Below are 55,573 nucleotides of genomic sequence, written 5' to 3'. Positions count from 1 at the left end.
CCTCCTGCCGTAGACCGTCCCGTGCGCGCCGATCGTAGGGGCGCGTACATGACGAGCGGGAGACCGCGGCCGGAACACGCGGGTGCACTGAGGTGTCGTGTGGGGCGGGACGACTGACGTGCCGTCTGCTTGGCGGCGGCGTGGCGGGGTAAGCGAAGGACACAGGCCCGGTGGCGTCGCCCGGGCGGCGCGCCTCACGCGGACCGGGTGCCGTGTGTGCTTCGATCCGGGCCGTGTCCGGTGAACACGCGTCGATACGCGTCCATGCCGCGCCGGACCCGGGTGACCCGGGGTGCGTGATCCCCCGGGCCGCGAGTAATGTCCTCACCTGCACAGACTCATACCGCATCCCCGACACCGGAGGGCCACGTTGTCCCGCTTCGTGTTCATCAAGGCAGTGCTCGGTCCGATCATGCGCCTGATGTTCCGCACACGGGTGGAGGGTGTGGAGAACATCCCGGGCGACGGTCCGGTGATCCTGGCCGGCAACCACCTCACCTTCATCGACTCGGTGATCATGCCCCTGACCTGCGACCGGCAGGTCTTCTTCATCGGCAAGGACGAGTACGTCACCGGCAAGGGCCTCAAGGGCCGGCTGATGGCGTGGTTCTTCACCGGGGTCGGCATGGTCCCGGTCGACCGGGACGGCGGCCGGGGCGGGGTGGCGGCCCTGATGACCGGCCGCCGCATCCTGGAGGAGGGGCACGTCTTCGGCATCTACCCGGAGGGCACCCGCTCCCCCGACGGCCGCCTCTACCGCGGCCGCACCGGTATCGCCCGGCTCACTCTGATGACGGGCGCCCCGGTCGTCCCGTTCGCCGTCATCGGCACCGACAAGCTCCAGCCGGGCGGCGCGGGTCTGCCCCGGCCGGGCCGGGTCACGGTCCGCTTCGGCGAGGCGATGGAGTTCTCCCGCTACGAGGGCATGGACCGCGACCGCTATGTGCTGCGGGCGGTGACGGACTCCGTGATGACGGAGGTCATGCGACTGTCCGGCCAGGAGTACGTGGACATGTACGCGAGCAAGGCGAAGGCGGCGTAGCGCCGCCGACCCCCCAACGCGATACGGCGGACCGCTCGGTGAGCGGTCCGCCGTATCGCGTTGGCGCGCCCCGGGTTACGGGTGTTCCACCCCGTCCTCCAGACGCTGGCCCCGCAGCAGGTACCAGGACGCCGCCGCGGCGGCCAGGAGTACGGCGGCGCCGACGCCCGCCGCGAGGGTCAGGCCGTCGACGAAGGCCTGCCGGGCGGAGTCGAGGAGCGCCTCGCCGGCGGGGCCGGGGAGGTGGGCGGCGGCCTCCACCGCGCCGCCCAGTGACTCGTGGGCGGCGTCCGGGGTGCCCGCGGGCCCGGTGAAGTCGCGGTAGACACCGGTCACGATGGAGCCCAGCACCGCGATACCGAGCGCGGCGCCGAGTTCGTACGCCGTCTCGGAGACCGCCGAGGCGGCGCCCGCCTGTTCCCCGGGGACGCTGGAGAGGATCACGTCGGCGGTGACGGTGAACGCGAAGCCCGCGCCGAGGCCGACGACCAGCAGGGCCGCGCCGAGCAGCGGGTAGCCGGTGTGCTGGCCGATGACGGTCAGCGCGGCGAGCGCGAGGCCGACGGCGGCTAGTCCGCCGGCGACCACGGCACGGACCGAGAAGCGCCGGGCCGCGCGCCCGGCGATCAGACCGGCCACCACCGCGCCGACGGCGGCGGGCAGTTCGGCCAGGCCCGCCTCGAAGGGCCGCCTGCCCTGGACGAGTTGCAGGTACTGGGAGAGGAAGAACACCAGCCCCGACAGGCCCAGGATGGTCAGCAGGTCGGCCAGGACCGCGCCGCTGAAGCCGCGGTTGCGGAACAGCCGCATGTCGAGCAGCGGGACCGGCATGGTCAGCTGGCGGCGGACGAAGCCGTAGAGCGCGGCGGCGCCCAGCAGACCCGCGGCGAGCGTGGCCCAGGCGAACCCGTGGGCGGCGGTCTCCTTGACCGCGTACACGACTCCGACCATGCCGACCAGGGAGAGGACGACGCTGAGCAGGTCCCAGGGACCCGGGTTCGGGTTGCGGGACTCGGGCAGCATCTTCACGCCGACGACGACCAGGACGACCATCACGGGCAGGTTGATCAGGAAGACGGAGCCCCACCAGAAGTGCTCCAGCAGGAACCCGCCGACCACCGGACCGACCGCCGCACCGGCGGAGGCGGCCGCGCCCCAGATGCCGACGGCGAGGCTGCGTTCACGCGGGTCGTGGAAGAGGTTGCGGATCAGGGCGAGGGTGGCCGGCATCAGGGTGGCGCCCGCGACGCCGAGCAGGGCCCGGGCGAAGATCATCACCTCGGGCGTGTGCGCGTAGGCGTTGAGGACGGATATCGCACCGAACGCCGTGGCGCCGATGAGCAGGATGCGCTTGCGTCCGATGCGGTCGCCGAGGCTGCCCATGGAGACGAGCAGACCGGCGATGACGAAGGAGTAGACGTCGCCGATCCAGAGCAGCTGGGTGCCGGAGGGCGCGAGGTCCTCGCTGATGTAGGGGGTCGCGAGACCGAGGACGGTCGCGTCGACGGCCACCAGCAGCACGGCCAGCACCAGGACGGACAGCGCCAGCCAGCGGCCGGGGCGCTTCACCGCCTCGGTCGGGTGGGCCGGCTGCAGGGTGCGGTTCATGGTTCCTCTCTCCGGAGTGCGCCGCCGAGCAGCAGCTCGACGATCATGTGGGTGAAGTCGTTGCGGGCCACGCGGCCCTCGGTCACCGCCCAGGCGCCGGAGGCCAGCAGGCCGTACAGCGCCTCGGTGAGCCAGGCGGGCGTGAGGTCGATGCGGAACTCGCCGCTCTCCTGGCCCCTGCGGAACAGCTCGGTGAGCCCGGTGTCGATGCGGGCCCACCCCTCGTTCTGCTCCTCGCCCTCGAACAGCTGGTTCTCGGTGTAGAGGAAGGCGAGCAGAGCGGCGGAGGGTTCCATCTCGCGGACCAGCCGGCGCACCGCGTCGGCCGCCGGGCCCTCTTCGGTGCGGGCCGCCGCGAGGGCGGCCTCGCACTCGGCGATGCCCAGCGACTCCAGTGCCCGGACGAGGGCGTCGCGCCCGGCGAAGTGCCGGTGCAGCGTGGCCCGGCTGAGGCCGGCGGCCCTGGCGACCTCGTCCATGGTCGCGGTGGACTTCCGGGTCAGCAGGGTCGCGGCACTGCGCAGTACCTGTTCACGATCAACGGCCATGAGACAACAATAACCCACATGAGACAATTTTGTCTCACTCTGGGTGTGCGTGACTCACCTCACGGGGCGGTCACGCTCCTGCGGGGCGGTGGTCTGCCGGTGGCCTCAGTGCCAGGGCAGCTGCCCGCGGCGCTCCCAGTAGGCGTGCGGGTCCTCGGCGAGTGCGCCGAGGCGCGCCACCTGGTCGTCGTCGAGGTCGACCACGGCGGCGTGCAGGTTGGAGCCGAGCTGGTTGACCGTCGCCGCGCCGGACAGGACGACCCCGGCCCAGGGCTGCCGCAGGACCAGGGCGAGGGCGACCGCGTCGCAGCCCAGGGCCGTCTCCTCGGCGACGGCCTTCAGGACGCCGGGGGCGTGCGGCTCCGCGAGGCGGCCGTTGGCCATGCCCTCCTTGACGATCACGGTGAGTCCGGCCTGGTGCGCCTCGGCCAGCGCGGGACCGGCGGAGGTGTCCAGCGCGTTGAACGTCGACTGGACGGTGCGGAAGAGGGGCTCGCCGTCGACGGTCACGGCGAGCGCGGCGCGGATGGCGTCGGCCTGGGCGGGGCCGCTGGTGGAGAAGCCGACGGTGCTGCCCTGCGCGGCGGCCTCGGCCAGCCTGGCGTGCAGTTCCTTGTCGGTCAGGGCCGGGCTGTCCGGGGTGAGCGAGTGGATCTGGTACAGGTCGAGCCGGTCGCCGAGCAGGGCGTCGGTCTCGGCGCGCTGGCGGTCGTAGGTGGCGACGCCGTGGTCCTTGACCTCGTGCCGCTCGGCCTCGGTGGACCAGTCGGCCGTGTAGGTGTAGCCCCACTTGCTGCCGACCACCACGTCGTCGACGTCGGGGCGGTCCCGGAGCCAGCCGGCCAGGAACTCCTCCGAACGGCCGTAGGAGCGGGCCGCGTCGAAGTAGCGGACGCCCTGCGCGTAGGCGGCGTCCAGGAGGTCGTGGGTGCGTTCGCGCAACGCCTCGACGGTCCGGTCGGCCGGCAGGTCCCGGTCGCGGCCGAGGTTGATGTAGCCGGGGCGGCCGACGGCGGCGAGTCCCAGCCCGATGTGACAGGTGGGGGTGGTCGCCGCGGCCAGGCGGGCGAAGGGCATCGCGGACTCCGTTCGGTCGACTGCTGGAGCTGTTGAGCTGCTGAGCTGTTGACCAACGTAACCGCGATGCCCCCCGGACACACCGGCTGCTGCTGCCTGCCGCTGCTTGCCGCTACGGCCTGCCGCTACTTCTTGGCGTCCGCCCAGGCGTGCTGGGCCGCCACGTCCGCCTTGACCTCGGCGAGCTGGACGGCGACCGCGCTGGGCGCCGTGCCGCCGCGGCCGTCGCGGGAGGCCAGGGCGCCGGGGACGTTGAGGACGGTGCGCACCTCGGGGGTGAGGTGCTCGGAGATCTTGGCGAACTGCTCGTCGGTCAGCTCGTCCAGCTCCTTGCCGTCGGCCTCGGCGACCTTGACGCACTCGCCGGCCACCTCGTGCGCGACGCGGAACGGCACACCCTGCTTGACCAGCCACTCGGCGATGTCGGTGGCGAGAGAGAACCCGGCCGGGGCCAGCTCCTCCATCCGCTCGCGGTGCACGGTGAGGGTGGCCATCATGCCGGTGAAGGCGGGGAGCAGGACCTCCAGCTGGTCGATGGAGTCGAAGACCGGCTCCTTGTCCTCCTGGAGGTCGCGGTTGTACGCGAGCGGGAGCGCCTTGAGGGTCGCCATCAGGCCGGTCAGGTTGCCGATCAGCCGCCCGGACTTGCCGCGGGCCAGCTCGGCGATGTCGGGGTTCTTCTTCTGCGGCATGATCGAGGAGCCGGTGGAGAAGGCGTCGTGGAGGGTGACGAAGGAGAACTCCTTCGTGTTCCAGATGATGATCTCCTCGGCGATCCGGGAGACGTTGACGCCGATCATCGCGGTGATGAAGGCGAACTCGGCGACGAAGTCGCGCGAGGCCGTCCCGTCGATGGAGTTGCCGACGCTGCCGTGCTCGAAGCCCAGGTCACGGGCGACGGCCTCCGGGTCCAGGCCGAGGCTGCTGCCCGCGAGCGCGCCCGAGCCGTACGGGGAGACGGCGGTGCGCGCGTCCCACTGGCGCAGCCGCTCCGCGTCCCGGCCCAGCGCCTGGGCGTGGGCGAGCACGTGGTGGGCGAAGAGCACCGGCTGGGCGTGCTGGAGGTGGGTGCGGCCGGGCATGGCCACGTCCGGGTGGGCCTCGGCGAGGCCCACCAGTGCGTCCTGGAGGTCGGCGATCAGCGAGCCGACGGTCCGGGCGTGGTCGCGCAGGTACATCCGGAAGAGGGTCGCCACCTGGTCGTTGCGGGAGCGCCCGGCGCGCAGCTTGCCGCCGAGGTCGGGGCCGAGGCGCTCCAGCAGCCCGCGCTCCAGGGCCGTGTGGACGTCCTCGTCGGCGATGGTGCCGGTGAAGGAGCCGTCGGCGACGTCCGCCTCCAGCCGGTCCAGTCCGGCGATCATCCGGGTCAGCTCGTCCTCGGTGAGCAGCCCCGCCGCGTGCAGCACGCGCGCGTGGGCGCGCGAACCGGCGATGTCGTAGGGCGCGAGCCGCCAGTCGAAGTGGACGGACGCGGACAGCTTCGCCAGGGCCTCGGCGGGACCGTCGGCGAAACGGCCGCCCCAGAGCCGGACGTCACCGCTGTTGCTGCTCACTTGGGTCGCTCCTCACCGTACGATCACTGTCATGCATGAGTATGCAGAACTCTGCATGTTTCGTCAATCTTGCGGCTTGGTGCCGCCCTCGGCGTCCCGCACCCGCATAATCGTTAGACATGGGAAAGACTTATGAGCGCATAGACGGCAGACTCCGCGCCTTCATCGAGGCGCAGCCCCTCTTCTTCACCGCCACCGCTCCCCTGGCCGGCGACGGCACGGTCAACCTGTCCCCCAAGGGCCTCACGGGCTGCTTCGCGGTGCTCGACGAACTGACCGTGGCCTACCTCGACTTCGCGGGTTCCAACGCGGAGACCATCGCCCACCTGCGGGAGAACGGGCGGATCACCCTGATGTGGTGCGCCTTCCAGGGCCCGCCGAACATCGTGCGGGTGCACGGCCGCGGCGAGCCGGTCTTCCGCGACGACCCCCGCTTCCCCGAGCTGCTCACCCACTTCCCGGACATCGATCCCACGGTGCACGGACTGCGCGCCGTGATCGTCGTGAGCGCCGAACTCGTCCGGGACACCTGCGGGTACGCCGTCCCCTTCATGGCGTACGAGAGCGACCGGGACCTGCACGGCAAGCGGTTCGCGCGGGAGGACGACGCCTCGCTCGACGCCTACTTCACCAAGAAGGAGCACATCGCCTCCAGCATCGACGGCCTCCCCGGGCTGCCGTTGCCGCTGCCGCCCTCTACCGTCTGACCCATGCGCCCCGGTGTCGTCGCCGTCCTCGTGTCCGCCTCCCTCCTCCTGCTCGGCGCCGCCCCCGCCGACGGGTCGGCCCCCGTGCCGCTGCCGGACCGGATGGCGGACACCGGCGGCGGCACCCAGCTGATCACCGCCGTCGCACCGGACACCGGCTCGACCACGGGCACCGTCACCTGGTGGGACCGCGAGGGCGGGGACCGCGGTCGCTGGGTGGCGGCCGGTTCCGCGCCCGCCCGCTTCGGCTCCGGCGGGCTCGCCGAAGGGGCGACACGCGTCCAGGGCACGAACATCACGCCGACGGGGCTGTACGACCTGCCGTACGCCTTCGGCATCGAGGCGGCACCGCGCGGCACGGCGTACCGGTACCGCCCGGTCCACGGGGACTCCTGGTGGTGCCAGGACAACGCCTCCCCCTCCTACAACCGCTGGACCGAGCCCCGCCCCGCCGACTGCCGCGCCACCGAGGCCGAGCACCTGATCACCTACTCGGCGCAGTACGCGCACGCCCTGGTCGTCGGCTTCAACTACGACCGCCCGGTGCGCGGCCGCGGCGCTGGCATCTTCCTGCACGTCGACGGGCGCGGGGCGACGGCCGGATGCGTGTCGGTGCCGAAGGAGGCGATGCGGCGGATCCTGCGGTGGGCCGATCCGGCGGAGCGCCCGCACCTCGCGATCGGCACCTCGGGCGGGCCGACGGCGGTCACCCGGTACTGACCGCGGACGGCATTGCCGGTCCGGGCTGAACGCTCGCCCGGCACGGCGCGTATCTGTGGGCCAAGGGCCGAGTCCCACGGAGGAACCGTGACCACCACGCTCGCCGGCGGCCGTGCCGCCCGCCGTCAGACGATGCGGCGCATCCGTCCGCGCCGCTCCCCCGCCGTCCCCCTGCTGCTCGCCGTCTGGGCGGGCGCGGCGGGCGTGTTGTGGCTGTGGTGGCGCAACACGCCCGCCATCTCCGACGACACCGGCAAGATCCTCGGCGCGGGCCGGATCACCGGTCTGCTGGCCGGGTACCTGATGGCGCTGGTGGTGCTCCAGATGGCCAGGGTTCCGGCGCTGGAGCGGCACGTCGGGTCCGACCGGGTCGCCCGCTGGCACGCCATGACCGGCCGCTACACCCTCTGTCTGGTCCTGGCCCACGTCTTCCTGATCATGTGGGGCTACGCGGCGCAGGCCGGCCGCGGCCTCGGCGACATCGTCGCGCAGACGGTCGACTCCGTGAACCAGCTGCCGGACATGGGCAAGGCCGCCATCGGCACCGGCCTGCTGGTCGTCGTCGGGCTCCTGTCCGTCGGCCCGGTCCGCCGCCGGATCCCGTACGACACCTGGTACCACGTGCACCTGCTCACCTACGCGGCGGTGTTCCTGACCTTCTGGCACCAGCTGACCACCGGCAACGACTTCGCCGTCGAGCCGGTCGCCAGGACCGTCTGGTACGCGCTGTACGGCTCGGTGACCGCGCTGCTGCTCTGGTACCGGGTGCTGACGCCCCTCCGGCTCAACCTGCGGCACCGGATGCGGGTGGAGGCGGTGATCGAGGAGACGCCCGGCATCGTGTCGGTGCTCATCGGCGGGCGCCGGCTGCACCGGATGGGCGCGGAGGCGGGGCAGTTCTTCCGCTGGCGGTTCCTGGCGCCCGGCATGCGGTTCAGTTCGCACCCGTACTCGCTGTCGGCGGCACCGCGCCCGGACATGCTGCGGATCACCGTGAAGGCGATCGGCGACCACAGCGCCCGGCTCCGCGAGCTGGCCCCGGGCACCCGGGTGTGGGCGGAGGGCCCGTACGGCGCCCTGACCGCCCAGCGCCGCAGCCGCGGCAAGGTGCTGCTGGTGGCGGGCGGGGTGGGGATCACGCCGATGCGGGCGCTGTTCGAGACGCTGCCCGGCGCGTCCGGCGACATCACGCTGCTCTACCGGGCCAACAGCACCCAGGACCTGGCGCTCTGGGACGAACTGGCCGGGATCGCCGACGAGCGGGGGGCCCGGCTGATGTACGCGGTCAACAGCCCGGACGGGGAGCGCCCGGACATCTCGGCGGAGACCCTGGCCCGGAAGATCCCGGACGTCGAGCGCCACGACGTCTTCCTGTGCGGGCCGCCCGGCTTCGCCCAGTCGGTGTACGAGGCACTGCGCGGCGCGGGGGTCCCCGCTCGCCGTATCCACCACGAGTCGTTCGAGATGTGAGCGACGGACATCGGGAGTCCAGGACAGATGAGGAAAAGCCACCCCGTACGGCGTGCCGTGCTCGCCGGGGCCGCCACCGTGTCCGGGATCGTGCTGCTGCTGTCGCTGAAACCGGCGTCCGACCCGGGCGCCGGCTCGGCGGCGGGCGGCGCGGCACCGCCCGTGGCCGCGCAGTCGCCGCAGGGCGGCCGGGGCGCCGGGGCCGGCACGGTCACGGGTGACGCGGCCCGTACGCAGTACGGTCCCGTGCAGGTCCGGCTCACCGTCAGCGGCGGGAAGATCACCGGGGCCGAGGCCGTGCAGGCGCCCAAGGGCGGGCAGAGCGACCAGGTCACCGCGGACGCCGTGCCCAAGCTCAACCGGGCGGCCGTCGCGGCCGGGAGCGCCGACATCGACGCGGTCTCGGGCGCCACCTACACCAGCGCCGGGTACGTGAAGTCCCTCCAGTCGGCCCTCGACAAGGCGGCCGCGGCGGCCGGACCCGCGGCGCAGGAGTCGAGCGGGGCGAATTCGGGCTCGGGCGGGGGCGGACGGGGCGAGGGCGACGCCGGGCAGGGCACGCAGGTGCTCACCGGGGACGCCGCGCAGACCCAGTACGGGCCCGTGCAGGTCCGGGTCACCGTCAGCGGCGGGCGGATCACGGACGTCGAGGCCCTCCAGGCGCCCAAGGGCGGCCGCAGCGACCAGGTCACCGCCGACGCCGTGCCCAGGCTCAACCGGGCCGCCGTCGCCGCGGGCACCGCCGACATCGACGCGGTCTCCGGCGCCACCTACACCAGCGCCGGGTACACGCAGTCCCTCCAGTCGGCGCTGGACCGGGCCGGTGGCTGACACCGGGGCCGGGTCCGCCGAGGCTCCCGCCGCGGTGCGTCATGCGGAGGAGGCGATGGGGACCGTCTTCTCCTTCGACGTCCGCGGCGGGGAACCCGCGGCCGTACGGACGGCACTGGACGCGGCGGTCGCCGGGCTGCACCGGGCCGACGAGGTGTTCAGTACGTACCGGGACGGCAGCCAGATCTCCCGGCTGGCGCGCGGGGAGCTGACCGTCGCCGCGTGTGCGCCGGAGGTCGCCGAGGTGCTGGAGCTGGCGGCCGAGGCGGAGCGGGTGAGCGACGGCTGGTTCAGCACCCGGTACCGGGGCCGGCTCGACCCGACCGGGATCGTCAAGGGCTGGGCCGTGGAGCGCGCCGCACGGGGGATCGCGGCGGCGTGCGGTGCGAGCGGGGTCAGCGTCAACGGGGGCGGGGACGTGCAGTTGCTCGGGACGCCGGGGGCGGTGCGGCCCTGGCGGGTCGGGGTGTCCGACCCGCTGCGGCCGGGCGGGCTCGCGGCGGTCGTCTCCGCGGCGGGGGTGACGGAGCTGGCCGTGGCGACGTCCGGCTCCGCCGAGCGGGGGGCGCATGTCGTCGACCCGCGCACCGGGCGCTCGGCGGTGACCGACCTGCTGTCCGTGACGGTGGTGGCGTCCCGGCTGACGTGGGCGGACTGCTGGGCGACGGCGGCGTTCGCGATGGGGTCGCGGGAGGGGTTGCGGTGGCTGGACTCGCTGCCCGGCGTCGAGGGGCTGCTGATCACGGCGGGGGACGAGGTGCGGTGCACGGGGGGATTGGCGGGACTGCTGGGGTGAGTGGCGTCGGAGGGTGACCGGTGCTGTCGCTGAGGTACCGGCGCTGTCACTCGCCGCGTACGCGGGTGCCGCTGCGCCCACCCGTGCCGCCTGGGGGTACCTCCCAGGCCGCTCAGGCACTGGGGGAGGCACGACTGCCCGCAGCGGCGGCGGGGGGGTGACCAGGAGCGCGGGGAACTGCACGACCGGCCACGACGTGCCCGCGGTCGGCAGATCACCGCACCGCCCCCGTCAGCCCCCGTTCTGGGCCAAGCGCAGCAAGTGGTCCGCCAGGGCCTGCCCGCCCGTCGGCTCCCGGCTGATCAGCATCAGCGTGTCGTCGCCCGCGATCGTCCCGAGGATGTCGTGCAGCTCCGCCTGGTCGATCGCCGAGGCGAGGAACTGCGCCGCCCCCGGAGGGGTGCGCAGGACCACGAGGTTCGCCGACGCCTCCGCGGAGATCAGCAACTCCGCGGAGAGCCGCCGCATCCGCTCCTCCTTCGCCGACTCCCCGAGCGGCGCCCGCGGGGTGCGGAAGCCGCCCTCGCTGGGCACCGCGTAGATGAGGTCGCCGTCGGTGTTGCGGATCTTGACCGCGTTCAGCTCGTCCAGGTCCCGGGAGAGCGTCGCCTGGGTGACGGTGAGCCCGTCGTCGGCGAGCAGCTTCGCCAGCTGGCTCTGCGAGCGCACCGCCTGCCGGTTGAGGATGTCCACGATCCGGCGGTGGCGTGCGGTGCGGGTCTGCGGCAGGGCGGGCCCTGCCGGCTGCTCGTGCTCCTGCGCGTGGCTCATCGTCGTCTCATTCTCCGGATCGTCCGTCCCCGTGGGCCGTCTCGGCGGCCTGGTCAAGGATGCCGGGCAGCGCCCCGAGGAACGCCTCCACCACGTCGTCGCCGAGGTTCAGCGCGGGCATCAGCCGTACGACATCGGGTGCGGGCGCGTTCACCAGGATTCCGGCGTCCTGAGCCGCCTGCTGCACCTGGGCGGCGAGCGGCTCGGTGAGCACGATACCCAGGAGCAGTCCGGCGCCCCGGACGTGGGCGACGAGCGGGTGGCCGAGGGCCTCGACCCCGCCGCGCAGCGTCTCGCTCTGCCGCTTGACGTTGTCGAGCAGTCCCTCGTCGGCGATGGTGTCCAGCACGGCGAGTCCGGCGGCGCAGGCGACCGGGTTGCCGCCGAAGGTGGTGCCGTGGTGGCCGGGCTGGAGCAGGTCGGCGGCGCGGCCGAAGGCGACCGTCGCGCCGAGCGGCAGTCCGCCGCCGAGGCCCTTGGCGAGGGTGACGACGTCCGGCAGGACGCCCTCGTGGGCCTGGTACTCGAACCAGTGCCCGGTCCGGCCGACGCCGGTCTGCACCTCGTCCAGGACGAGCAGCGCGCCGGTGGCGGCGGTGATGGCGCGGGCCGCCTTCAGGTAGCCGGGGGGCGGGACGACGACGCCGTTCTCGCCCTGGATCGGCTCGATGATCACCAGCGCCGTCTCCTCGGTGACCGCCGCGGCCAGCGCCTGCGGATCGCCGTACGGCACGTGCGTGACGTCGCCGGGCAGCGGCAGGAACGGTTCCTGCTTGCCGGGCTGGCCGGTCAGCGCCAGGGCGCCCATGGTGCGGCCGTGGAAGCCGCCGCGGGTGGCGACCATGTGCGGCCGGCCGGTCAGCCGGCCGATCTTGAAGGCGCCCTCGTTGGCCTCGGCGCCGGAGTTGCAGAAGTAGACCTTGCCGTCGCGGCCGAAGTGCTGGAGCAGCCGTTCGGCGAGGGCGACGGGCGGCTCCGCGATGAAGAGGTTGGAGACGTGGCCGAGGGAGGCGATCTGCCGGCTCACGGCGTCCACCACCGCCGGGTGGGCGTGGCCGAGCGCGTTGACCGCGATACCGCCGACGAAGTCCAGGTACTCCTTGCCGTCGGCGTCCCAGAGCCGGGCGCCCTCGCCGCGCACCAGGGGCAGGCGGGGCGTGCCGTAGTTGTTCATGAGGGTGCCCTGCCACCGCTCGGTCAGCTCTTCGTTGCTCACGACTCCCCCTGTTCGTCCGGCACGACCATCGTGCCGATCCCCTCGTCGGTGAAGATCTCCAGCAGGATCGAGTGCTGGACCCGGCCGTCGATGACCCGGGCGGTGGTGACGCCGCCCCGCACGGCGTGCAGGCAGCCCTCCATCTTCGGCACCATGCCGCTGGACAGGTCGGGCAGCAGTTTCTCCAGCTCGGACGCGGTGAGGCGGCTGATCACCTCGTCGGAGTCCGGCCAGTCCTCGTAGAGGCCCTCCACGTCGGTGAGGACCATGAGAGTCTCGGCGCCGAGCGCAGCAGCGAGTGCCGCAGCCGCCGTATCAGCATTGACGTTGTAGACATGGTGGTCGTCCTGGGAACGGGCGATCGAGGAGACGACCGGGATGCGGCCGTCGGCGAGCAGTGCCTCGATGGCGCCGGTGTCGATCTCGGTGATCTCGCCGACCCGCCCGATGTCGACGAGTTCACCGTCGATCTCGGGCTGGTGCTTGGTGGCGGTGAGGGTGTGCGCGTCCTCGCCGGTGAGGCCGACGGCGAGCGGCCCGTGCTGGTTGAGCAGCCCGACCAGTTCGCGCTGCACCTGCCCGGCCAGCACCATCCGTACGACGTCCATGGCGTCCTCGGTGGTGACGCGCAGCCCGGCCTTGAACTCGCTGACGATGCCGTGCTTGTCGAGCGCGGCGCTGATCTGCGGGCCGCCACCGTGCACGACCACGGGCTTGAGGCCGGCGTGCCGCAGGAAGACGACGTCCTGGGCGAAGGCGGCCTTGAGGTCTTCGTCGATCATGGCGTTGCCGCCGAACTTGATGACGACGGTCTTGCCGTGGTGCCGGGTCAGCCAGGGCAGCGCCTCGATGAGGATCTGGGCCTTGGGGAGCGCGGTGTGCTTCCGCGTGGGTGCGTTGCTCGTTCCGTCGCTCATGAGGAGTACGCGCTGTTCTCGTGGACGTAGTCCGCGGTGAGGTCGTTGGTCCAGATGGTGGCGGTGGCGTCGCCCGCGGCGAGGTCGGCGACGATGTGCACCTCGCGGTAGCGCATGTCGACCAGCTCGCGGTCCTCGCCCACGCCGCCGTTCTTGCAGACCCAGACGCCGTTGATGGCGACGTTCAGCCGGTCGGGCTCGAAGGCCGCGTCGGTGGTGCCGATGGCGGAGAGCACGCGGCCCCAGTTGGGGTCCTCGCCGTGGATGGCGCACTTGAGCAGGTTGTTGCGGGCGATGGTGCGGCCCACCTGGACGGCCTCGTCCTCGGTCGCGGCGTTGACGACCTCGACCTTGATGTCCTTGCTGGCGCCCTCGGCGTCCCGGATGAGCTGCTGTCCGAGGTCGTCGCAGACGGTGCGGACGGCCTCGGCGAAGGCGTCGTACTCCGGGGTGACGCCGGAGGAGCCGGAGGAGAGCAGCAGCACGGTGTCGTTGGTGGACATGCAGCCGTCGGAGTCGACCCGGTCGAAGGTGACGCGGGTGGCGGCGCGCAGGGCGCGGTCCAGGGCCTCGGTCTCCAGGTCGGCGTCGGTGGTGATCACGACGAGCATGGTGGCGAGGCCGGGGGCGAGCATGCCCGCGCCCTTGGCCATGCCGCCGACGGTCCAGCCGTCCCGCGTCACGACGGACGTCTTGTGCACGGTGTCCGTGGTCTTGATGGCGATGGCGGCCTTCTCGCCGCCGTGCTCGGAGAGCTGACCGGCGGCCGCCTCCACACCCGGGAGCAGCTTGTCCATGGGGAGCAGCACGCCGATGAGCCCGGTGGAGCAGACGGCGACCTCTCCCGCCCCCGTCCCGAGCACGTCGGCGGCCTTCTCGGCCGTGGCGTGCGTGTCCTGGAAGCCCTTGGGCCCGGTGCAGGCGTTGGCGCCGCCGGAGTTGAGCACCACGGCGGTCACCTCACCGCTCTTGAGGACCTGCTCGGACCACAGGACGGGCGCGGCCTTGACGCGGTTGGAGGTGAAGACGCCCGCGGCGGAGCGGCGGGGGCCGGTGTTGACCACGAGGGCCAGGTCGGGGCTGCCGCTCTCCTTGATCCCGGCCGTGATGCCCGCCGCCGTGAATCCCTTCGCTGCCGTCACACTCACGGCGCAACTCCGATCGTCGTCAGTCCGGTGGTCTCGTCGAGACCGAGGGCGAGGTTCATGCTCTGGACGGCACCGCCCGCGGTGCCCTTGGCCAGGTTGTCGATGGCGCTGATGGCGATGATGCGGCCGGCGGCGGCGTCGTGGGCGACCTGTACCTGGACGGCGTTGGAGCCGTACACGGAGGCGGTCGCGGGCCACTGGCCCTCGGGCAGCAGGTGCACGAACGGTTCGTCGGCGAGGGCCTTCTCGTAGGCGGCGCGCACCGACTCGGCGGTGACCCCGGGCTTCGCCTTCGCGGTGCAGGTGGCGAGGATGCCGCGCGGCATCGGCGCGAGGGTCGGCGTGAAGGAGACGGTGACGGGCTCCCCGGCGACCGCGCCGAGGTTCTGGATCATCTCGGGGGTGTGCCGGTGGCCGCCGCCGACGCCGTACGGCGACATGGAGCCCATGACCTCGCTGCCCAGCAGGTGCGGCTTGGCCGCCTTGCCCGCGCCGGAGGTGCCGGAGGCGGCGACGATCACGGCCTCGGGCTCGGCCAGCGACGCGGCGTACGCCGGGAAGAGGGCCAGGGAGACGGCCGTGGGGTAGCAACCGGGCACCGCGATGCGCTTGGACCCCTCCAGCGCGGCGCGGGCACCCGGAAGTTCGGGGAGGCCGTAGGGCCAGGTGCCGGCGTGCGGGGAGCCGTAGAACCGCTCCCAGTCACCGGCGTCCTTCAGCCGGAAGTCGGCGCCCATGTCGACGACGAGGACGTCCGGTCCGAGCTGCTCGGCGACGGCGGCGGACTGCCCGTGCGGCAGCGCGAGGAAGACGACGTCGTGACCGCCGAGCACCTCGGGGGTGGTCGCCTCCAGCACCCGGTCGGCCAGCGGCAGCAGATGCGGCTGAAGGGCACCCAGCCGCTGACCCGCGTTGGAGTTGCCGGTCAGGGCGCCGATCTCGACCTCGGGATGGGTCAGGAGCAGCCGCAGCAGCTCACCGCCCGCATACCCACTCGCTCCGGCCACCGCCGCACGTACCGCCATGGAAAATCCTCCTCCTGGAGAGCATGACTATACGTGCCGATGCACGTTTATGCAATGCGATGCGGTGTGACCTCGAGGCGCTGCCGCAGGCGTCGGCTAGCCTGCCGCTTCCGGACTCCGAGCACCGTGGGGGTGGCTGTGCGTGCCTGGATCGTCGAGCTGGTCGTCGGGCTGAGGCCGTGGCAGCGCGCCGCGCTCGTCGTGTCCCTGTGCGCCCTCGCGCTTCCCCTGTGGTTCGCCGTGGGGAACACGGACCGGTATCGGCAGGGGCAGACGGCCGTGACGGAAGGGTTCGTCGACTGCGAGTGGGACGGGCCGTGCCGGGGCGCGTGGAGGCTGGCGGACGGAAGCCTGGGCCGGGGCAGGATCGACGGTCTGGACTTCACCGCCGAGGAGGAGCTCGTCGAGGACATTCCGCTCTTCGGTGGCCGCGACTGGGCGGTCGCCGACCGCGGGACCCTGCTCCGCCACGCGATGGCCCAGTACACGGTCGCTCCGGTTGGCGCGGTGCTCGTCGTCCGGATCGCCCGGCGGCGCTCGGCGTACAACCAGGAGACGAGTGCGTTGATGCGGCGCTACCGCGCCACTACGCCCTGACGGCCTCCGCGATCCGCAGCGCCGACTCGGCGGGCGTGAGGTGCGTGGTGTCGACGACCTCGGCCTCGGCGTGCAGCCAGGTGCGGGCGGCCTCGGCGTACGGCTCCAGGTACCGGAGCCGGAACGGCGAGTCCGGCCCCAGTACGGTGTCCCCCGCGATACGCCCCCGCAGGGTCTCCTGGTCGGCGTGGAGGACGAAGTGCCGTACGGGGACTCCGTGCGCGGCGAGGCCGCCCGCGATCTCCCGCCAGTACTCCTCGACCAGGACCGTCATCGGCATCACCAGGGTGCCGCCGGTGTAGTCGAGCACCCGTCGGGCGGTCTCGACGACGAGCGGCCGCCACGGCGCCCAGTGCTGGAAGTTGTCCGTGTCGGGCAGTCCCGGCGTGATGTCCATGAGCGTCTCGCCGACCTTCTCGGCGTCGAACACCCGGGAGTCCGGGAGCAGTCGCTGCACGAGCGCGCCGGTCGTCGTCTTGCCGGCGCCGTGGGTGCCGTTCAGCCATACGATCATGGGCCCCACGCTAGCCGGGCCCGGCGACGACGCGGTGCGGTGGTCGCCGGGCCCGGCGCCGGTCAGCCCTGCCTGATCCGCAGGAACGTCACCGAGTTCGCCGGGAAGGTGTACGTGAACTCGCTCGCCGCTCCCGAGAAGGTCGAGGTCACCGGGGTCACCGGGGCGTCCGTCCCGGTGTTGACCGCGTCCTGGTCGGCGGCCAGCGTGGTGACCGCGGCCCTGGACGCCACCTTCGCGCCGCCGAGGTCCACGGCGGTGCGGGCCGCGGTGTCCTGGGCGTTGACGACCTTGACGATCAGCTCGCCGGTGCGGTCGTCGCGGGTGACGGTCTGGCGGAACGGCTCGGCCGGCTTGTCGTCGGTGAAGCCGCCCCACTCCTCGCCGTCGAGGTAGAGGGTGACCTGGCGGCCCCTGACCTTGACGTCGATGTCGTAGGCGCGGCCCGTCTCGATCGAGCCGGCCTTGGACAGCAGCGTGGACTTGCCGCCGTCGGAGGCCTGCTCGACGGCGGACTGGGTGTTGTTCCAGCCGCCCAGGTTCCACCAGTAGTAGTTGCCGGTGTCCTTGACGCCGAAGGCGACCAGGAAGCCCTCCTTGCCGGACTTCTTCGTGGCCCTCACGTGCAAGTCGTAGTCGTGCCAGGCGGGGTCGCCCGCCGTGACCATGGTGTTCTCGGCGGCCGCGTCGGTCTGGACGTACTGGCCGTCCTGGACCGTCCAGCTGCCGGCGCCCGAGTGGGCCCACCGCGAGGCGTCGCCGGAGAAGTCGTCGGACAGGAGGGTATCCCCGTCGGCCGAGGTCACCTTCACGTCGTCGTACGCCGCGCTGGTCGCCCAGGTCGACAGGCCGACGCCGCCGGTGATGGGGCCGCTGACGGCGGGGGTGCCGGTGGCCGTGGAGGGGACGACGCGGTCGCCGGTGTTGTTCATGAACAGCTTCTGGACCTCGTAGTTGGCCGAGCCCCAGGACGCGTGGTTGTTGAACCAGATCAGGTCCGGGCTCCACTGCACGTAGTCCTCGTTGGACAGCAGCGGGGCGTAGGAGGCCAGCTTGACCACGTCGGCGTTGCGCTCGAGGCCGGTCATGAACGCGGCCTCGGCGAGGGCGTTCTTCCAGGCGTTGCCCTGGGAGGCGTATTCGCCGAGGAAGACCTTGGGGCCGTTGCGGTCGTAGGAGTCGTAGCGGTCGTTGTTCTGGAGGAACCACTGCGGGCTGTTGTAGTAGTGCTCGTCGACCATGTCGACGCCCGCGTCGCGGTTCAGCTGCCAGGCCGTGTCGAAGGTGGCGCCGGAGTCGTCGGGGCCGGAGTTGGAGACGACGGTGACGTCCGGGTACTTCGCCTCGATGGCGGTACGGAACTGCTCGAAGCGGGCGAAGAACTCCTTCGGGAGGTTCTCCTCGTTGCCGACTTCGAGGTGGGTGAGGTGGAAGGGCTTGGGGTGGCCCATCTCCGCGCGCTTGCCGCCCCACTCGCTGGTGCGGGGGCCGTTGGCGAACTCGATGAGGTCCAGGGTGTCCTGGATGTGCCGCTTCAGCAGCGCGTCGTCGACGACGGCCTTGTTCTGGCCGCAGCCGGTGACCAGGGCGGGGACGACGGGCAGCGGCATGGCGCCGATGTCCTCGGCGAAGCGGAAGTACTCGTAGTAGCCGAGGCCGTAGCTCTGGTTGTAGCCCCAGAAGTTGGCGTTGGTGGCGCGCTCCTCGACCGGGCCGATCGTGTCCTTCCACTGGTAGGAGCGCTTGCGCTGCCAGCCGGAGTCCGCGCTGTAGTCCTCCATGGAGCCGGTGTTGACCAGGCAGCCGCCGGGGAAGCGCAGGAAGCCGGGGTGCAGGGCCTCGATCTTCTCCGCGAGGTCCTTGCGCAGGCCGCCCGGCTGGTGCCGGTAGGTGTCGCGGGGGAAGAGGGACACCATGTCGAGGGCGGCGGGGGCGGTGGTGGTGACCGCGAGGCGGCCGCGGTTGCTGGTGCGGGTCGCGGTGAAGGTGGCCGTGTACTTGCGCCACTGCCCCTTCGCCGCCACCTGGCGCGCCTTCGCGAGGGTGCCCGCGGCGTCCGTGAGCGTCACGGTGAGGGTGGTGCCGTGCCCGGCCCGGGACCAGACCGAGAAGTCGTACCTCTCGCCCTTCTCGACCCGGATGCCGGTGTTGTAGCCCGTGTTGGTCACGGTGGAGCCGGCGGCCAGGGAGAGGTAGTTGCGGTTGCGCTCGTTGAGGCGGCCCCCGTCGTTCACCACCTCGGCGGTGCCGTCGGCCGCCCACGCGGTGAGCGGTGTGTACGAGGCGTTGTCGGCGGTGGAGTACTCGAAGGACCGGTTCTGCACGAGTTCGGCGTACAGGCCGCCGTCGGCGGCGCGGTTGATGTCCTCGTAGAAGACGCCGTACATCGTGTCGTCGATCGCGGGGCCCCGGTCGGACGGGTCGACGGTGATCGTGTAGTCGGCGACGGCCTCCGCGTGTGCCGGGGACGGCAGCAGGGCGGCTGCCGTCAGGAGGGCGGTGACGCTGAGACCGAGTCTCCAGCGGGTGCGTGACATGGATACTCCGCGGCTCTCACCAGGTAGTCGTTCGGGATATCGGACATTGGTCAGCACTTCGAACGGCAAGATAGGGAGGGGGCCGCGGCGCGTCAATGGGTCGCGCGGCAACGAGCGGGCCGGAGCGGGAAAGCGAGTGGAAATGGGCGAGTTGTGGCCGGTGCCCGACGTACTGGCGTACCTCGCGGGGCGCTGGCGCACCGAGCGGTCGGTGCGGGACCTGGCCGGTGGCCTGGAGGGCCGCTTCGAGGGGCGCACGTCCTTCGACGCGCTCGACGGCGGCGGGCTGATCGGCCGGGAGTCGGGCGCCTTCACCTGGCAGGGCGTGACCCGGCCCGCCGAGCGCACGCTGCGATACGAGCCGGGGAGCGGGCCGGGCCGGGTGGACGTGCGTTTCGCGGACGGCCGCCCCTTCCACGGCCTGGACCTCAGCTCGGGACACCATGTGGCCGACCACCCCTGCGCCGCCGACCTCTACCGGGGTGAGTTCACCGTCCGGGGCCCGGACCGCTGGCGGACGGTGTGGCGGGTGGGCGGCCCGGCCAAGGACCTGCTGCTCACAACGGATTACCTCCGCGAAACGCCGGACGCGTAGCCCCCTGGTCCGGCGCGCCCTCGAAACGGAGGCTCCACCGGCCCGCGCGGCCCGTCACGGTGGTCGTCGACAGCGGGCGGACGTCCAGGTTCCAGTACGTTCCGGGCGGCGCCTTCAGCGCGTAGACCAGCGCGGCCCGGATCACGGAGGGCTCGGCCACGGCGACGATCCGGTCACCGTCCTCCCCGGGGCGGGTGTCGAGCCAGCCGCCCACCCGGGTGATGAACCCCAGCAGCGACTCCCCGCCGTGCGGGGCCGACCGGGGGTCGGCGAGCCAGGCGTCCACGGCCGCCGGTTCGCGGGCCATGGCCTCACCGAGCGTCAGACCGCGCCATCGACCCATGTCGCAGTCCCGCAGGGCCAGTTGGGACAGTGGCGCGCAGCCGATGGCGTCACCGGTGGCACGGCTGCGGGGCGTGGGCGAGCAGTAGCGCAACTCGGCGGCGGCAAGCGGCAGCAGGTCGCCCGCGGCGCGCAGCGCCTCGTTCCATCCGGCCTGGTCCAGCGGCCGCTCGTCGTCGAAGCGCTCGGCGAGCAGCGGTGAACTGCGCGCAGCCGCGACGAACGTGACCCGAAGCGCCATGCGGTGATGGTGGAGCGCCAAGGTGTCCAGGTCAAGGGGTGTTACCTGTGGGTCACCCAGGGTGTGCCGCGGCTCACCGACCGAAGGCGAACGCCATCCACTGCTCCGGCCGGTCCAGCGCGGTGAACCCGAGTTTCCCGTACACCCCGTGCGCGTCGTGCGTCGCCAGCAGGATGCGGCGCAGCCCGTGGGGCGCCAGGTGCTCGCGGACGGCCGCGACCAGCGCCGTGCCGAGGCCCTTGGCCCGCACCGACGGGTCGACGTACACGTCGCACAGCCACGCGAAGGTGGCCAGGTCCGTGACCACCCGGGCATACGCGACCTGCTCGCCGGACACCACGTCGTACACGCCGAAGTTGAGCGAGCCCTCGACGGCCCGGTCCTGCTTCTCGCGGGTCCGCCCCAGAGCCCAGTACGCGTCGCCGGACAGCCAGTGGTGGACGCGCCCGGCGTCGATGCGGCGCGGGTCCGTGGAGATCTCGTAGCCCTCGGGGAGCCTCGGCGTGTCGGTCATGCCGGGATGCTCGCAGGGCCGGTGAGAGCCCGTCGACCGGATATCGGGCCCGCGTCAGCCGCCCCACACCTCCTGGCAGGCGGTGCGCAGGCGCCGTACCCCTTCCGCGATCTCCCCGACGTTCGCGACGGCGGCGAAGCTCAGCCGGACGTGGGCGGCCGGGGGTTCGGCGCTGAAGTACGGGCGGCCCGGGGTGATCGCGACGCCCGCGCGCAGGGCGGCCGAGGTGAGAGCGGCCTCTCCCCCGGAGCCGAAAGCCTGGGGGGTGCCCCCAGTGCCCCCAGTGCCCTCGGGCAGCCGGGGCCACAGGTGGTAGCCGCCGGAGGGGACGTGGGCCAGGGACATCTCGGGGAGGTTCAGCCGCAGTGCGGAGGTCATCGCGTCCCGGCGGGCCTTCAACTCGGCCGAGACCGCGCGCAGGTGGCGCGGCCAGGCGGGCGAGCCGACGAGTTCCAGCGCCGCCTCCTGGAGCGGCCGGGGCACGAAGAAGGTGTCGACGATCTGAATGGCGCGCAGGCGTTCGAGGACCGGCCCGCGCGCGGCCAGGGCGCTCACCCGGAAGCTGGGCGAGGTCGCCTTGGTCAGCGAGCAGACGTGGACCACGACGCCGTCCGGGTCGTCGGCGGCGAGCGGGGCGGGCAGCGGGCCCGCGTCCTCGTGCACGAGCCGGCGCACGAAGTCGTCCTCCACGACGAAGGCACCGGCCGCCCGCGCGATGCGCAGCACCTCGCCGCGCCGCTCGGGGGCGAGCACGGCACCGGTCGGGTTCTGGAACAGGGGCTGGCAGACGAAGACCCGGGCGCCGGTCGCGCGGAAGGCGTCGGCGAGCAGCGCGGGCCGCACGCCGTCGGCGTCCACGGGGACGGGCACCGGGCGCAGACCGGCCGCCCGTGCGATGGCCAGCATGCCGGGGTAGGTCGGGGACTCGACGAGCACGGGGGTGCCGGGCGGGGCGAGCGCGCGCAGGGCGGTGGCCAGCGCGGACTGGCCACCCGCGGTGATCAGTACCTCGGCCGCCGTGATGGCGCCGCCGATGCCGCGCGCGAACCACTCCCGCAGCTCCGGCAGCCCCTCCATCGGCGGCCGGCCCCAGGCGCCGGGCCGCCGTCCGGCCCGGGCCAGGGCCGCCGCCATCGCCCGCTCCGGCTGGAGCGAGGGGTGCAGGTACCCGCCGTTGAACTCCACGACGCCGGACGGCGGGGCGGCCAGCGAGACCAGCACCCCGGAGGCGTCCACCGAGCGCGGCACGAGGTCGGCGGCGCCGTCGGCGCTCAGCGCCACCTCCTGCCAGGAGGTGTCCCCGGCGGGCGCGGCCGAGGGGCGTGGCCGGGCACGGAAGGCGCCGGCGCCGGGCCGGGTGACGACCAGCCCCTCGGCGGCCAGCTGGGCCAGGGCGCGGGAGACCGTCACCGGGCTCACCCGGAACCGGTCGACGAGGGCACGGCTGGACGGGAGCTTTCCGCCCGGTGAGTAGCGGTCCAACTCTCGCCGCAACACGGTCACCAGCTCAGCAACGCTGCTACGCTCTTGCATGAGAGCACAGAGTAGCGCTACCGCGTCGCCCCGGATAGCAGTCGACGCCACCGGAGCGGACACCGGCGGTGCGTCCTTCGGCACCGTCCAGGCCGCCCTCGGTGTCGTCGCCTTCTCCCTCACCTTCCCCGCCACCGCCTGGGGCCTGGAGGGCTTCGGGCCCTGGTCCCTGATCGCCGTGCGCAGCGCCGCCGCCGCCGTCGCCGGGTCCTGCCTGGTGGTGCTGCGGGTGGCACCGCCCGAGCGGCGGCACTGGCTGGGTCTCGCGGTGGTGGGCGCCGGGGTGGTCCTCGGCTTCCCCCTGCTCACCACGCTCGCCCTGCAGACGTCGACCACGGCGCACGCCGCCGTCGTGGTGGGCCTGCTGCCGTTGACCACCGCGCTGCTGTCGGCCCTGCGCGTCGGCACCCGCCCCTCGCGCACCTTCTGGATCGCGGCCCTGGCGGGCGCGGCGGCCGTGATCGCCTTCACGGTGCAGCAGAGCGGCGGAGCGCTGACCTCGGCCGACGCCTATCTCTTCGCGGCCCTGCTGGTGTGCGCCGCCGGCTACACGGAGGGCGGCCGGCTGGCCCGGGTGATGCCGGGGTGGCAGGTCATCGGCTGGGCGCTGGTGCTGTGCCTGCCGCTGACGGTGCCGATGGCGGCGATCGCCCTGTCCCTCGAGCCGGTGCGCCTGACGGCGCACGCCGTGACCGGGCTGCTGTGGGTGGCGATCGGTTCGCAGTTCCTCGGCCTGGTCGTCTGGTACCGGGGCATGGCGGCGATCGGCATCCCGAAGGCCAGCCAGTTGCAGCTGGCCCAGCCGCTGCTCACACTGGTGTGGTCGGTACTTCTGCTGGGCGAGCACCTGCCGGTGGCCGCTCCGCTGACGGCCGCGGCCGTACTGGTGTGCATCGCGGTCACCCAGCGGGCCAGGGGTTAGCGCCCGCCCTCAGCCGCACACAGGTGAGGAGGCCTCACGGATGCACGCAACCAAGGGCGACCAACTGGTCCAGCACGGCCGGGTGGTCGGTGAGCACGACAAGGTCGCGGAGATCGTCGAAGTGATGGGCGACAAGGGCACTCCCCCGTACCGGGTCCGGTTCGAGGACGGGCACGAGGCCGTGTGCTCGCCCGGCCCCGACTCGGAGATCCGGCACCGGGAGACCCAGCTGTAGCCCGGCGGCCGCACCCCCGCGCCGGAGCGGTTCAGCGCGGGGCGGCGGCCGGCTGCGTGTAGTGGTCGGCGGCCAGCCGCGTCATCGCGCCGCCGCGGTCGTCGGCGACGTCCTTGGCCGAGAAGTAGACGTGCCCGCGGACCTCCGGGTAGCGCGCGGCCAGCGTCAGGTGGCGGGAGAGTTCGGCCGGGTCCTGCCAGGCGGCGGGCTGCGCCGGGTCCCCGGACTTGTACAGCGCCTCGCCCACGTACAGCTGGGTGCGGCTGCCCCGGGCGGTCTCGGCCCACCAGGGCAGCAGCTTCGCGTAGTCGGCGCCGTCCAGGCCGATGTTCCAGTACAGCTGCGGCACGACGTAGTCGATCCAGCCCTCGCGCACCCACTTGCGGGTGTCCGCGTACAGGTCGTCGTACGTCTGCACGCCCGCGCGGGTGTCGGAGCCCCGCTCGTCGGTGGCGGCGTTGCGCCACACGCCGAAGGGGCTGACGCCGAAGCGGGCGGCCGGCCGGACGTCCTTGACGCGCTGGGCGGTCTCGCGCACCAGCCGGTCGATGTTGTCCCGCCGCCAGTCGGCCTGCGTGGCGAAGCCGCTGCCGAACGTGCCGAAGGTCCCGCCGTCGTCGAAGCTCTGGCCCGCCACCGGATAGGGGTAGAAGTAGTCGTCGAAGTGGACCCCGTCCACCTCGTACTTCGTCACCGCGTCCATGATCGCGTCCTGGACGAACGCCCGGACCTCGGGCAGCCCGGGGTTGTAGTAGAGCTGCCCGCCGTACGGCACCACCCACCCGGGGTTCTTCCGCGCGGGGTGGGAGGAGACGAGGCGGGCCGGGTCGTCGTGGGTGGCGACGCGGTACGGGTTGAACCAGGCGTGCAGGTGCAGGCCGCGGGCGTGGGCCTCCTTGACGGCCGTGCCCAGCGGGTCCCAGCCCGGGTCGCGTCCCTGGCTGCCGGACAGGTACTGCGACCACGGCTCGTGCGCCGAGGGCCACAGCGCGTCGGCCGTCGGCCGCACCTGGAGGATCACCGTGTTGAGGCGGTGCCGGACCGCGTTGTCGAGGTGCTCGATCAGCTCCGCGCGCTGCTCGGCGGCGCGCAGCCCCGCACGGGTGGGCCAGTCGCGGTTGGCCACGGTCGCCAGCCACATCCCCCGCATCCCGGCGGCGGCGCTGCGCGGGGGCGCCGGCTTCGCCGGACCGGGGGTCGCCGCCGACGCCTCGGGCACGAGCGTGAACGCCGACAACGCCGCCACCGTGAAGGCACGGCGCGAGACACCGCCCATGGGAAGACCTCCTGAACGCTGTGGATCCGTACGGTCACGGATCGTGTACGGGGCCTCAGCATGCCCGACCCGGGAGACGGAACCGTGACCATTCGGGGGTAACGTGCTCGATCGGAGCAGGCACCGGGGACCCCGGCATGCCTGCGACCAGCCGTGGAGTCAGCGAAAGGGACGATGTGACCGGCATCTCGGGAGATATCGCACGTGTCGGCGTGGTCGGCTGCGGTCAGATGGGGGCGGGCATCGCCGAGGTGTGCGCCCGCTCGGGTCTGGAGGTGATGGTCGCCGAGACCACCGGCGAGGCTCTGGAGATCGGCCGCACCCGGCTGTACAACTCGCTGGCCAAGGCGGCCGAGCGCGGCAAGATGACCGAGGAGGAGCGGGACGCGACGCAGGCGCGCCTCAGCTTCACCACCGACCTCGGCGAGTTCGCCGACCGCGATCTGGTGATCGAGGCCGTCGTCGAGAACGAGCAGGTCAAGACCGAGATCTTCCAGGTGCTCGATCAGGTCGTGACCCGGCCGGACGCGATCCTGGCCTCCAACACCTCCTCCATCCCGCTGGTGAAGCTGGCGGTCGCCACCTCGCGGCCCGACCACGTCATCGGCATCCACTTCTTCAACCCGGCCCCGGTGCAGCAGCTCGTCGAGCTGATCCCGGCGCTGACCACCTCCGAGGGCACGCTCAGCCGGGCCCAGCTGTTCACCGAGAAGGTGCTCGGCAAGCACGCGATCCGCGCCCAGGACCGCTCCGGCTTCGTGGTCAACGCGCTGCTGATCCCGTACCTGCTCTCCGCGATCCGGATGTTCGAGTCGGGCATCGCCAGCCGCGAGGACATCGACAACGGCATGGAGATGGGCTGCGCCCACCCGATGGGCCCGCTGAAGCTGGCCGACCTGATCGGCCTGGACACGGTCGCCTCGGTGGCGTACTCGATGTACGAGGAGTACAAGGAGCCGCTGTACGCCGCTCCCCCGCTGCTCCAGCGCATGGTCGACGCGGGCCGCCTCGGCCGCAAGAGCGGCTCGGGCTTCTACGCCTACGGCTGATCGCGCCCGAGCCTGAGGTGGTGCAGCAGGAGTAACGCGGCCGCCATGTTGGCGGCCGGGACCTCCCCGCGGGCGACGAGGTCGGGGACGAGCTTGAGGGGCACCCATTCCCGGCGCTCCGACTCGAAGTCGTCCACGGGGTGTCCGACGTACGTGCCCTCCTCGGCCCAGTAGACGTGGTGCCGGGCGTCGGTGAGGCCGTTGGAGGGCTCGACGCTCATCAGGTGGTGCAGCGGTCCGGGCCGCCAGCCCGTCTCCTCCTCCAGTTCCCTGGCCGCCGCCACCGCGACGTCCTCGCCGTCCTCGACGACTCCGGCCGCCAGTTCCCAGCCCCAGCTGTCGGTGATGAACCGGTGCCGCCACAGCAGGAGGACCTCGTCGGCCTCGTTCACGACCGTGGCCACCGCTACCGGGCGCATCCGTATCAGGAAGTGGTCGAGGTGCCGGCCGTCCGGCAGGAGGACATCGGCGAGATTGACGCTGAACCATCGATTTGAGTACACATTTTGTTCGCTCTGTTTCGCCCACTGCACTGTTCTGCCACCTTTCCTTGAGTAGGTGGCAATATCGCAGCAGCAGCGTTCCGGCAGCAGGCGTACGGAAGCCGCTCACGGCGCAGGGGTGGGCGCAGGGACGGGACGGACGGGACGGACAGGACGCCTACAGCGGTACGCGCAGTGCCCCGTCGATGAGTTCGGCGGCCTCGGCCGTGCCCGCGCAACCGCTGGTCACCAGGTGCTCGCGCACCGCGCGCAGTCTGTCGCGCAGCCGGTGGGACTCCATTCCCCGGGCCTGTTCGGCCATCCGCACGGCCGTCGCCACCGCCTTGTCCGCGTGGCCCTGCCGCAGTTCGATCGTGCTGAGCATGGCGAGCCGGTGCACGCGGCCCCGGTCGTGCGCGGGCGTGTCGACGGCCGCCGCCGCGTGCTCCCCGGCCGCCGCGAGTTCACCGAGGCTCAGCAGCGCCTCCGCCACCTGGACGTTGACCAGTCCGGGCTGGACGTAGCCGGTCTCGTCCGGCTCGTACCCCCGCCGGATGCGCTCGGCGGCCTGCTCGGCCCGGCGGATGCAGGCCAGCGCGCCGCTGCCGTCGCCCAGGTGTGCGTACGCCTTCGCCTGCATCGCGTACAGGTCGGAGGCGAGCGCCGGGGTGATGTGCCGGCCGGCGGCGCGCAGCGCGGCCTCGGCGAAGGCGACGGCCTGCCGGTACTCCCGCGTGAAGAGCGCCTGGTTGACCAGCAGCGCGATGACGTACGCGCCGAGCCCCCGGTCGCCGCTGGCCTTGGCGAGCCGCAGCGCCTGGTGGAAGTAGCGCTGGGCGAGGCCGTGCGCGTCGGAGTCGTACGCGCAGATGCCCGCGACGGCCACCAAACCCCCGGTGGCACGGTGCAACTGCCGTCCGACGGCGTCGGTGTAGCTGCCGCGCAGCAGCGGCGCGGCCTCGGAGTTGAGGAAGCCGACGATGCGGGCGCGGGTCGCGATGCCGCCGGCCTTGCGGTACATCTGCTCGTAGTGCGTGCGGGCGCAGCGCACCGTCTCCAGGTCGGCCGCGGTGACCCGGTGCCGCCCGCCGCGGGATACGTCGGTGTCCTCGGGCGGGTTCTCCCACTCCCACACGGGCATCACGGCCGGTGTGCCGGTGAGCGCCGGGGCGCCGAGGATGTGCGGGCGCTGCTGCTGGTCGGAGCGCCACAGGGCGGTGGCGCGCTCCACGAACCCGGACAGCGATCCGGTGTGCGGGGCGGCGGGTTCGCCGGGCACGCCGAGGCCGATGTCGTCGAGGGTGACGGGGCGGTGCAGCCGGGACGCGAGGACCTCGCAGATCAGGTCGGGCACCTGGCCGCGCGGGCGCTGGCCCTTCAACCACCGTGCGACGGCGGTGTGTTCGTACCTCAGTGCGAGCCCGCGCGCCCGCCCCGCCTGGTTGACGTGCGCGGCCAGTCCCGCGTGCGAGATCCCGGCCTCGTCGAGGATCGCGTCGAGCAGGGTGTTGGGCTGCATGGGTGCCCCCGGTGAATCGGTGCCGACAGCGTAGTGCGTCGGTCTTCACACGGGGTGTGAACGGAGTACGCGCATCCGCAGCGTGTGCGCGCTGTCGCGGAGAGTTCCGGGCCGGTTGACTGAAGGCCTCGAAAGAGGCCGGCCGGGCCGCCGGCTCCCCCTCGTACAGTGCGGCGGCCCGTATTCACGCCGTCCGCCCGGCTGCCTGCCCGACACTCCGTGGCGGGGCGGACGGCTCCGCCGGCTCCAGCAGTTCCGACCGAACACCGTTCAGCGTGCGGATGCGTTGTCGAGCGCGAGTGCGCTGTGGCTGGTCGCGCAGTTCCCCGCGCCCCTAAAAAAAGGGGCGCGGGGAACTGCGCGAGCGACCACGACGTACCCCGCAGCCGCCGAACCGGCAGGAACCCCACGCCCCTCGGGCGAACCGCTAACTGCGCAGCACCGCTCCGACCCGCTCGCCCGCGAGGGCAACCGCCGCGTCGCGGGCAGCGGAGGCCTCGTCGACCGTCAGCGTCCGGTCCTTTGCGCGGAAGCGCAACGCGTACGCCAGCGACTTGCGTCCCTCACCGAGCTGCTCCGCGTTGTCGTACACGTCGAACAGCCGGATGGACTCCAGCAGTTCGCCCGCGCCCTCGCGCAGCGCGGCCTCGACCTCGCTGGCCGGGACGAACGCGTCGACCACCAGGGCGACGTCCTGCGTCGCGACCGGGAAGGTGGAGATGCCCGGCGCCTGCGGGATGTCGTCGCCGACCCGCTCCAGCGCGTCGAGGTCCAGCTCCATCGCGCAGGTGCGCGCGGGCAGGCCCAGCGTCTTCAGGACGCGCGGGTGCAGCTCACCCGCGTGTCCGACGACGCGCTCCTCGCCGTCCACGGTGACGAACAGCTCGGCGCAGCGGCCCGGGTGCCACGGCCCGTACTGACCCTTGCGGACGCCCAGTTCGGCGCGGGCCTCGCGGGCGACGGTGCGGGCGGACTCGACCGCGTCGGCCCAGTCGGCCGGACGGCCCTTGCCCCACCAGCCGGCCTGCTCGCGGGCGCCGGCCAGGACCACGGCGACGTGCCGGGGCTGGTCGGGCAGCGCGGCGTCCAGCGCGGCGAGGTCGTCCTCGCTGGGGCGCCGGTCGACGGGCAGGTCGGCGGCGACGCGCTGCTCGTCGCGCGGGTGGAAGACCAGGCCCGTCTCGAAGAGTGCCAGGTCGTGCGCGCCCCGGCCGTCGTTGCGCCGCAGCGCCGCGAGCAGGCCGGGCAGCAGCGAGGTCCGCAGCGCGGGCTCCTCGTCGCTCAGCGGGTTGACCAGCCTGACGACGCGGCGGGCCGGGTCGTCGGCGTCGAGACCGAGCTGGTCGAAGACCTGCTCGCCCACGAACGGGTAGTTCAGCGCCTCGACGTAACCGGCACCGGCCAGGGCCCGCCCGACGCGGCGGTGCAGCCGCTGCCGGGAGGTGAGGCCGCGGCCCGCCGGGGGCCGGGGCAGCGTGGAGGGCAGGTTCTCGTAGCCCTCCAGGCGGATGACCTCTTCGGCCAGGTCGTTGATGTCATCGAGGTCGGGCCGCCAGGACGGCACGGTGACGATCAGCTCGTCCTGGCCGTAGACGTCGCAGCCCACCTCCTGGAGGCGGCGTACGACGGTCTCGCGGCCGTACTCCACACCCGCGACCTTGTCCGGATGGTCGGCCGGGACGCTGATGGTGTGCGGTGCGGACGGTGCGCTGATCTCCGTGACCCCGGCCTCGGCGGTGCCGCCGGCGAGCAGCACGAGGAGGTCGACGGTGCGCTGCGCGGCAGCGGCGGCGGCCTGCGGGTCGACGCCGCGCTCGAAGCGCCGGGACGCCTCGGAGGACAGCTTGTGCCGGCGGGCGGTGCGCGCGATGGACACCTGGTCGAAGTGGGCGGCCTCGATGACCACGTCACTCGTCGCGTTCCCACCGTTTTCGGCGGCGTCGTGGTCCGCGATCTCCGTGTTGGCGCCGCCCATGACACCGGCGAGGCCGATCGGGCCGCGGTCGTCGGTGATGACCAGGTCCTCGGCGTGCAGCTTCCGCTCGGTGCCGTCGAGGGTGACGATCTTCTCGCCCTCCTGGGCCCGGCGCACACCGATGGTGCCCTGGACCAGGGAGCGGTCGTAGGCGTGCAGGGGCTGGCCCAGCTCCATCATCACGTAGTTCGTGACGTCGACGGCCAGCGAGATCGGGCGCATGCCGACCTTCTGGAGCCGGCGCTGGAGCCAGATCGGGGAGCGCGCCTCGGCACTGAGGCCGGTCACGGTGCGGGCGGTGAAGCGGTCGCAGCCGGTGGGGTCGGCGATCTTCACCGGGTAGCCGTAGGCGTTGGGACCGGGCACGTCGAGCAGGGCCGGGTCGCGCAGCGGCAGGCCGTAGGCGATGGCGGTCTCGCGGGCGACGCCGCGGATGGACAGGCAGTCGCCGCGGTTGGCGGTGACGGCGATGTCCAGCATCTCGTCGACCAGTTCCAGCAGCTCGATGGCGTCCTTGCCGACCTCGGTCTCCGGCGGCAGCACGATGATGCCGTGGGTGCCGTCGTCGCCCATGCCCAGCTCGTCGCTGGAGCAGATCATGCCGTGGGACGTCTTGCCGTAGGTCTTGCGGGCGCTGATCGAGAAGCCGCCGGGCAGGGTGGCGCCGGGCAGGACCACGACGACCTTGTCGCCGACGGCGAAGTTCCGGGCGCCGCAGACGATCTCCTGCGGCTCACCGGTGCCGTTGGCCTGGCCGACGTTCACCGTGCAGAAGCGGATCGGCTTCTTGAAGCCCTCCAGCTCCTCGATGGTCAGCACCTGGCCGACGACGAGGGGGCCTTTGAGGTCGGCGCCCAGGTGCTCGACGGTCTCGACCTCCAGACCGGCCGAAATCAGCTTGGCCTGCACGTCGCGGCCGGTCTCGGTGGCCGGCAGGTCGACGTACTCCCGCAGCCAGGAAAGCGGGACCCGCATCAGATCTCCATCCCGAACGGCCGGGTGAACCGGACGTCACCCTCGACCATGTCTCGCATGTCCTCGACGTTGTGGCGGAACATCAGCATCCGCTCGATGCCGAACCCGAAGGCGAAGCCGCTGTACTTCTCGGGGTCGATGCCGCAGGCGGTGAGCACCCGCGGGTTGACCATGCCGCAGCCGCCCAGCTCGATCCAGCCCTCGCTGGAGCAGGTGCGGCAGGGCCGGTCGGGGTTGCCGACGGACGCGCCCTTGCAGACGTAGCAGAGCATGTCCATCTCGGCGGACGGCTCGGTGAAGGGGAAGAAGTTCGGCCGCAGCCGGGTCTTCATCTCCGCGCCGAACAGCGACTGGACCATGTGGTCCAGGGTGCCCTTGAGGTCCGCCATGGTCAGGCCCTCGTCGACGGCGAGCAGCTCGACCTGGTGGAAGACGGGGGTGTGGGTGGCGTCCAGCTCGTCGGTGCGGTACACCCGGCCGGGGCAGATCACGTAGACCGGCAGCTCGCGCGTGAGCGCGGAGCGGATCTGCACGGGCGAGGTGTGGGTGCGCAGCACGACGCCGGACTCGGCGCCGCCCTCCGGGCCCTGCACGAAGAACGTGTCGGCCTCGCCGCGGGCCGGGTGGTCCGGGCCGATGTTGAGGGCGTCGAAGTTGAACCACTCGGCCTCGGCCTCGGGGCCCTCGGCGACCTCGTAGCCCATGGCGACGAAGATGTCCTCGATGCGCTCGGAGAGCGTGGTGAGCGGGTGGCGGGCGCCGGCCGGTACGCGGTCGTGGGGCAGCGTGACGTCCACGGCCTCCTCGACCAGGACACGCGCGTCGCGCTCGGCCTCCAGCTCCTCCTGGCGGGCGGCCAGCGCCTTGTTCACGGCACCGCGGGCCATGCCGACGCGCTTGCCGGCCTCGGCCTTGGCCTGCGGGGGCAGGGCGCCGATCTCGCGGTTGGCCAGCGCCAGCGGGGAGGCGCCGCCGGTGTGGGCGACCTTGGCCTCCTGGAGCGCGTCGAGGGAGTCCGCGGCGGCGAAGGCGGCGAGCGCCTCGTCCCGCATGCGCTCGATCTCTTCCGGTTTCAACGCCTCGACCTCGACTGGGTCGTACGACTTATTCGGTGCCGACATCTCTTCCCGTGCTTCCGGTTGGCTGGCTGGGACGCCCCGTCTACGGTCCTCAGGCGGCGCGGAGACGCTTCGTCGACGCTTCGTCTGCGGATCTGGACGCAAAGGTGCCAAAGACCGAGTCTAACGGGGCTGTGGAACGCGGATTACGCCCGTGGGGGTCGTCGGCCGCCTCTGGTGCTGCTCAGGTGAGGTACGCCGGTGCCGCCACGGGCAACGTAAATCGGAACTCGGCGCCGCCGCCGGGGGCGCGGCCGACCGTGATGGTGCCGCCGTGGGCCTCGACGATGCCCTTGACGATGTACAGCCCGAGGCCGGTGCCGCCGCGCTTGCTGCCCCGCCAGAAGCGGGTGAAGACGCGGTTCATGGACTCCTCCGGGATGCCCGCCCCCTCGTCGCTCACCGTGACCGACGTGCCGGTGTCCTCCCCTTCGCGGGGGGACGCCGTGGGCGTGACGTCAATGGTGACGGTTCCCTCGCCGTGCCGCACGGCATTTTCCAGCAGGTTGCTGAGCACTTGGTCGACCTTGTCGGGGTCGGCCCACAGATCGGGCAGCGGCTGGGCGAGGCGGAGCAGGAAGCGGTCGGCCTCCAGACCGGAGGCGACGTACGCCTGGATGTGCCGGCCGACGGCGGCGCCGATGTCGACGGGCTGGCGGCGCACCTCCAGGCGGCCGGAGTCGATCCGGGAGATGTCGAGCAGCTCGGCGATGAGCCGGGTGACGCGGTCGGCGTCGGCGTCGACGGTCTCCAGCATCAGCCGCTTCTGGTCGTCGGTGAACCTCTCCCACTTGGCCAGCAGGGTGGCCGTGAAGCCCTTGACGGAGGTGAGCGGGGAGCGCAGCTCGTGGGCGACGGTGGCGATCAGCTCGGCGTGGCTGCGCTCGGTGCGGCGGCGGGCCTCGGTGTCGCGCAGGGTGACGACGACGCGGTGGACGGGGCCGAGGCGTTCGGTCCGGACGTAGCGGGCGGTGACCAGGACCTCTCGTCCGCCGGGGAGCAGCAGGTTGCGCTCGGGCTGCCGGACGCGGATGGCGAGGCCGCCGTAGGGGTCGGTGAGCTGCCACCAGCGGCGGCCCTCCAGGTCCTCCAGCGGCAGGGCGCTCTCCAGGGGCTGTCCGAGGGCCTCGGCGGCGGGGGTGGCGGTGATGCGGACGGCGGCGGCGTTGAAGCAGACCACCCGGCCGTGCTCGTCGGCGACGACCAGGCCGTCGGGCAGCTGGTCCGGGTCGATGCCGAGGTCGGCGGGGTCGCCGGACGTGCGGGGCGCGGGCGGGCGCGGCACCTGGCGTGCCCCCGGTGCGCTGCTCGTGCCGACGCTCATCCCCGTACCCCACCTCTCAACCGCGCAGGGGCCTTGAGCTGGTCACCCTACTAGCTCTCGGTGACGGAGCGGCACCCTCCGGCGGCGCGCTGTGCACGCGCCGACGCGTAGAGACATACGGCGGCGGCGGTCGCGAGGTTCAGACTCTCCGCCTTTCCGTGGATCGGGACGCGCAGGACGGCGTCGGTGAGGGCGCGGGTCTCCTCGGGGAGCCCCCAGGCCTCGTTGCCGAACACCCAGGCGGTGGGCCCGCCCATGGTGCCGGCGTCCAGCTCGGTGTCGAGGTCGTCCTCGCCCGCACCGTCGGCGGCCAGCACCCGCACCCCCGCCTCCCGCAGTCCGGCGACGGCCCGCTCGACGGGGACGCCGACGGCGACCGGCAGGTGGAAGAGGGAGCCGACGGAGGCGCGTACGGCCTTGGGGTTGTACAGGTCGACGGAGGCGTCGGTGAGCACGACCGCCTCGGCCCCGGCGGCGTCGGCGCAGCGCAGCACGGTACCCGCGTTGCCGGGGTCCCTCACGTGCGCGAGGACGGCGACGAGCTTGGGCCGGGCGGCGAGGATCTCGTCGAACGGCGTGTCCAGGAACCGGCAGACCCCGACCAGACCCTGCGGGGTGACGGTGGTGGAGATGTCCTCGATCACCGCGTCGGCGGCGAGGTGCACCCGGGCGCCCACCTCACGCGCGGCCCCGACGATGTCGGCGTACCGCTCGGCGGCCTCCACCGTCGCGAACAGCTCGACCAGCGTGTCCCCGTACCCCGCGGCCTCCCGCACGGCCTGCGGCCCCTCGGCCAGAAACAGCCGCTCCTTCCCCCGGAAGTTCCGCTTCCCGAGCCGCCGCGCGACAGCGACACGGGGGGACCGGGGGGAGATCAGCTCGGGGCTGACAGGACGCACTCTTGCTCACCTTCACATCTGAATCGTCGTGGACTGCGACGCGCCCCGAAAGGGCGCGGGGAACTGCGCGACCAGCCACAACGCACCCGCGGCAGACAACGAACCGAACACAACGGCAACCGAAGGGACCCGCAGGCTCACAGCCTGCGGGTCCCTTCGACTACGGCTCAAGCCGGCGCAGCGTCACGCCGCCTTCGGCGCGTTCACATCGCTCGGCAGCGCCTTCTGCGCGACCTCGACGAGCGCGGCGAACGCGTTCGGGTCGTTGACGGCCAGCTCGGCGAGGATCTTGCGGTCGACCTCGACGTTGGCGGCCTTCAGGCCCTGGATGAAGCGGTTGTACGTGATGCCGTTGGCGCGGGCAGCGGCGTTGATGCGCTGGATCCACAGCTGGCGGAAGTCACCCTTGCGCTTCTTGCGGTCGTTGTAGTTGTAGACCAGCGAGTGGGTGACCTGCTCCTTGGCCTTGCGGTACAGGCGCGAACGCTGACCGCGGTAGCCGGAGGCCTGCTCGAGGATCGCCCGGCGCTTCTTGTGGGCGTTGACTGCCCGCTTGACGCGTGCCACTTGTTAACTCCTTGTAGCGGGGCCGCGGTGGTCCTCACGCGGCCCGGTATCGATTGGGTCCCGGTCCTGCCGTACGGCGCTCAGTGGCGCCCGTACGTCACTTGCCGAGAAGCTTCTTGATCTTCGCGGCGTCGCCCGGGGCCATCTCGGCGTTGCCGGTGAGGCGACGCGTCACGCGGGACGACTTGTGCTCGAGCAGGTGGCGCTTGCCGGCGCGCTCACGCAGCACCTTGCCGGAGCCGGTGATCTTGAAGCGCTTGCTGGCACCGCTGTGCGACTTGTTCTTCGGCATAGCGCCGTTCTCTCCTCGTCGGTGGCGCTCCGGTGCCCGGTCGTGAAACCGGGCACGGTTGGAGCGTCGCTCTTGTATCGGATGTGTGTCCTGGGGACTGGCGGTCCCCCGGGGTCACGCTTCGGCAGGTGCCTCGGCCGGGGCCTCGGCTTCCGCGTCGTCGGTCTCCGCGGCGTTCTGCGACTTGCCGGGGTTCGCCTTCGCGTCCGCCTTGCGCGCTTCCTGCGCCTGACGGGCCTCGGCCATCGCCTCGGTCTTCTTCTTGTGCGGACCGAGGACCATGATCATGTTCCGGCCGTCCTGCTTCGGGTTCGACTCCACGAAGCCGAGGTCGGCCACATCCTCCGCGAGACGCTGCAGCAGTCGGTAACCGAGCTCCGGCCGGGACTGCTCGCGACCACGGAACATGATCGTGATCTTGACCTTGTCGCCCTGCTTGAGGAACCGGACGACGTGACCCTTCTTGGTGTCATAGTCGTGCGGGTCGATCTTCGGCCGGAGCTTCATCTCCTTGATGACCGTGTGCGCCTGGTTCTTGCGCGCCTCACGGGCCTTCATGGCCGACTCGTACTTGAACTTCCCGTAGTCCATGAGCTTGCACACGGGCGGACGGGCGTTCGCCGCGACCTCGACGAGGTCGAGGTCGTACTCCTGCGCAAGCTCCAGGGCCTTGGCAAGCGGGACAATCCCGACCTGCTCACCACTGGGACCGACAAGTCGCACCTCGGGAACGCGAATCCGGTCGTTGATGCGGGGCTCGGCGCTGATGGATCCTCCTCGGTAGCACCACGCGACGGTCTGGCGGACAGCCGCGTAACGTCTCTGTTCGTTAGACCTAACCGCGCCGGCGCACAAAAAATGCCCCGGACGATCACAGGCGGGGCTCCTCGAACTGCTACCGGAGCACCGCCGCTATGACCGCGGGGCGCGATTTCGGGCTGGTCACCGCCGTGGGACGGAACCGCCTGACCGGTGACCCGCCGTCCGGAGGACGGCCAGGTGGGAGTTCGAAGCCTCCACTTGTGGGCCGGATCCGCTGCCATGGGCGTGCGTGTCCGACCGGTCGTTACACAAGGTTAGCAGCTCGGCGGGGGATGGGCTAACCGAGTCCGGGTGGGGCCCGCTCCCCCGCTGCGCCTATCGTGTGCGGCATGAGTGAGACCCCTCCCGAATCCTCGGCGAATCCCGACTTCGACGCCATGACCCGCGACATCGCCGAGGTCCCCGCGGTCGAGGTGATCGTGACGGTCGCCGTCAACCTGATGAGTGCCGCCGCCGTGAAGCTGGGCCTCACCGAGGAGGGCGACGCGCACAAGGACCTGGACGAGGCGCGCAAACTGGTGCACGCGCTGGCCGGTCTGCTGGACGCGACGGCGACCGAGATCAGCTCGTTCCACGCGGCGCCGCTGCGCGACGGACTGAAGTCGCTCCAGCTCGCCTTCCGCGAGGCCTCGCTGGTCCCGGACGAGCCGGGCCAGGGTCCGGGCGAGAAGTACACGGGCGCGGTCTACGGCTGACCGCCGTCCGACGACCCGTAGGAGCTATCCCCGCACGTACAAGGGCTCGCCCGGCGGCGTCGCCCCGGCCGGCAGCAGTGCCAGGTCGAGGCCGCGCACCAGGCGGGCCCTCAGCGTGTCGTCGGCGGCCAGCCGCTCGGCGACGGCGCGGGCGGCCGTCGCCGCGTCGGCGGCCGGGTCCAGCACCAGTGCGAGCGTGCCGTCGGCCCGGCCCGGCCCGAGGTGGGCGCGGAGCACGGCGGGCTCGTCGGCCAGGGCGGCGCGCACGGCACCCGCCACGGCCGGGTCGGCGAGCGGGTCGGTCGTCGTACGCCCTTCGGCGAGCGCCAGCAGCACCGCTCCGGTCAGCTCGAACGGCACCGGGCCCGCCAGGTCCAGTACGACGGTGTCCGCCTTCTCGTGCGCGGCGGCCTCCAGTGCCTGGTGCACCGGTACGGCGACGGGGCGGGCCTCGGGGTCCCAGCGGGCAAGCGACGCGGTCGAGGTGAAGGCGGGGAGCGCGGTGCGGTCGCCCGCCTTCAGGGTCGGCACGGCCATGTCGCTGGTCTTCTCGCGGCGCAAGCCGTTCTCGTCCTCCTCCACCTCGCCGAGTACGGCGACGACGGGGACGAGCAGCCGGGCGCCCTTGAGCGCCGCCAGGACCGGGCCGACGGCGGCGCGGTCCTCGGACCAGGCGGCGAGCGCGGCGCTCAGCCGGGGGTCGGCGGTGCCGTCGTCGTCGGAGAAGGCGGAGTCGGGGATGTTCTTGTTCGCCACGGTCCCCGACCCTAATCCAGGGTGTAAGCAGCTCGTCGCGGACCCCGCAAGGATGCGAAGAGACGCTTGCACGGGCAGCGGACGCCTCGGCCCTCTCCAGTCCCCGAGGCTCTCTCTGAGACCGGCGCCGCTGCCCACCGATGACCGGTGGTGCGTGGGTGCCGGGCAAGGTCTGATCCGACCATGGCCCGTGAGGCCTCCCGATAGAGCGACAGCCCGGAGCCTGCGCACCACCGCGAACATGCGCGTACTCGTGAGTTTCGTGGGGTGACGCGGGCGCCGGGCTGATGCCTCCGTTTCCCCCGGCCGTTCCAGGCCTCTGTCAAGAGCGGCACGGCCCGGTGCCTGCGTGACCACCACGAAACTCACAATGGCCGCCCAGACGTTGTCGTCACGGCGCGAGCCCATTCCAGGGTCGACCTCTTGTTCATCGCGAGCCCCAGAGCTCTATAGACAGATCGAGGCCCCTGAAATGCGCTGGTGTCGCGAACGGCTACTGAGATGGCGGACCGACGAGTCCTGGGATTAGGGCGCCGCGTGACCCGCATGTGCTCGTGACCTGAATAAACAATCGAATGTGGGAGGACAGCTTGACCGTGTTCTGCGGCATCGACTGGGCGGAACGCCACCACGACGTCGCCATCGTCGACGACACCGGCACCCTGCTCGCCAAGGCCCGCATCACCGACGACGTGGCCGGCTACAACAAGCTGCTGGACCTCCTGGCCGAACACGGCGACAGCTCCGCCACCCCGATACCGGTGGCCATCGAGACCAGCCACGGCCTCCTCGTGGCCGCCCTGCGCACCGGCAGCCGCAAGGTCTTCGCAATTAATCCGCTCGCGGCCGCCCGCTACCGTGACCGCCACGGCGTCTCCCGCAAGAAGTCCGACCCCGGCGACGCCCTGGTCCTGGCGAACATCCTGCGCACCGACATGCACGCCCACCGCCCTCTGCCCGCCGACTCCGAACTCGCCCAGGCCATCACCGTGCTGGCCCGCGCTCAGCAGGACGCGGTCTGGAACCGGCAGCAGGTCGCCAACCAGGTTCGCTCACTGCTGCGCGAGTACTACCCCGCCGCCCTGCACGCCTTCCAGAGCAAGGACGGCGGCCTGACCCGGCCCGACGCCCGCGTCATCCTCACGATGGCGCCAACCCCGGCGAAGGCCGCGAAGCTCACCCTCGCCCAGCTGCGCGCCGGGCTGAAGCGCAGCGGCCGCACTCGCGCCTTCAACACCGAAATCGAGCGGCTGCGGGGCATCTTCCGTTCCGAGTACGCCCGCCAGCTTCCGGCCGTCGAGGACGCCTTCGGTCACCAGCTCCTGGCCCTGCTCAGGCAACTGGACGCCACGTGCCTTGCCGCGGACGACCTCGCGAAGGCCGTCGAAGACGCGTTCCGCGAGCACGCCGACAGCGAGATCCTGCTCAGCTTCCCCGGCCTGGGCCCCTTGCTCGGCGCCCGGGTGCTCGCCGAGATCGGCGACGACCGCAGCCGCTTCACCGACGCCAGAGCCCTGAAGTCCTACGCGGGCTCTGCACCGATCACCCGCGCCTCCGGCAGGAAACACTTCGTCGGCCGCCGCTTCGTCAAGAACAACCGCCTCATGAACGCCGGCTTCCTCTGGGCCTTCGCAGCCCTACAGGCCTCGCCCGGGGCCAACGCGCACTACCGGCGCCGACGCGAACACGGAGACTGGCACGCCGCAGCCCAGCGCCACCTGCTCAACCGGTTCCTCGGCCAACTCCACCACTGTCTTCAGACGCGGCAGCATTTCGACGAACAACGCGCCTTCGCGCCACTCCTGCAAGCTGCCGCGTGACCTGGAGTCGGCCGGAGGTTCCTGGTCACCTGCTGACTCCGCGAGCACACCTCATGCGCCTGTGGTGCCGTCGATCTGCTCGCGGATGAGGTCGGCATGACCGTTGTGACGTGCGTATTCCTCGATCATGTGCACCATGATCCAGCGCAGGGAGACTCCCTGATCGCCGACGTGACCAGCTTCCTGTTCGGACAGGTGGCCGGAGTCGTCCAGTCCTGCGTCAGCGATCAGCTCACGGCCGCGGGAGACCTCGGCCTGCCACGCGGCCACCGCCTCGTCGAGCCCTCGTCCAGACTTCAGGGCAAAGCCATCATGGTTGCTCTCCCCGAAGACCGGTGGCACGTTCTGACCTGCGAACACACGCTGGAACCAGTTGCGTTCCACCTCAGCCATGTGCTGCACGAGTCCCAGCAGCGTCATCGACGAGGGCGCCGCCGCAGCAAGCCGTAATTGATCATCCTTGAGGCCCGAACACTTCACGGCGAGAGTCGCACGGTGAAAGTCCAACCAAGCTTCCAGCATGGTCCGCTCGTCGGCATGCGCGGGAGGAATCGGCCGTCCATCTGGTGTCGTATTCATGAGCACACCCTGGCAGCAGCAGACGTACCTCACGCGCGTCTTCGCTGGCGACGAACACACATCTTGTCCTCTCCCAGCTCATGACTCACAGCCGACTCTGCCGACGGAGGCCGCTTGACTTCTTAGCCCCCTGAGATGTCTATCGGGGCACCGGTACGGCGCTCCTCACCGGCCTCTCAGGGTTTTCTGACCCGAGTTTGACCTCCGTCGAACGACCCGCACAGCAACCGGCTGGACCATCGCCGCCATGGCATCCTCCAGAGCCCGGCGGGCGCGGCGGGCCCGGCGCCGGCCCGCCCGGGTGCGGCACGCCCTGATCGCCCTCGCCGTCCTCGGCGCCACCGCCGCCGGCGCCGTGTACTGGCAGGGCCACGCGGGCCCGGGCGCCGGCGGCGCCGTATCGTCGTCGGCCTCGGCACCCTCGGGCGGGGAGGCGGCGGTGGAGACGGTCGAGCCGGTCGGACCGGTGGTGGACGCCGACGCGCGGCTGGCCGCGGCCATGGCGTCGGTGCCGGTGCCCGACGGCGCCGAGGTGTCGGTGGCGGTGCTCGACCCGGACTCGGGCGCGGGCGCCGCGTACGGCACGGGCGCCTTCGACACGGCGAGCATCGTCAAGGTCGACATCCTGGCGGCGCTGCTGTTGCAGGCGCAGGACGCGGGACGGTCGCTCACCGCTGCGGAGAGGACGTACGCCACCGCGATGATCGAGATCAGCGACAACGACTCGGCGTCGGCACTGTGGCGGGCGATCGGGACGGCCGAAGGACTCGACGCGGCGAACGAACGCTTCGGGCTGACCGGCACCGCGGGCGGCGACGGCCCGCTGTGGGGGCTGACCCGGACCACGGCAGCCGACCAGGTCGCGTTGTTGCGCCAGGTGTTCGTGACGGACGGCTCGGTGCTGAGCGAGGCCTCACGGGCGTACGTGCGCGGGCTGATGGAGCGGATCGCGGACGGTCAGCGGTGGGGTGTGTCGGCGGCCGCCGACACGGCCGGTCCGACGGCCGGTTCGACGTGGGCGCTGAAGAACGGCTGGCTGCGGCGCAGTACCACCGGTTTGTGGGTCGTCAACAGCATCGGGCGGGTGGAGACCGGCGGCCGCGGCTGCCTGGTGGCGGTGGTGTCGCGGGGCAGCGGTACGCAGGCGGAGGGGATCGCGCTGACCGAGGCGGCGGCGCGGGCGGCGGTGTCCGTGGTCACGGACGACACGCCCTAGGGACCTCCGGGCGGTCAGAAGTCGTCGGGGCGTTCGCGGCGGCCCCGCCACAGGACCACCGCCGCGACCACCAGGACGCCGCCCGCCCCGCCGGCCAGCGGTGCGGCCCAGGCGGAGGTGTCGTCGTCGGAGGCGGGGGCGTCCGGTCCGGTGCCGAAGTACTCGTCCCCGTACGACGCCGCCCTCAGCCCCTCCGGCTTCAGCCGTCCGGCCGCCTCGATGGCGGCGGCCGGGTCGACGAAGCCGAAGCCCCGGGAGTCGTCGCGGCCCCCGGCCGGGGCGTTGCGGGCGGTGTCCTCCAGGACGGACTTGACCTGGGCCGGGGTGAGGTCCGGGTGGGCCGCCTTCACCAGGGCGGCGGCCCCGGAGACGAAGGCGGAGGCGGCGCTGGTGCCCCAGCCCTCGTAGTAGCGGTGGTCGGGGTCGGCGATGATCACGTCGACGCCGGGGGCGCTGACCGTGGCGTACCAGCGGCGGGTGGAGAAGGCGGCGCGGGTGCCGTAGCGGTCGACGGCGGTCGCGGCGATCACGCCCGGGTAGGCGGCCGGGTAGGAGATGTGGTCGCCCAGCTCGCCGCCGTTGCCGGCCGAGGCGACGACGACCACGCCCTTCTTCAGGGCGTACTGGATGGCTTCGTCCTCGCCGGGTTCGGGGTGGGCGGAGGCGGAGTCGTCGCCGAGGGAGAGGTTGATGATGTCGGCGCCGTGGTCGGCGGCCCAGCGGATGCCCTCGGCCAGGGCGTTGCCACGGGTCTTGCGCGCCTTGGCCCGGGAGGGGTCGCCGTCCTCCAGGATGACCCGCACGGGGAGGATCTTCGCCTCCGGCGCGATGCCCATGACGCCCTCGGCATCGCCGGAGCCGTGTCCGTGGCCGGCGATGATCCCGGCCATGGCGGTGCCGTGCCGGGCCCAGGAGCGGTCGCCCTCGCTCGCGCCGAAGCCGACCAGGTCCTTGCCGGTGAGCACGTTGCCGGCCAGGTCGGGGTGGTCGGCCTCGACACCGGTGTCCAGGACGGCGACGGTGATGCCGGCGCCCTTGGTGGTGCGCCACGCCTGCTGGGTGTGCAGGGCGTCCAGGGCCCACTGCTGGGCGCGGATGCCGTCGGCGTGCGCGGCGGGCGCCGGGGCGAGGACGAGGGCGGCGGTGAGGAGGAGGCTCAGGGCGCCGGTCCTGCGGCGGATGTCCGCGGGGGTCACGACGGCTGCTCCGTGGGCGCGCCGACGTGTCTGCGCAGGGCGCGTTCGACGCGGTCGGCGAGGCCCTTCGCCTCGTGGCCGAGACCGGCCTGGGCGGGTGCCGACGCGGCACCGGACTCGATGGCCTCCTCGGCGGGTTCGGGTTCGTCGACGGTGCGGCCGTCGGCCCAGCCGGACACGGCGTAGACGACGACGGGGGCGTCGGTGAGGACGGAGACGGTCCACGATCCCCGCTGGGGTGCGCCGAAGCCCTCGGCGACCGTGTCCTTCGCCTGGTACGGCAGGGGCATGAGGTCGTCCCGGCGGCCCAGGCCCTCCTTCTCGAACCGTCTCGCCAGCGAGGTCATCGCGGCGGCGTCGGCCTTGGTGAAGAGCAGGCCGACGGTGGTGACGTGGCTCTGGGTGGCGTCGGTGTAGGTGGCGCGCAGCAGGCGCGCGCAGCCGACCGGGTCGAGCACCTTGGCGAGGAGCCGGTCGAAGGCGCCCGCGCAGTCGCCGTCCGGGGCGACCGCGACCCGCGTCCAGGTGCGGTCGGCTCCGCCGGGTCCCGCGCCCTTGCCCTGGACGGTGGGCGGGAACAGCTGGTCGACGGGCACGCTGTGCCACAGGTCGCCGGCCTCGGTGTACGCGCTGCGCGCGCCGTCGTCCCCGGAGTCCCCGGCGAGCCAGCTGCCGGTGACGGCTCCGGTGAGGAGCCCCACGCCGAGCACGAGGCAGACGGCCGCGGCGACGACCTGCGGCCGCGGGCGGCCGCCGAGCGGGCGCGGCCGGGCCAGTCCGTCGTACCCCTCGGGCTCCCCGAAGGAGACCCGGGGCCACGCCTCGTACGGGGTGCTCCAGGAGAGGGCCGGGTCGGGGGTGCGGGGGGCGGCGGGGCCGGGGGGCGGGACGGCTGCCCGGGGCGCGGGAACGTCCGTTCCGGCCGCCGTCTCCGCGTGCGGCGCCGCCGGGATCGGGCGCAGGCGTGCGGTCGTCTCCGTCGGGGTCTGTGCCGGTGCGCCGGGACGGCGGGACGTCGCCTGGGCCGCGCCGTCGCCGCGCGGGGCGTCCCTGCCGACGGTCGGGGCGGCGTCGGGGAAGCGGGCGGAAGGGCTGGGCGGCGGGGCGGAGTCGGCGGCCCGGGAGTCGCCGAGCCGGAAGCGCGGGTAGCGGGTCCGGGCACCGGGCCCCGTGCCGTTCCCGTCCCGGCCGTCGTCCGGGGCCGTGGACGTTCCCCGGCCGTCACGGCCGTCACGGCCCGCCGTGGATGCGGGTGTGCCGGCCCCACCGGTACGCCCGGGCGCCCCGGGCTCCGCGGCCTCGCCGCGCTCCCCCGCCGGCGCCTGCGCCGGGCGGGGAGGAACACCGGGACGGGGCGGGGTCCCCGGGTGCGGCGGCACCGGCGAACGCGGCACTGCCGCCGTAAACGAGACATCCGGGCCCGGCCCGGACGCCGGGCGGGGCGGGGCCTGGGCACCGGCCGACGTCCGCGGTCCGGAAGCGTCATCCGGTCGGCGCCCGGACGCCGGACGGGAAGCTCCGCCGAAACCGGGCGCGGAGTCCGGTCCCGGCGCGGGCTCCCGCGCGGGACGGGGCGGTACCGCCCGGCCGGACGACGTGGCGGGATCCGGCGCGGAGCCGGAACGGTCCGAGGACTCCGGGCCGGGGACCGCGTCCGAACCCCACGCGGCCCCCGACACCGGCGGCCCGGCGGCATCCGGTCGGGGGGTCCCGTCCGCGCCCCGCGGGGGCGCGGACGGCGGTCCGGGGTCCGTGCGCGGCGGCGCCTCGGGACGGGGCGGGATCTCGGGGTGGTGGGGCGGGGTCTGCGGGCGGGGCGGCGTTCGCAGGTGCGGCGGAAGGGAGGCGCGGCGCGCTTCCGTGCTCATGCACCCCCCGTTTCCCCGGGCCCGGCCCGTTTCTCCGACACGGGCCGGAGACGGTGGTCCTGACCGTGGTCTCCTGCCCGGCCCGGCGCGGAACCGATCCGTCCCGGGCACGCATACCCGCTCGGGAGGACCGCCATCCCGGCGCGGGCTGCCGGGGCCCTGCCGCCGGGGCCGGATCCGCCCGTGCGTGCGCGTCACTCTACGGCGTGACCCCGCCCGACGGGGAACCAGTCCGCGCGCCCGCGGCATTGGCCCGGATCGTCCCCCTACCCTGCGGTAATCCTGTCTGGCAGGCTGCCGTCATGACCGCACGCGCCGCAGACCGGGCCCGTTACGACCGGGCCACCGCCCATCTGGACGCCCCCGTGGCGATCGTGGACCTGGAGGCATTCGACGCCAACGCGGACGACCTGGTCCGCCGGGCCGGCGGGAAGCCGGTCCGGGTCGCCAGCAAGTCCGTACGCTGTCGTGCGCTGCTGGAACGGGCCCTGGCCAGGGACGGTTTCGCGGGCGTCATGTCGTTCACGCTGGCCGAGTCCCTGTGGCTGGCGCGCTCCGGTTTCGAGGACGTGCTGCTCGCCTATCCGTCGGCGGACCGCGCCGGGTACGCCGAGCTGACCGCTGATCCCAAGCTCGCCTCCGCCGTGACCGTGATGGTCGACGACGTGGCGCAGCTGGACCTGGTGGACGCGGCGCGCGACGGCGACGGCGGCGGGGAAGTCGTGCGGGTGTGCCTGGAGTTGGACACTTCGCTGCGGCTGCTCGGGGGACGGGTGCGGGTCGGTGCCCGGCGCTCGCCGCTGCACTCCCCCGCCCAGGTCGCCGACCTGGCCCGGGCGGTGACCCGCCGGCCGGGATTCGAGGTCGTCGGCATCATGGCGTACGAGGGGCATGTCGCCGGGGTCGGGGACGCGGTGGCGGGGCACCCGTTCCGGTCGCGTGCGGTGCGGCTGATGCAGGCGGCCGCGCGCCGGGAACTGGCCGAGCGGCGGGCAGCCGTGGTACGGGCGGTCCGGGCCGTGGTGCCCGGCCTGGAGTTCGTCAACGGCGGCGGCACGGGCAGCGTGCAGCACACCGCCGCCGAGGACGCGGTCACGGAGATCGCGGCCGGTTCCGGGCTGTACGTGCCGCGGTTGTTCGACAACTACACGTCGTTCAGCGGTCGTCCGGCGGCACTGTTCGCCCAGCCCGTCGTACGGCGGCCGGGGGTCGGGGTGGTGACCGTGCTCGGCGGCGGCTATCCGGCCTCCGGCGCGGCCGGCGCCGACCGGCTGCCGGTGCCGTACCTGCCCGAGGGGCTGCGCTACGACCCCCAGGAGGGACCCGGCGAGGTGCAGACGCCGTTGCTGGGCTCGCCCGCCGACGATCTGCTCATCGGCGACAAGGTGTGGTTCCGGCACGCCAAGGCCGGGGAGCTGTGCGAGCGGTTCGACGCGCTGCACCTGGTGGAGGGGGACGCGGTGACGGCGACGGTGCCGACCTACCGGGGCGAGGGGCACACCTTCCTGTAGCGGGGCCCGTGCGGGCGGTGCCTCTGCCAGGGTCAGTCCGTCGGGCCGATGCCGCTGCCCACGCCACCGCCGGTGTCGGCGTCGCCGATGGGCCGGATGCCCTTGGTGATGGTGTCCATGTCGGCAAGCGGCGGCCCGTCCTCACCCGCGTCGAAGACGTAGCGGACGAGGATCGGGGACTCGGTGCCGACGGTGGACGGGAACACCATCGACTGCACGTAGCCGCCGGGTCCCTCGGCCGTCGTCACCCGCCAGCGCACGTAGTACCCGGCGCGTCCGGCGACCGCGACGGGGCCGGACGCCACCTCCTCGTGGGACTCGATGCCGCCGAAGGGCTTGTTGCCGATCAGGTCGCGGTCGTAGGCGTCGTCGGCCGCGTCCTCGATGTCCTGCTGGGCGAGGACCTTCGGGGAGGACTCGGCGTTCGCCGTGACGGTGCGCGAGACGACGAGGCCGTGCCGGCACACGCTGCCGTCGGCGGGGCAGTCGTAGGTGCCGTCGGTGGTCATCATGACGTCGTCCTCGGCGACGTGCTCGGGCCGGACCCAGCCGTCCGGCAGCGGCAGGGTGATGCCGTTGAGCTGGTCCTCGACCAGGGCCGGGTCGTCGGCGGAGGGTTCGGAGGCGGTGGGTTCGGAGGCGGTGGGTGAGGAGGACGGCGGGTCGTTGCCCGGCGCGGGGGCGGTGGCGGTCTCCGTGACCGGCGGGGTCCGGGTCCGCGGGCTGCCGTCGTCGTCCTCGCCCAGCACGAACACGCCGGTGACGATCGCCGCGACCAGCACGGCCGCGGCGGCGGTGACGGCGACGGCCTTGCCGCGTCCGCCGGTGCCCGTCCCCGGCCCGGGTTCCGGACCCGGTCCGGGCCCCGGCACGGGAGTCCCGCCCACCGCCGGCCCGTACCCGACCGGCCCGGGAGCCCGGCGGTGCTCCGTCCAGGCCGTGCCGTCCCACCAGCGTTCCTGGTGCGGGGCCGACGGGTCTCGATACCAGCCGGGCGGCGGCGTCATGCTCATCCCGGCACTGTAGGACGCGACGCGCGGGGATCTACAGCGGTGTGACGTACGCCCCGGAGATGCCGCCGTCCACCAGGAAGTCGGTGGCGTTGACGAAGGAGGAGTCGTCGCTGGCCAGGAAGGCGACGGCGGCGGCGATCTCCTCGGCCTCGGCGAACCGCCCCACCGGGATGTGCACGAGGCGGCGCGCGGCCCGCTCCGGGTCCTTGGCGAACAGCTCCCGGAGGAGCGGGGTGTCGACCGGTCCCGGGCACAGCGCGTTGACGCGGATGCCCTCCCGCGCGAACTGCACGCCCAGTTCCCGGGACATGGCGAGGACGCCGCCCTTGGACGCGGTGTACGAGATCTGCGAGGTGGCCGCGCCCATCCGGGCCACGAAGGAGGCGGTGTTGATGATGGACCCCCGGCCCTGGCGGCGCATGTAGGGGATGGCGGCCTTGCAGCACAGGTAGACGGAGGTGAGGTTGACCTCCTGGACGCGCTGCCACGCCTCCAGCCCCGTCTCCAGGATGGAGTCGTCGTCGGGCGGCGAGATGCCGGCGTTGTTGAACGCGACGTCGACGCTGCCGTAGGTGTCGTACGCCGCCGCGAACAGCGCCTCGACCTGCTCGGGGTCGGTGACGTCGGCCTGGACGAAGATGCCGCCGGTCTCCTCGGCCGCGGCCCTGCCCCGGGTCTCGTCCACGTCGCCGCAGACGACGTGGGCGCCCTCGGAGGCGAGCCTGCGGGTGGCGGCGAGTCCGATGCCGCTGCCCGCCCCGGTGACGACCGCGGTACGGCCGACGAGCCTGCGGCAGACGATGTCTTCGCTCACTGTGCGGGGCCCTCCGTGCTCGATGGGGTGGTGCTGAAGAAGACGTTCTTGGTCTCGGTGAACGCGGTCAGCGCGTCCGGGCCCAGCTCGCGGCCGATGCCGGACTGCTTGAACCCGCCGAAGGGTGTCCAGTAGCGGACACTGGCGTGGGAGTTGACGGACAGGTTCCCGGCGCGCACCGCGCCCGACACGCGCAGGGCGCGGCCGACGTCCCGGGTCCACAGGGAGCCGGCCAGCCCGTAGTCGGTGGCGTTGGCCAGGCGGACCGCGTCGGCCTCGTCGTCGAAGGGCAGGACGACGGCGACGGGCCCGAAGACCTCCTCGACGGCCACGCGCGCGTGCGCGTCGACGCCGGTGAGGACGGTCGGCGGGAACCAGAACCCGGGGCCGCCCCGGGGCGCCCTGCCGCGGATGCCGGCGGCGTCCGCGGGGACGTGGGAGCGGACGCGCTCCAGTTGGGCGCGGGAGATCAGCGGGCCCATCTCGGTGCTCTCGTCGGCCGGATCGCCGACCCGGACGGCCTCGATCGCGGGGGCGAGGAGTTCGAGGAAGCGGTCGTGCACGGACCGCTGGACGAGGATGCGGGTGCGGGCGCAGCAGTCCTGGCCGCTGTTGTCGAGGAAGGACATGGGCGTCGCGGCCGCGGCGGCCTCGACGTCCGCGTCGGCGAAGACGATGTTGGGGCTCTTGCCGCCGAGTTCGAGGGTGACCGGTTTGAGGAGGGCGGCGCCCTTGGCGGCCACCTGCCGGCCCACGGCGGTGGACCCGGTGAAGACGATCTTGGCGACGTCCGGGTGTTCGACGAGCGCGTCGCCCGCGACCGGCCCGTGCCCGGGCAGCACCTGGAACAGGTCCTCGGGAAGGCCTGCGACCAGGGCGAGTTCGGCCAGGCGGAGCGCGGTGAGCGGGGTCGTCTCGGCGGGCTTGAGGAGGACCGCGTTGCCCGCCGCGAGCGCCGGTGCCGTGGCCCAGGCCGCGATCGGCATCGGGAAGTTCCAGGGGGCGATGACGCCCACGACGCCGAGTGGTTCGAGGAGCGTGATGTCCAGGCCGCCGGCCACCGGGATCTGGCGTCCGGTGAGCCGCTCGACTCCCCCGGCGGCGTAGTCGAGCAGGTCGCGGACGTTGCCGGCCTCCCAGCGGGCGTTGCCGAGGAGGTGCCCGGCCTGGCGGACCTCCAGACGGGCCAGCTCCTCCAGGTGCTCGTCGACGGTGACGGCGAAGCGGCGCAGCAGCCGGGCCCGGTCGCCGGGGGCGAGGGCGGCCCAGGCGGTCTGCGCCCGTGCGGCGCGGGCGACGGCGGCGTCCACGTCGGCCGCGGAGGCGGCGGGGACGGTGGCGACGACCTCTTCGGTGGCGGGGTTCAGGACATGTAGCTCGTCGGGGAGCCTCTCGGACGGCTCGGAGAGGTCAGACAGCTCGGACAGCTCGGACAACCGGTGCCTCACATGCGTTCGAAGGAGCGGCGCAGTTCCCAGTCGGTGACGGCGGCGTCGAAGGCGTCCAGTTCGACGCGGGCCATGTTCCGGTAGTGGGCGACGACCTCGTCCCCGAAGGCGGCCTTGGCCAGAGCGCTGTTCTCCCACAGCTCGGCGGCCTCGCGCAGGGTGGTGGGGACGTGCGCGAAGTCGGCGGTGTACGCGTTGCCGGGGCAGGGCTCGGGCAGTTCCAGCCGCTGCTCGATGCCGTGCAGTCCGGCCGCGACCAGGCCGGCCACCGCGAGGTAGGGGTTGACGTCGCCGCCGGGGAGCCGGTTCTCGAAGCGGAGGGAGCGGCCGTGGCCGACGACGCGCAGGGCGCAGGTGCGGTTGTCGTGGCCCCAGGCGACGGCGGTGGGGGCGAAGGAACCGGGCTGGAAGCGCTTGTAGGAGTTGATGTGCGGGGCGTAGAGGAGGGAGAACTCGCGCAGCGCCACCAGCTGTCCGGCGAGGAAGTGCCGCATGACGTCGGACATTCCCCCTCCCTCGGCCATGGCGTTGCGGCCGTCGGCGTCGGCGAGCGAGAGGTGGATGTGGCAGGAGTTGCCTTCCAGCTCGTTGTACTTGGCCATGAAGGTGAGGGACATGCCCTCCTGGGCGGCGATCTCCTTGGCGCCGGTCTTGTAGACGGCGTGCTGGTCGCAGGTGACCAGGGCCTCGTCGTAGCGGAAGGCGATCTCGTGCTGGCCGGGGTTGCACTCGCCCTTGGCGGACTCGACGGTGAGGCCGGCGCCGGCCATCTCGTTGCGGATGCGGCGCAGCAGGGGTTCGACGCGGCCGGTGCCGAGGACGGAGTAGTCGACGTTGTACTGGTTGGCCGGGGTCAGGCCGCGGTAGTTCGCGTCCCAGGCGTGTTCGTAGGTGTCCCGGAAGACGATGAACTCCAGCTCGGTGCCGACCTGTGCGGTGTACCCGTGTCCGGCGAGCCGCTCCAGCTGGCGGCGCAGGATCTGGCGGGGCGCGGCGAGCACCGGGGAGCCGTCCTCCCAGGCGAGGTCGGCGACGGCCATCGCGGTGCCCTCGTTCCAGGGGAGCCGGCGCAGGGTGGCCGGGTCGGCGCGCATGGCGAAGTCGCCGTAGCCGCGGTCCCAGGAGGACATGGCGTAGCCGTCGACGGTGTTCATGTCGGCGTCCACGGCGAGGAGGTAGTTGCAGCCCTCGGTGCCGTGTTCCAGGACCTCGTCGAGGAAGAACCGGGCGGCGAACCGCTTGCCCTGGAGGCGGCCCTGCATGTCGGGGAAGGCGAGGACGACGGTGTCGATGTCACCGGCGGCGACGAGGGCGTGCAGTTCCTCGACCCCGAGCGGGGGTGTGCGGTCTGCCACGGGGAGAGCCTCCTTCTGGCCGGGAGACATAAGGTATTGCCGGGAACCTTTGGTTGGGAAGGGGGCGCGGCCGCGTGCGGGAGGAATCCGGCGGGAGTGCCGGGAGCGTGACGGACCGGCTGGCGCCGGTGCTGCGGCCGGTGCGCGCCGGGAACGGCTTCGAGGAGGCGCTGGAGCAGATCCTCCAGGTCGTCAGGCTGGGCCTGGTGGCGGCGGGCGAGCGGCTGCCGGCCGAGCGGGAGCTGGCGGAGCGGCTGGGCATCAGCCGCGTCACGCTGCGCGAGGTGCTGCGGGTGCTCCAGGACCAGGGGCTGGTGCAGGCGCGGCGCGGCCGCTACGGCGGGACGTTCGTGCTGCCCCGGGCGGACGCGGGCGGCGAGGACGAGCTGCGGCGCCGGGTGGCCGGGGTCGACATCGAGGACGTGCTGCGCTTCCGGGAGGTGCTGGAGGCGGGCGCGGCCGGGCTGTGCGCGGCGCACGGTCTGGCCGGGGCGCGGGCGGCGCGGCTGCGCGACGCGCTGGCCGGCACGCGGGACGCGCCGCTCGCGCAGTACCGGCGGCTGGACACGATGCTGCACCTGACCCTGGCGGAGCTGTGCGGCTCACCGGCGCTGGCGGCGCAGTACGCGGCCGTCCGCGCCACCCTGAACGACCTGCTGGACTGCATCCCGCTGCTGGTGCGCAACCTGGAGCACTCCCAGCGTCAGCACGCCGCGCTGGTGGAGGCGGTGCTCGACGGGGACGCGGACGGGGCGCGGGAGATCGCCCGGGAGCACTGCGCGGGCACGGCGGCGCTGCTGCGCGGGTTTCTGACGTGAGCGTATTGCCGTGACCACGCGCTCCGGCAAAGGTGTGGGAACGGTCCATTGCCCGATCCATCACCTGGAGGACGGATGGCCGACCGGCCGCTGATCGGTGTCAGCACGTATCTGGAGTCCGGGGCGCGCTGGGGCGTGTGGGAGCTGGAGGCGGCGCTGTTGCCGGCCGGATATCCGCGGCTGGTGCAGCGGGCGGGCGGTCTGGCCGCGATGCTCCCGCCGGACGCGCCGGAGCACGCCGCGGCGACCGTCGCCCGCGTCGACGGGGTGGTGATCGCGGGCGGCCCGGACGTGGAGCCGGTGCGTTACGGCGCCGAGCCCGACCCGCGCACCGGCCCGCCGGCCCGGGCCCGGGACACCTGGGAGCTGGCGCTCATCGAGGCGGCCCTGGCCGCGCGCGTCCCGCTGCTGGGCATCTGCCGGGGCATGCAGCTGCTCAACGTCGCCCTGGGCGGCACCCTCGTCCAGCACATCGAGGGGCACGCCGAGGTGGTGGGCGTCTTCGGCGGCCACCCGGTCCGGCCGGTGCCGGGCACGCTGTACGCCGGTGCCGTGCCGGAGGAGACGTTCGTTCCGACGTACCACCACCAGGCGGTGGACCGGCTCGGCAGCGGTCTGGTCGCCTCGGCCCACGCGGCGGACGGCACCGTGGAGGCCCTGGAGATGCCCTCCGGTTCCGGCTGGGTCCTGGGCGTGCAGTGGCATCCGGAGATGGGCGAGGACGTACGGGTGATGCGGGCCCTGGTGGCCGCGGCCCGTCCGGGCCGACCGGTGCCCGAGGACCGGCCCGGCCCCGGCCGGTGACGAAGACGGCGACGCCCGACCACCGCCCCGGCGAAACGTGCGAGCACGCCGCACGCCCCGCGGCCCGCGGGCCCCGAGGTCCCGCGCACCGCCCCGGACCGGTCCCGGCCTGGCCCCGTCGCCGCGCCCCGCACCCGGGTCGCCAACGCCCCCCTGGTGGCCGCGGCCCGTCCGGGCCGACCGGTGCCCGAGGACCGGCCCGGCCCCGGCCGGTGACGAAGACGGCGACGCCCGACCACCGCCCCGGCGGAACGTGCGAGCACGCCGCACGCCGCACGCCACACGCAGCACGCCCCGCGGGCCCCGAGGTCCCGCGCACCGCCCCGGACCGGTCCCGGCCTGGCCCCGTCACCGCACCCCGCACCCCGCACCCCGCACCCCGCACCCGGGTCGCCAACGCCCGTCGACGAGCCGGACCGGCGGCACGTGGACCGACGGACCACGCGGCGTCGCAGCCCGCCGGGCCGGGGCCCACGGCGCCCCCGGACAGGCCTCGACCGGCCCCGTCGGCGCGCCCACGCCCAAGTCGGCAACGCCCCTCCACGAACCCACCAGCGGCACCGGGACCGACGGATCGGACGACACCGCGGCCCGCTGGACAGGACGGCCCCCACACCCCCCGGACGGGCCCTGACCGGCACCACGGCTCGCAACCCACGGGGCGGGCCGGTCGCCCGTGCGATTGCGGGGCGGGCCCCGATCGGCTGTGCCGGCGCTGCTACGCCCTGGTCAGGGACAGCAGTTGGCGGGCCGGGCCGGTGGGGCGGTGGCCGGTGGGCCAGACCGCTCGCAGGTCGCGGGCCAGGACGACGTCGGCCACGGGGACGCTCACCAGGCGCCGGGTGGTCAGTTCCTCGCCGACGGCGAGCTCGCTGAGGACGGACGGGCCGGCGCCGCCCACCGCGGCGGCCTTCACCGCCGTGGTCGAGGACAGCTCGATCAGGGGGCGGGCCAGGCCGCCCAGCGCCGCGTCCAGGACCTGCCGGGTGCCCGAGCCCTTCTCCCGCAGGATCAGCGGGGTGGCCGCCAGCTCCGCCGCCTCCAGCGGGCGTCGGCGCCGGGCCCAGGGGTGACCCGGCGCGGTCACGACGATGAGCCGGTCGTGGCCGATGACCGCGGAGTCCAGGCCGGTCGGCACACTGACCCCCTCCACGAAGCCGAGGTCGGCGTCGTCGGCCAGCAGGCGCTCCGCGACGGCCGCCGAGTTGCCCGCGAGCAGCGACACCGCGGTGTCCGGCAGCTGGGCGCGCAGCGCGACCAGCCAGCCCGGCAGCAGGTACTCGGCGATCGTCATGCTCGCCGCGACCCGGAGCCGCGAGTCCCGGCGGTCGCGCAGCGCCTGCGCGCCCGCGTCGAACGCCTCGGCGGCCTCCACGATCCGCCGCGCCCAGTCCGTGACCAGCGCCCCCGCGTCGGTGAGCCGGGAGCCGCGCGGCGAGCGGTCCACCAGGGCGACGCCGAGTTGCCGTTCCATCGAGCGGATGCGGCTGCTGGCGGCCGGCTGGGTGATGCCCAGCTCGCGCGCCGCCCCGCCGAGGCTGCCCAGCCGGGCCACCGCCAGCAACAGCTCCATCGCCCCGAGGTCCGGTACCCGGTGTGCCAGCGAGCCCGCCACCTGCCGTGCCCGTGTGTCGTGCCCGCCCTCGGTGCCACCGCCCGTGCCACCGTTCGTACTGCTGCCCGCGCCGCTGCCCATAACCCCAGCTTATGTCCTCATAGAAACAGGGTCCCTGGTCAGGCACTACGCACGCCACGACCGTGGAGCCATGGTCACCGCAGCCCAGCCCCGCTCCCCCTCGCCCTCCCCCTCCTCCACCGCCGCCGGCCAGGTCACCCGGCGGGTCCCGGCCGTCCGGCATCTCGGGCCCAACTGGTACGCGTGCGTCATGGGCACCGCCATCGTCGGCACGGCCGGAGCCGCGCTCCCGGGGCACGTGGCCGGCCTGCGCGCCGCCTGCACCGCGGTCTGGGCCCTGTCCCTCGTCCTGCTGGTGGTCCTGCTGACCGCCAGGTCGCTGCACTGGCTCCACCACCGCGACCAGGCCCGCGCCCACCTCCTCGACCCGTCGGCGGCCCCGTTCTACGGCTGCCTGTCGATGGCCCTGCTGGCGGTCGGCGGCGGCGCCCTGGCCCTCGGCCGGGACTGGATCGGCACACCGGCCGCGGTCGCCCTGGACACGGTGCTGTTCACCGCCGGTACGGTGATCGGACTCGCGGCGGCGGTCGCCGTGCCGTACCTGATGGCCGTACGCCACCGCGTCGAGCCGGGGCAGGCCAGCCCGGTGTGGCTGCTGCCGCTCGTCGCGCCGATGGTGTCCGCGGCCGTCGGACCGCTGCTGGTGCCGCACCTCCCGGCGGGGCAGCCCCGTGAGACGCTGCTGCTCGCCTGTGTGGCCATGTTCGGCATGAGTCTGTTCGCGACGCTGGTGACGCTGCCGGTGGTCTTCGGCAGGCTGCTCACCGGCGGGCCGCTGCCGCTCGCGCTCACCCCGTCGCTGTTCCTGGTCCTCGGCCCGCTCGGGCAGTCGACGACCGCCGTGGGGAAGTTCGCCGACGTGGCGCCGGGGGTCGTGCCGGGGCCGTACGCCGAGGGCTTCGCGGTCTTCGCCGTGCTGTACGGGGTGCCCGTGACGGGCTTCGCGCTGATGTGGCTGGCCCTCGCCGCCGCGCACGTCGTCCGGGCCCGCCGGGCGGGCATGCGCTTCTCGATGACCTGGTGGTCCTTCACCTTCCCGGTGGGCACCTGCGTCACCGGCGCCGAGGCGCTGGCCCGCGAGACGGGCCTGGTCGTCTACGACGGGCTCACCGTCGCCCTGTACGTCCTCCTCGTCGCCGCCTGGGCCGTGGCCGCCGTGCACACCGCGCGCGGCCTGTTCAGCGGCGTGCTGCTCGCAGGGCCGCGGCCAGCACCCGGGGCGCCTCGGCCAGCGACGGCCCGTACCACGTGAGGTGCCGCCCGTCGACGAGGGCACAGGGCAGGCCGGGGAAGGCCTCCGGGCCGTCGTCGGCGGTGAAGCGGTACGGCTCGTCGGGCAGGACCACGACATCCGGGCCGGCCGCCCGCAGTTCGTCCACCGGGATCCTCGGGTAGCGCTCGGCGTGCGCGGCGTACAGGTGGTTGACACCGAGGCGGGCCAGGACGTCGCCCGCGAAGGTGTCGCGGCCCAGCACCATCCAGGGCCTGCGCCAGATCGGTACGACGGCCGTGGCACGCCGCTCGGGGGCGGGCGGGTCCGCCCAGGCGGCCTGCGCCTCGTCCAGCCAGCGGGGTCGGGAGGGCGCGCCGCAGGCGGTCAGCACCCGGTCCAGCTCGGTGACGGCCTGCGGGACGGTGCGCACCTCGGTCACCAGCACCTCGACGCCCGCCGCACGCAGGACGTCCAGGTCGGGGGCGCGGTTCTCCTCCTCGTTGGCGACGACCAGGTCCGGGGCGAGGGAGAGGACGCGGTCGGTGTCCGGGTTCTTGGTGCCGCCGACGCGGACGACGTCGAGACCGGCCGGGTGGGTGCACCAGTCCGTGGCGCCGACCAGGGCACCCGGCACGGTACGGGCCACCGCCTCGGTCAGCGACGGCACCAGGGAGACCACCCTCACCGGCACGCCCTCACCGGCGGGGGCCTTCCCGGACCGCCTCGATGTGCTCGGCGACGGCGACGACGATCAGCCGGGTGTCCGGCACGGTGGCCCGCCAGCGGTGCCGGACCCCGCCGGTGAGGTACAGCGTGTCGCCGCGCCCGAGCCGGTAGGCCCGGCCCTCGGCCTCGATCTCGACGGCGCCCTCGGCGACGAACATCAACTGGTCGTTGCGGTACTGCAGTTCCCGGCCGGCGTCGTGGTCGCCGGTGAACTCGGAGGCGTGCATCTGGTGGTGCCCGCGCACCAGGGAGCGCACCCTGGGTGCCAGCTCGGGGTCGGGCTCCTCG

Annotated in this window: 53 protein-coding genes (1 of these 53 running past the window's edge); 18 read left to right on the top strand and 35 right to left on the bottom strand. The window is 73.2% G+C overall.

Annotated elements, in window-relative coordinates:
- Window positions 1-370: 370 nt before the first annotated feature.
- A complete protein-coding gene (locus R2E43_RS30565; RefSeq protein WP_007447704.1) occupies window positions 371-1,042 on the top strand; it encodes a lysophospholipid acyltransferase family protein in 672 nt (223 codons plus the stop codon).
- Between the two features lie 75 nt (window positions 1,043-1,117).
- On the opposite strand, the gene R2E43_RS30560 is transcribed toward R2E43_RS30565, so the two are convergent.
- The 4 genes from R2E43_RS30560 to argH form a co-directional block, all read right to left on the bottom strand.
- Window positions 1,118-2,650: an MFS transporter gene (locus tag R2E43_RS30560; protein WP_003977257.1), complete on the bottom strand. Its 1,533-nt coding sequence runs from the start codon at window positions 2,648-2,650 to the stop codon at window positions 1,118-1,120.
- Window positions 2,647-3,198, bottom strand: a complete 552-nt coding sequence (locus R2E43_RS30555; RefSeq protein WP_319120072.1) for a TetR/AcrR family transcriptional regulator — start codon at window positions 3,196-3,198, stop codon at window positions 2,647-2,649. Before R2E43_RS30555 ends, R2E43_RS30560 begins: the two co-directional genes overlap by 4 nt.
- A 105-nt stretch (window positions 3,199-3,303) precedes the next feature.
- Window positions 3,304-4,275 carry an aldo/keto reductase gene (locus tag R2E43_RS30550; RefSeq protein ID WP_016325827.1) on the bottom strand — a complete coding sequence of 324 codons (972 nt, stop codon included), beginning with the start codon at window positions 4,273-4,275 and terminating at the stop codon, window positions 3,304-3,306.
- 125 nt (window positions 4,276-4,400) lie between these two features.
- The gene (argH, locus tag R2E43_RS30545) at window positions 4,401-5,828 is read right to left on the bottom strand and encodes an argininosuccinate lyase (RefSeq protein ID WP_011027854.1); all 1,428 of its coding nucleotides are present in this window, start codon (window positions 5,826-5,828) and stop codon (window positions 4,401-4,403) included.
- A gap of 119 nt (window positions 5,829-5,947) precedes the next feature.
- Between argH and R2E43_RS30540 the strand changes: the two genes are divergently transcribed.
- The 5 genes from R2E43_RS30540 (at window position 5,948) to R2E43_RS30520 (ending at window position 10,352) form a co-directional block, all read left to right on the top strand.
- The gene (locus R2E43_RS30540) at window positions 5,948-6,535 is read left to right on the top strand and encodes a pyridoxamine 5'-phosphate oxidase family protein (RefSeq protein WP_003977253.1); all 588 of its coding nucleotides are present in this window, start codon (window positions 5,948-5,950) and stop codon (window positions 6,533-6,535) included.
- Between the two features lie 3 nt (window positions 6,536-6,538).
- Window positions 6,539-7,255, top strand: a complete 717-nt coding sequence (locus R2E43_RS30535) for a L,D-transpeptidase family protein (RefSeq protein ID WP_332056740.1) — start codon at window positions 6,539-6,541, stop codon at window positions 7,253-7,255.
- Between the two features lie 87 nt (window positions 7,256-7,342).
- Window positions 7,343-8,725, top strand: a complete 1,383-nt coding sequence (locus R2E43_RS30530; RefSeq protein ID WP_332056739.1) for a ferredoxin reductase family protein — start codon at window positions 7,343-7,345, stop codon at window positions 8,723-8,725.
- Between the two features lie 27 nt (window positions 8,726-8,752).
- A complete protein-coding gene (locus R2E43_RS30525; RefSeq protein ID WP_189283954.1) occupies window positions 8,753-9,556 on the top strand; it encodes an FMN-binding protein in 804 nt (267 codons plus the stop codon).
- A 55-nt stretch (window positions 9,557-9,611) separates the two neighbouring features.
- Window positions 9,612-10,352, top strand: coding sequence for an FAD:protein FMN transferase (locus R2E43_RS30520; RefSeq protein ID WP_003977249.1), 741 nt, complete (start codon window positions 9,612-9,614; stop codon window positions 10,350-10,352).
- Window positions 10,353-10,583: 231 nt separating this feature from the next.
- On the opposite strand, the gene R2E43_RS30515 is transcribed toward R2E43_RS30520, so the two are convergent.
- Genes R2E43_RS30515 through argC form a run of 5 tightly spaced genes read right to left on the bottom strand, consistent with a single transcriptional unit; the run spans window position 10,584 to window position 15,429 of the window.
- Window positions 10,584-11,123 (bottom strand): arginine repressor, encoded by a 540-nt coding sequence (locus R2E43_RS30515; RefSeq protein WP_003977248.1) that lies wholly within the window; start codon window positions 11,121-11,123, stop codon window positions 10,584-10,586.
- A 7-nt stretch (window positions 11,124-11,130) separates the two neighbouring features.
- Entirely contained in the window at window positions 11,131-12,339 is a 1,209-nt protein-coding gene (locus R2E43_RS30510) for an acetylornithine transaminase (protein WP_003977247.1), read from the bottom strand.
- Entirely contained in the window at window positions 12,336-13,256 is a 921-nt protein-coding gene (gene argB, locus R2E43_RS30505; protein WP_003977246.1) for an acetylglutamate kinase, read from the bottom strand. Before argB ends, R2E43_RS30510 begins: the two co-directional genes overlap by 4 nt.
- Entirely contained in the window at window positions 13,253-14,404 is a 1,152-nt protein-coding gene (gene argJ, locus R2E43_RS30500; protein ID WP_011027859.1) for a bifunctional glutamate N-acetyltransferase/amino-acid acetyltransferase ArgJ, read from the bottom strand. The genes argB and argJ overlap by 4 nt, the downstream gene beginning before the upstream one ends.
- A complete protein-coding gene (gene argC, locus R2E43_RS30495) occupies window positions 14,401-15,429 on the bottom strand; it encodes an N-acetyl-gamma-glutamyl-phosphate reductase (RefSeq protein WP_003977244.1) in 1,029 nt (342 codons plus the stop codon). The genes argJ and argC overlap by 4 nt, the downstream gene beginning before the upstream one ends.
- Before the next feature lie 132 nt (window positions 15,430-15,561).
- Between argC and R2E43_RS30490 the strand changes: the two genes are divergently transcribed.
- Window positions 15,562-16,026, top strand: a complete 465-nt coding sequence (locus R2E43_RS30490; protein ID WP_332056738.1) for a hypothetical protein — start codon at window positions 15,562-15,564, stop codon at window positions 16,024-16,026.
- On the opposite strand, the gene R2E43_RS30485 is transcribed toward R2E43_RS30490, so the two are convergent.
- Complete coding sequence (locus tag R2E43_RS30485) at window positions 16,016-16,540, bottom strand: AAA family ATPase (RefSeq protein ID WP_193485818.1); 525 nt, start codon at window positions 16,538-16,540, stop codon at window positions 16,016-16,018. The genes R2E43_RS30490 and R2E43_RS30485 overlap by 11 nt on opposite strands.
- A gap of 62 nt (window positions 16,541-16,602) precedes the next feature.
- Entirely contained in the window at window positions 16,603-19,077 is a 2,475-nt protein-coding gene (locus tag R2E43_RS30480) for an alpha-L-arabinofuranosidase C-terminal domain-containing protein (protein ID WP_332056737.1), read from the bottom strand.
- 142 nt (window positions 19,078-19,219) lie between these two features.
- Here R2E43_RS30480 and R2E43_RS30475 point away from each other — a divergent pair, with 142 nt between their 5' ends.
- On the top strand, window positions 19,220-19,672 hold the full coding sequence (locus R2E43_RS30475) for a DUF6314 family protein (RefSeq protein WP_174855167.1): 453 nt from the start codon (window positions 19,220-19,222) through the stop codon (window positions 19,670-19,672).
- Here the strand turns inward: R2E43_RS30475 and R2E43_RS30470 are convergent.
- From R2E43_RS30470 to R2E43_RS30460, 3 genes are all read right to left on the bottom strand, one after another.
- The gene (locus R2E43_RS30470; RefSeq protein WP_093455796.1) at window positions 19,635-20,255 is read right to left on the bottom strand and encodes a histidine phosphatase family protein; all 621 of its coding nucleotides are present in this window, start codon (window positions 20,253-20,255) and stop codon (window positions 19,635-19,637) included. The genes R2E43_RS30475 and R2E43_RS30470 overlap by 38 nt on opposite strands.
- A 73-nt stretch (window positions 20,256-20,328) precedes the next feature.
- Window positions 20,329-20,769, bottom strand: coding sequence for a GNAT family N-acetyltransferase (locus R2E43_RS30465; RefSeq protein ID WP_003977238.1), 441 nt, complete (start codon window positions 20,767-20,769; stop codon window positions 20,329-20,331).
- A gap of 54 nt (window positions 20,770-20,823) precedes the next feature.
- Window positions 20,824-22,302: an aminotransferase-like domain-containing protein gene (locus R2E43_RS30460; protein ID WP_038535091.1), complete on the bottom strand. Its 1,479-nt coding sequence runs from the start codon at window positions 22,300-22,302 to the stop codon at window positions 20,824-20,826.
- Between R2E43_RS30460 and R2E43_RS30455 the strand changes: the two genes are divergently transcribed.
- Together R2E43_RS30455 and R2E43_RS30450 are read left to right on the top strand one after the other, a co-directional pair.
- On the top strand, window positions 22,301-23,224 hold the full coding sequence (locus R2E43_RS30455; RefSeq protein WP_332056736.1) for a DMT family transporter: 924 nt from the start codon (window positions 22,301-22,303) through the stop codon (window positions 23,222-23,224). The two genes, R2E43_RS30460 and R2E43_RS30455, sit on opposite strands and share 2 nt — an antisense overlap.
- A gap of 40 nt (window positions 23,225-23,264) precedes the next feature.
- Window positions 23,265-23,459 carry a DUF1918 domain-containing protein gene (locus R2E43_RS30450; protein ID WP_003977235.1) on the top strand — a complete coding sequence of 65 codons (195 nt, stop codon included), beginning with the start codon at window positions 23,265-23,267 and terminating at the stop codon, window positions 23,457-23,459.
- Between the two features lie 31 nt (window positions 23,460-23,490).
- Here the strand turns inward: R2E43_RS30450 and R2E43_RS30445 are convergent, their stop codons facing one another.
- Window positions 23,491-24,735, bottom strand: a complete 1,245-nt coding sequence (locus tag R2E43_RS30445) for a glycoside hydrolase family 10 protein (RefSeq protein WP_136207724.1) — start codon at window positions 24,733-24,735, stop codon at window positions 23,491-23,493.
- Between the two features lie 137 nt (window positions 24,736-24,872).
- Between R2E43_RS30445 and R2E43_RS30440 the strand changes: the two genes are divergently transcribed.
- A complete protein-coding gene (locus R2E43_RS30440) occupies window positions 24,873-25,784 on the top strand; it encodes a 3-hydroxybutyryl-CoA dehydrogenase (protein ID WP_003977233.1) in 912 nt (303 codons plus the stop codon).
- Here the strand turns inward: R2E43_RS30440 and R2E43_RS30435 are convergent.
- From R2E43_RS30435 to infC, 9 genes are all read right to left on the bottom strand, one after another.
- On the bottom strand, window positions 25,775-26,317 hold the full coding sequence (locus tag R2E43_RS30435; protein ID WP_003977232.1) for an NUDIX hydrolase: 543 nt from the start codon (window positions 26,315-26,317) through the stop codon (window positions 25,775-25,777). The two genes, R2E43_RS30440 and R2E43_RS30435, sit on opposite strands and share 10 nt — an antisense overlap.
- A 127-nt stretch (window positions 26,318-26,444) precedes the next feature.
- The gene (locus tag R2E43_RS30430) at window positions 26,445-27,785 is read right to left on the bottom strand and encodes a transcriptional regulator (RefSeq protein WP_011027869.1); all 1,341 of its coding nucleotides are present in this window, start codon (window positions 27,783-27,785) and stop codon (window positions 26,445-26,447) included.
- Between the two features lie 427 nt (window positions 27,786-28,212).
- The gene (gene pheT, locus R2E43_RS30425) at window positions 28,213-30,735 is read right to left on the bottom strand and encodes a phenylalanine--tRNA ligase subunit beta (protein WP_332056735.1); all 2,523 of its coding nucleotides are present in this window, start codon (window positions 30,733-30,735) and stop codon (window positions 28,213-28,215) included.
- A complete protein-coding gene (gene pheS, locus R2E43_RS30420; RefSeq protein WP_003977229.1) occupies window positions 30,735-31,856 on the bottom strand; it encodes a phenylalanine--tRNA ligase subunit alpha in 1,122 nt (373 codons plus the stop codon). The genes pheT and pheS overlap by 1 nt, the downstream gene beginning before the upstream one ends.
- A gap of 181 nt (window positions 31,857-32,037) precedes the next feature.
- Window positions 32,038-33,177 (bottom strand): sensor histidine kinase, encoded by a 1,140-nt coding sequence (locus R2E43_RS30415; protein WP_191849228.1) that lies wholly within the window; start codon window positions 33,175-33,177, stop codon window positions 32,038-32,040.
- A 50-nt stretch (window positions 33,178-33,227) separates the two neighbouring features.
- On the bottom strand, window positions 33,228-34,076 hold the full coding sequence (locus R2E43_RS30410; RefSeq protein WP_030871184.1) for a TrmH family RNA methyltransferase: 849 nt from the start codon (window positions 34,074-34,076) through the stop codon (window positions 33,228-33,230).
- Between the two features lie 183 nt (window positions 34,077-34,259).
- Window positions 34,260-34,643 (bottom strand): 50S ribosomal protein L20, encoded by a 384-nt coding sequence (rplT, locus tag R2E43_RS30405; protein WP_003977226.1) that lies wholly within the window; start codon window positions 34,641-34,643, stop codon window positions 34,260-34,262.
- 97 nt (window positions 34,644-34,740) lie between these two features.
- A complete protein-coding gene (gene rpmI, locus R2E43_RS30400) occupies window positions 34,741-34,935 on the bottom strand; it encodes a 50S ribosomal protein L35 (protein WP_003977225.1) in 195 nt (64 codons plus the stop codon).
- Window positions 34,936-35,049: 114 nt separating this feature from the next.
- On the bottom strand, window positions 35,050-35,703 hold the full coding sequence (gene infC, locus R2E43_RS30395; RefSeq protein WP_011027874.1) for a translation initiation factor IF-3: 654 nt from the start codon (window positions 35,701-35,703) through the stop codon (window positions 35,050-35,052).
- A gap of 383 nt (window positions 35,704-36,086) precedes the next feature.
- On the opposite strand from infC, the gene R2E43_RS30390 reads away from it, so the two are divergent.
- Complete coding sequence (locus R2E43_RS30390; protein ID WP_003977223.1) at window positions 36,087-36,452, top strand: DUF1844 domain-containing protein; 366 nt, start codon at window positions 36,087-36,089, stop codon at window positions 36,450-36,452.
- Between the two features lie 24 nt (window positions 36,453-36,476).
- On the opposite strand, the gene R2E43_RS30385 is transcribed toward R2E43_RS30390, so the two are convergent.
- Complete coding sequence (locus R2E43_RS30385; RefSeq protein WP_011027875.1) at window positions 36,477-37,208, bottom strand: SseB family protein; 732 nt, start codon at window positions 37,206-37,208, stop codon at window positions 36,477-36,479.
- Between the two features lie 575 nt (window positions 37,209-37,783).
- On the opposite strand from R2E43_RS30385, the gene R2E43_RS30380 reads away from it, so the two are divergent.
- Window positions 37,784-39,028, top strand: coding sequence for an IS110-like element IS117 family transposase (locus R2E43_RS30380; RefSeq protein WP_011027876.1), 1,245 nt, complete (start codon window positions 37,784-37,786; stop codon window positions 39,026-39,028).
- A 51-nt stretch (window positions 39,029-39,079) separates the two neighbouring features.
- Here the strand turns inward: R2E43_RS30380 and R2E43_RS30375 are convergent, their stop codons facing one another.
- Entirely contained in the window at window positions 39,080-39,607 is a 528-nt protein-coding gene (locus R2E43_RS30375) for a DinB family protein (protein ID WP_011027877.1), read from the bottom strand.
- A gap of 247 nt (window positions 39,608-39,854) precedes the next feature.
- Here R2E43_RS30375 and R2E43_RS30370 point away from each other — a divergent pair, with 247 nt between their 5' ends.
- Window positions 39,855-40,823 (top strand): serine hydrolase, encoded by a 969-nt coding sequence (locus R2E43_RS30370; RefSeq protein WP_332056734.1) that lies wholly within the window; start codon window positions 39,855-39,857, stop codon window positions 40,821-40,823.
- A gap of 14 nt (window positions 40,824-40,837) precedes the next feature.
- Here the strand turns inward: R2E43_RS30370 and mycP are convergent, their stop codons facing one another.
- Entirely contained in the window at window positions 40,838-42,019 is a 1,182-nt protein-coding gene (gene mycP / locus R2E43_RS30365) for a type VII secretion-associated serine protease mycosin (RefSeq protein ID WP_003977220.1), read from the bottom strand.
- Entirely contained in the window at window positions 42,016-43,413 is a 1,398-nt protein-coding gene (locus tag R2E43_RS30360) for a hypothetical protein (RefSeq protein WP_332056733.1), read from the bottom strand. Before R2E43_RS30360 ends, mycP begins: the two co-directional genes overlap by 4 nt.
- Before the next feature lie 776 nt (window positions 43,414-44,189).
- Here R2E43_RS30360 and R2E43_RS30355 point away from each other — a divergent pair.
- Complete coding sequence (locus R2E43_RS30355; protein ID WP_332056732.1) at window positions 44,190-45,398, top strand: amino acid deaminase/aldolase; 1,209 nt, start codon at window positions 44,190-44,192, stop codon at window positions 45,396-45,398.
- A gap of 32 nt (window positions 45,399-45,430) precedes the next feature.
- On the opposite strand, the gene R2E43_RS30350 is transcribed toward R2E43_RS30355, so the two are convergent.
- The 4 genes from R2E43_RS30350 to glnA4 are packed head-to-tail and all read right to left on the bottom strand — an operon-like array spanning window position 45,431 to window position 50,028.
- Window positions 45,431-46,405: a DUF2510 domain-containing protein gene (locus R2E43_RS30350; RefSeq protein WP_332057136.1), complete on the bottom strand. Its 975-nt coding sequence runs from the start codon at window positions 46,403-46,405 to the stop codon at window positions 45,431-45,433.
- 37 nt (window positions 46,406-46,442) lie between these two features.
- Window positions 46,443-47,225 (bottom strand): 3-oxoacyl-ACP reductase, encoded by a 783-nt coding sequence (locus R2E43_RS30345; RefSeq protein ID WP_003977216.1) that lies wholly within the window; start codon window positions 47,223-47,225, stop codon window positions 46,443-46,445.
- Window positions 47,222-48,661 carry an aldehyde dehydrogenase family protein gene (locus tag R2E43_RS30340; protein WP_016325844.1) on the bottom strand — a complete coding sequence of 480 codons (1,440 nt, stop codon included), beginning with the start codon at window positions 48,659-48,661 and terminating at the stop codon, window positions 47,222-47,224. The genes R2E43_RS30345 and R2E43_RS30340 overlap by 4 nt, the downstream gene beginning before the upstream one ends.
- An 8-nt stretch (window positions 48,662-48,669) precedes the next feature.
- Window positions 48,670-50,028, bottom strand: coding sequence for a gamma-glutamylethanolamide synthetase GlnA4 (gene glnA4, locus R2E43_RS30335; RefSeq protein ID WP_003977213.1), 1,359 nt, complete (start codon window positions 50,026-50,028; stop codon window positions 48,670-48,672).
- 107 nt (window positions 50,029-50,135) lie between these two features.
- Between glnA4 and R2E43_RS30330 the strand changes: the two genes are divergently transcribed.
- Window positions 50,136-50,846: a FadR/GntR family transcriptional regulator gene (locus R2E43_RS30330; RefSeq protein WP_011027884.1), complete on the top strand. Its 711-nt coding sequence runs from the start codon at window positions 50,136-50,138 to the stop codon at window positions 50,844-50,846.
- 75 nt (window positions 50,847-50,921) lie between these two features.
- Complete coding sequence (locus R2E43_RS30325) at window positions 50,922-51,650, top strand: gamma-glutamyl-gamma-aminobutyrate hydrolase family protein (protein ID WP_332056731.1); 729 nt, start codon at window positions 50,922-50,924, stop codon at window positions 51,648-51,650.
- Between the two features lie 718 nt (window positions 51,651-52,368).
- Here the strand turns inward: R2E43_RS30325 and R2E43_RS30320 are convergent.
- Window positions 52,369-53,346, bottom strand: a complete 978-nt coding sequence (locus tag R2E43_RS30320; RefSeq protein ID WP_003977210.1) for a LysR family transcriptional regulator — start codon at window positions 53,344-53,346, stop codon at window positions 52,369-52,371.
- 70 nt (window positions 53,347-53,416) lie between these two features.
- Between R2E43_RS30320 and R2E43_RS30315 the strand changes: the two genes are divergently transcribed.
- Window positions 53,417-54,598, top strand: coding sequence for a TDT family transporter (locus tag R2E43_RS30315; protein ID WP_093455803.1), 1,182 nt, complete (start codon window positions 53,417-53,419; stop codon window positions 54,596-54,598).
- Here the strand turns inward: R2E43_RS30315 and R2E43_RS30310 are convergent.
- Together R2E43_RS30310 and R2E43_RS30305 are read right to left on the bottom strand one after the other, a co-directional pair.
- Window positions 54,525-55,244 (bottom strand): helical backbone metal receptor, encoded by a 720-nt coding sequence (locus R2E43_RS30310; RefSeq protein ID WP_106517890.1) that lies wholly within the window; start codon window positions 55,242-55,244, stop codon window positions 54,525-54,527. The genes R2E43_RS30315 and R2E43_RS30310 overlap by 74 nt on opposite strands.
- Before the next feature lie 10 nt (window positions 55,245-55,254).
- Window positions 55,255-55,573: the 3' portion of a helix-turn-helix domain-containing protein gene (locus R2E43_RS30305; protein ID WP_003977207.1), read on the bottom strand. The gene runs 251 nt beyond the window's last position; the window shows 319 of its 570 coding nt (coding positions 252-570); its start codon lies off the right edge, out of view — the gene reads right to left on this strand; the stop codon is at window positions 55,255-55,257.

Source organism: Streptomyces violaceoruber (assembly GCF_033406955.1).
Classification (GTDB): domain Bacteria; phylum Actinomycetota; class Actinomycetes; order Streptomycetales; family Streptomycetaceae; genus Streptomyces; species Streptomyces violaceoruber.
The sequence above is the reverse complement of the archived record's forward strand: the minus strand, read 5'-3'. Positions and strand labels throughout refer to the sequence as shown.

Excerpts from the sequence above, each read along its gene's own strand:
- R2E43_RS30560 (WP_003977257.1), bottom strand. The coding sequence starts at position 2,650 with ATGAACCGCACCCTGCAGCCGGCCCACCCGACCGAGGCGGTGAAGCGC.
- R2E43_RS30555 (WP_319120072.1), bottom strand. The coding sequence starts at position 3,198 with ATGGCCGTTGATCGTGAACAGGTACTGCGCAGTGCCGCGACCCTGCTG.
- R2E43_RS30550 (WP_016325827.1), bottom strand. The coding sequence starts at position 4,275 with ATGCCCTTCGCCCGCCTGGCCGCGGCGACCACCCCCACCTGTCACATC.
- R2E43_RS30540 (WP_003977253.1), top strand. The coding sequence starts at position 5,948 with ATGGGAAAGACTTATGAGCGCATAGACGGCAGACTCCGCGCCTTCATC.
- R2E43_RS30535 (WP_332056740.1), top strand. The coding sequence starts at position 6,539 with ATGCGCCCCGGTGTCGTCGCCGTCCTCGTGTCCGCCTCCCTCCTCCTG.
- R2E43_RS30525 (WP_189283954.1), top strand. The coding sequence starts at position 8,753 with ATGAGGAAAAGCCACCCCGTACGGCGTGCCGTGCTCGCCGGGGCCGCC.
- R2E43_RS30520 (WP_003977249.1), top strand. The coding sequence starts at position 9,612 with ATGGGGACCGTCTTCTCCTTCGACGTCCGCGGCGGGGAACCCGCGGCC.
- R2E43_RS30515 (WP_003977248.1), bottom strand. The coding sequence starts at position 11,123 with ATGAGCCACGCGCAGGAGCACGAGCAGCCGGCAGGGCCCGCCCTGCCG.
- argB (WP_003977246.1), bottom strand. The coding sequence starts at position 13,256 with ATGAGCGACGGAACGAGCAACGCACCCACGCGGAAGCACACCGCGCTC.
- argC (WP_003977244.1), bottom strand. The coding sequence starts at position 15,429 with ATGGCGGTACGTGCGGCGGTGGCCGGAGCGAGTGGGTATGCGGGCGGT.
- R2E43_RS30485 (WP_193485818.1), bottom strand. The coding sequence starts at position 16,540 with ATGATCGTATGGCTGAACGGCACCCACGGCGCCGGCAAGACGACGACC.
- R2E43_RS30480 (WP_332056737.1), bottom strand. The coding sequence starts at position 19,077 with ATGTCACGCACCCGCTGGAGACTCGGTCTCAGCGTCACCGCCCTCCTG.
- R2E43_RS30475 (WP_174855167.1), top strand. The coding sequence starts at position 19,220 with ATGGGCGAGTTGTGGCCGGTGCCCGACGTACTGGCGTACCTCGCGGGG.
- R2E43_RS30470 (WP_093455796.1), bottom strand. The coding sequence starts at position 20,255 with ATGGCGCTTCGGGTCACGTTCGTCGCGGCTGCGCGCAGTTCACCGCTG.
- R2E43_RS30465 (WP_003977238.1), bottom strand. The coding sequence starts at position 20,769 with ATGACCGACACGCCGAGGCTCCCCGAGGGCTACGAGATCTCCACGGAC.
- R2E43_RS30455 (WP_332056736.1), top strand. The coding sequence starts at position 22,301 with ATGAGAGCACAGAGTAGCGCTACCGCGTCGCCCCGGATAGCAGTCGAC.
- R2E43_RS30460 (WP_038535091.1), bottom strand. The coding sequence starts at position 22,302 with ATGCAAGAGCGTAGCAGCGTTGCTGAGCTGGTGACCGTGTTGCGGCGA.
- R2E43_RS30450 (WP_003977235.1), top strand. The coding sequence starts at position 23,265 with ATGCACGCAACCAAGGGCGACCAACTGGTCCAGCACGGCCGGGTGGTC.
- R2E43_RS30445 (WP_136207724.1), bottom strand. The coding sequence starts at position 24,735 with ATGGGCGGTGTCTCGCGCCGTGCCTTCACGGTGGCGGCGTTGTCGGCG.
- R2E43_RS30440 (WP_003977233.1), top strand. The coding sequence starts at position 24,873 with ATGCCTGCGACCAGCCGTGGAGTCAGCGAAAGGGACGATGTGACCGGC.
- R2E43_RS30430 (WP_011027869.1), bottom strand. The coding sequence starts at position 27,785 with ATGCAGCCCAACACCCTGCTCGACGCGATCCTCGACGAGGCCGGGATC.
- pheT (WP_332056735.1), bottom strand. The coding sequence starts at position 30,735 with ATGCGGGTCCCGCTTTCCTGGCTGCGGGAGTACGTCGACCTGCCGGCC.
- pheS (WP_003977229.1), bottom strand. The coding sequence starts at position 31,856 with ATGTCGGCACCGAATAAGTCGTACGACCCAGTCGAGGTCGAGGCGTTG.
- R2E43_RS30415 (WP_191849228.1), bottom strand. The coding sequence starts at position 33,177 with ATGAGCGTCGGCACGAGCAGCGCACCGGGGGCACGCCAGGTGCCGCGC.
- rpmI (WP_003977225.1), bottom strand. The coding sequence starts at position 34,935 with ATGCCGAAGAACAAGTCGCACAGCGGTGCCAGCAAGCGCTTCAAGATC.
- R2E43_RS30390 (WP_003977223.1), top strand. The coding sequence starts at position 36,087 with ATGAGTGAGACCCCTCCCGAATCCTCGGCGAATCCCGACTTCGACGCC.
- R2E43_RS30380 (WP_011027876.1), top strand. The coding sequence starts at position 37,784 with ATGTGGGAGGACAGCTTGACCGTGTTCTGCGGCATCGACTGGGCGGAA.
- R2E43_RS30375 (WP_011027877.1), bottom strand. The coding sequence starts at position 39,607 with ATGAATACGACACCAGATGGACGGCCGATTCCTCCCGCGCATGCCGAC.
- R2E43_RS30370 (WP_332056734.1), top strand. The coding sequence starts at position 39,855 with ATGGCATCCTCCAGAGCCCGGCGGGCGCGGCGGGCCCGGCGCCGGCCC.
- R2E43_RS30355 (WP_332056732.1), top strand. The coding sequence starts at position 44,190 with ATGACCGCACGCGCCGCAGACCGGGCCCGTTACGACCGGGCCACCGCC.
- R2E43_RS30350 (WP_332057136.1), bottom strand. The coding sequence starts at position 46,405 with ATGACGCCGCCGCCCGGCTGGTATCGAGACCCGTCGGCCCCGCACCAG.
- R2E43_RS30325 (WP_332056731.1), top strand. The coding sequence starts at position 50,922 with ATGGCCGACCGGCCGCTGATCGGTGTCAGCACGTATCTGGAGTCCGGG.
- R2E43_RS30320 (WP_003977210.1), bottom strand. The coding sequence starts at position 53,346 with ATGGGCAGCGGCGCGGGCAGCAGTACGAACGGTGGCACGGGCGGTGGC.
- R2E43_RS30315 (WP_093455803.1), top strand. The coding sequence starts at position 53,417 with ATGGTCACCGCAGCCCAGCCCCGCTCCCCCTCGCCCTCCCCCTCCTCC.